A 57671-nucleotide genomic window follows, 5' to 3' on the forward strand; every position below is an offset into this window, starting at 1 on the left:
TTTTTATAATAATTATCCGATAAGAGATTTATAATATTTTAAATTTAAAAAATGATTCAGGTAAATAAATATAGGACATAATGAAGAAAAAAATATCACGACCAATCCGATAATCATTATATCCTATATTTCCACAATACCTTTCACATCAGGAAAATACCAGATTGAGCAGTCAATTATCAACTTTCGGTAATGGTCCCAATTTCACACCTTTTGGATAATATTTCCAACCATCACGAATACGGATGTTTTCATCCCAAGGCAGTTTATATTCACCATTTGCCAGATCACGCACCCAAGTCAAATAATTAGCTCTCTCTCCACCGGGTTTACCAACATAACCTCGACAACCGAGATTAAAAATACTGTTCTCTAACGCCCAGTTCTCACGGGCTTTATCTGCCAGACGTGGGAACAGCTCGGCGGTAACAATTTCCCAAGGGTTACGTTGCCCTTGCTGGATAATATTACCGTCATAATTACAAATTGTACCTTCACCGAAATAATAAAAAACCTCATCGTAGCCTGCCAGATTAACCGATACGGTATACATTAAGTTCTGCCAGGCATTAGTGCGGTTGGTCCAGATCCACTGGTCGTTGACTTGAGTAGAATAACCGGAAATGCGGATAAAAACGTTACAGCCTTTATAGGCTGCTTCGCGCGCCAGCTCAGGAAACATTCCATCATGACAAACACACACTGCCAATTTTGCACCTTTAGGCCCCTCACAGACCGGCATGCCTAGATTGCCCGGCATCCAAGGTTCAATTGGCACCCAAGGCTGCAACTTGCGGTAATGCAGCGCAATCTCACCACTGTTATTAATAATGATCGCCGTGTTATAAGGTGGCTGTGATGGATCTTCATTACGCTCCATTAACGAAAACACGCCCCAGATATCGTTGCGAATACAAGCTTGGCGAAAACTATCAACTTCTGGACTGTCCAGTGATAACAACATTTCATCATAGGTCCAGATTTTAGTATTCAACCCCTGAGCAGAATATTCAGGAAATACAATTAAATCCAGATCAGGATAACCGGCTTTAGTTGAATCTATCGTTTTACAGATTTGCTGCACCTGAACCTGAATATCTTCAGGTCTCTTAATCACAGGAACAGGATATTGAATAGCCGCAATTAATAATGCTTCATCCCACGCACTTACACTCCCGGTACTGCCCATAATAGACCTCTGAATGAATAGTAATGATTAAGATTGAATGGCAAGTTTCATCGTTATACGGGCAAATAGAGTGCGGTTTTATCTTTATCCGCCGTTAAGCGATTTTACTAATACATAATAGCGCCTCTTTTGATCACCAAAATGCGATCTACAACATCAAATAAAAAATTAATTACTTTGTAGTAAAAATACTTTTGCTCACATTAGTATGAGTTTGCCCTGGCTGAGTCACTGATGAGAGAGTAAACGGACTAGCCAGTCGAGTGAGGACATATAGAAAGATGGGTTCAAAATCATTGAATATGTGTTGATCGGCTTTATCCTAATAATTATATTAATTTTTGCTAATAAAAACTTGTACGAAAAAATAGCCTATCAATGGTTTCTGCATTTTTTATTTAAATTCATGATGATAAATTAATTTCTTAATATGATCATATAGAAACAATATAGAATTACGGTGAAAATAATTAAACATGGTGGATTTGACTAATAAAAGCATTAACAAATAAAACTCATAAATAGTTTCTGAATAAAAATTTACAAAAAAATGGCCCACTTCATTTCGGTGAGTCATTTTTATAGACAACTTTTTTACTGATTTATAAAGGCCAATTAGGCAAATTTTTCCTTCTCAACTGTGGTATCTGTAAACGCTGTTGCTATAGCTACTTTCGCTTGATTGTTCAGGCTCTCTATAAAACCACGATCACCGGCTGTCAGGGCAGAACTACTCGTTGTTTGGATCAAGGATGTAATCTATAAGCCCCAGTCGGCACTGGCTTACCGTGGGTATTCACCAAGATAGATTATAAGAAGGTAGGAAGATCATGCAGATCTTTCCGGACTTAACATCATTTAATTTGCTATTTCTTCCCAAAATTCATTTACCTGAGAACCAACATATCTAATGACTTTTGTGGATGCTTCTTTACCTAAGAAAATGGTTAACACCTTTGATAAATAATTCAAAAGAAGCGTCTGCGATGCCTCTTCACAACTGGAACTTACAGAATTTCAAGTTCAGTGTCTGGTAAACCGCTATCGACACTTAGGCATTGCCAGTCTCTGCCGCGGAAAACCCGGCAACCACCGTCAGCCTGAATTGCTAAAACTTCGTGTGATGGAGTGCGATAAACACGCAATATTCAGGGGCAGTCAACCTGAAAACAGGAATATCGGCACAACCCAGTTTGGCCGCGTATTGCATGATTTGGGCATAGAACTCATCTGCGTCAACAGTTCGCGGGCAAAGAGCGAGCAGAACGAGCTAACCAGACGCTCCTGAAGATAAGCTACACGATGTTCCCTGATGAAAGATCAGCTGCCAATTATGTTCATCAGAAAATACCCAGGTTGATGACCTCAGTGTTGCATGGCTACCGTCCTGATTGTGAGTTCTGTAAAGCAGAATAACGCTCATTTCTCCCACTATCGTCAGCTGGAAGTCGGAACTTGCGATGCAATTAGTACTATTTTCAGTTATCAGGGCGTCAATCGTTTCAGTGCGGCCAACTAAGTAACCTGAGCGAGTTATTTCGTGAAAATCAGGATGGAGGATCTTCTCGAGCCATGTTTTGTCATGCCGTCGGGCGTCGTGAAGGCTGCACTCTAGGGATTTTATTGTTTCAAGAAGCACGCACATCCTCCCACACAATATGCAGAATCTCAGATTAACACCTGAAGGTGACATTCCAATATTGCAGGATTGGGTGACATTTTAAAGTTGAAATAACACTTAATGTGATTTAACGCTAAAATCAATTCATATCATTGCTCTTCTAGGCTATTTTCTCGTTCTGTTAACGCTTAAATACCCGTTCAGCCGTTATCACCTTTTTGGCTGATTAGTCCGCTAGATCTTTTACCATCGTTGATGCAATCAGGTGTTAATGCAGATTTCTACCCGGTGACCCGGGCGCATTCGGAGAAGCTGTCGGTCCAGTCCGGCCCCAGTAAGCCCTGTTCCCCGGGGGCCCAGCTGCGCAGAAACACCAGCGGCAGGGTCTGGCCGAGGGTGATATCGGTGCGCTGGTCGAAGAGCTGGCCGGTGGTGACGTCAATCGGGTCGCCGGTGAAGAATTTTTTGGTGCTTTCCCGGTAACGTCTCACCCCCCGGGTTTCTTTAAAGGCGGTTTTGGCGCAGGAAATCGTTTTACCCGAGGCGATTTTCCCGACATGCCGGGCCCCGGCTTTTGCCTGTCTCTTGATCAGATCTCCAAATCAACTGATTTAGCCAGCAAATAGCCGTCTATCAGGGTTTGCAGCCGAAACCAACCTTCCCAAAGTCGTTCCCATCCGACTCGACCCGTGCGTTTGGAATCGTACCAGCCGGCCAGTTTTCCCAGATTGATGAAGGCCCAATGCAAGCTCGGGGCTTTTTTCGGCACACGGCATTTTTCTTGTTTTGACCACAGTAATTTCCACGCCAGGGGGCTTAATACTGTCTCACAGCTCTCTTTCTCTGCTTCTTCTTTGTTCAGACCCTTAAAACGCAGCTGGTGTATCCGTACCGCAATAAAGGCCAGCAGCACTATCATCCGCTCCAGATTATCTTTGCTTTGCATACGCAGCGCTTCTACCTGCGTGCCGCCCGTTTTCCACGCTTTGTGAAATTCTTCTATCAGCCAGCGGCGCTCGTAATAACTGAATATTTTATGGGCGTCTTCCTGACTGTTGACGGGTTCGGAGGTCAGAAGATGCCAGCAAAGCCCATCCTCCGGACCTTTTTCGTAGCAACCGACATAAAATATCCGCACCGCTTCACCGCTTTTTCCTTCGGGGATTTTCAACGTCACTTCGGCATAACGGATATCACAATGCGCGACACGCGCCTGACGCCCGCCTTTCTGTCTGATCTGAACTAATCGTTCTCCAGCACTCTGTAACTGGCTGATAAAGTCATAAAGTTTATCCTGACTTTCCTCAATACGCCGGTTTTGCATCGAACGGATGACGAAACGGTGTTTTTGGCTCGTTTTATAACGCAGATATTCAATGATATCGGCTTCACGGTCACAGACAGAAATCACGTTGGCCATCTGCTCCCCTAACCGGCTGTCGACGGCTTGTGAGGCCCGTTCCCACTTATAACTCTCTTTCCCTTCATAAGGGCGTGTGTCGCGTTGTCGGCTTTTGCCATAATCACTGACATCTCGACACCAGCGCTGTTGCTCTATCAACCCCACGACCTGTTGTTCTTCAGGCGCAAATAACAACACCGAGTGTACCTGCATGCCCCGGGATTTTTCCGTCGAGGTGGTATAGCCGAGTTCATCGGCGACCGACGCGTGGGAAAATGACAGGGTTGTCGTGTCTTCCAGCGCTAACAGGCAACGATAACGTTGAGCGTGAGCGACGGTGGCGGTAAATCCGGCTTCGGCGATGGCCTGAGGCGCAATGGCGGAATTTCGGGTCAGTCGGTAGGCCGCTTCAACATCGGCAGGAGAGTCAAGAGATTGCACGAGCGATTGTCCTATATGGTTAGCCAACGAACAGGCCACTTTCACCAGGCGGTTGGTACGGCGTTTATCACCTAATTCCGCATGTTGAAACGTGTCATTTGCCCATTGTTCAGCGCAGGTTGAAAACATAAAGATTACCTCAAGTCGTGTTTGTTATTGAGATCAATCTATGAGGAAAAAGTTCAATAACGAGGGGGCAGGTTAAAATATTTGTGTAGGAAAGACAGGGCTTTTGCCCCGTTCAGCACGGCCTGCCGGCCGGTTTGCGTGAACAGTTTACCCAGACCTTTTATGGCCCCCCGGGAGGGCGGCGCCAGAAACTCAACGGCCATCAGAAGGGCCCGTTCCCAGGCGGAGAACTCTTCGGCAATGGCTAAATAGGTGCCCTGACCGGAGCCGATGAACACGGTTTTGGCCCCGGCTTTGATGGTGGCGCCGCAGGCCAGTTTGTCATCTGTCCGGGCTGCCGGGGCGCCGTTGATAAACACGGTTTCACTGCCCTGGGCAATCAGCGGGGGTGCCGGGTGTTTATTGCAGCCGGCGGTATCGACGGTGGCCCGTGCCGCGGCTTTACCTTCAATAAACACATTGGGGGAGCCGGTCAGCAGTACCCCACTGGGCGGGCCGAGACTGTCCACCATCCTGGTCACGGCCGAACTGGCGGCGCTGATGACCGTCCCCAGCGCCAGCGTACCCGCAGTACCGAGCGCAATCACTGCAACGGTGGCTAATCCGCCGGTACCCACAACGACGGCCGCCGCCACAGCAAATACTGCCGCACTTATCAGCGCGCCGGTAATGGCCCCGGCCAGCGCCCCGAGGAAGCTGGCATGTTTAATCGGGTCGCCCTCCCGGGCCGCTGCCGGGCCGGGCGCGCCCGGTGGGGCTGCCACCGGGGCGGTATGTAACGCCCCGACCCGGGCAATCCGGGTGACGATTTCATCACCAAGTGACATGTTGAACCTCCTGTCAAATCAGCCGGCGGCCTGGAAGCTGTCGATAACCGCCAGCAGCGCCTCGCGCTGACCGTCCGCAAAGGGGGCGGGGGAGGTCAGGTTGAAGGTCAGCAGCCGGGGGCCGCGGATTTGCAGCACCACGGTCTGGTACATGTCCCCTTCCGGACTTGTCCATTGATAATCCAGCCGGCGGGCGGGCGCCTGGCTCAGGGTGATTTCGCTGCGCTGGTGCTCCTGATAACCGGGCAGGTGCGTGCGGAACTGTGCCAGGGTCTGTTCATAATAAGCGGTGTTATCCATACCGGCAGGGACCGGTGTGCGGCTGACCACCAGATTAATGCCGCTGTCATCCGGCAGCACGAAGACGTTCATGGATTCATCCCGCCAGCTGGCCGGGAGAGTCAGGGTGCCTTCATGCATCTGATACAGGGTGTTTGTCATGCTGTTTTTCCGTGATTGATTGAAATCATGTATTTAAAGGTGTTGTTCATGGAGCAATACCGGTCAGTTGACATTGACCTGTTTGCCGTTGAGGGTGATAGTGGCGCCCTGAATGCTGATATTGCCGGCGCTGTCGATGGTGATGCTGCCCCCGGCGGTCGCAATCTCGATACCGCCGGCCCGGGAGTGTATCTGGATGTTATTTTTCACGTTCAGCAGGCTGTCTTGTTCCACGGTGATTTGCCGCAGGCCGGAGATGGCGCTGACTTCATTGCCCGTCACCTCTTTATGGCGATTTTTTCTGACGGAAAGTATCTGGTCATTGCCGATGCTTTCGGTGTGGTTGTGCATGACCCGGGTTTCGCGGTCATTGAGCACCACGGTGGTCATGTTCTTCTGCGCATGCAGCGACAGCGCTTCACTGCCTTTGGCATCCTCAAAGCGCAGTTCGTTATAGCCTTCGCCTTTGTGGGTTTTCGAGCGGAAGGCCATCTGGGTTTTGCTGCCCGGCAAGGTGCCGGGCGGGAGGTTGCTGGCGTGATAGGTGCGGCCGGTGAGACGGGATGTCCCTGTTCGACCGCCGCGGAGAACTGACGCAGCAACTCTTCCAGCGGCACGTCGCGGTTGTGGCTGGTCTGAATCTGATAAATCGCGGTTTTCAGGTAGGAGAGGGTGAAACTGCCGCGGTTGCGCTCCTGCGCCAGGATTTTGTCGGCTAATTGCTGGAGCTGATTTCGGGTCTGATGCCAGCTGCCCGGTCGCGGGGCGTTATCCAGCCGGACGGCCTGTAACTGTTGCCAGCGGGCGGTTTCACGCTGCTGTTCGCGGTCCTGCGGCCAGGTTTTCTGTGCCATGTCGGTCAGCTGGTCGGCATGTTGCAGCACCACCAGCGGGGAGGTGTCCGCTAACCGGGTCAGCTGCTGTTCATAGTTTTGCAGGTCCGGCTGATACAGCCAGGCCAGTCTCGCGCCGTCCGGCGTACCGGTCAGGGCCGTGAGCTGGTGTTGCAGCGGTCGGTAAAGCCCCAGCCAGCTGCCGGTCAGAATCAACGCGCCCAGCAGGACGCCCAGTCCAAAGCCCTGTAAGGCACTCATCCGGGGCGGCGGCTCAGGGAAACGGACCTGGACCTTGGGCTGATGGCGGTCGTCGCCGGTTTCCGGTTCAGCCGGTTCCGGCTCGGCGTTAGCCAGGTAAACCAGCGGCGGCATCTGGACAGGCCTGGGCGCCGGTGTGGGCAGGATACGGGTATTTTCCAGTTTTTTGGCGGTGTTCTGGAAAAACCACAGCAGGTTTTCGACTTTGGGCAGGCGTTTTAAATCGGACTGCTGGAGCCGGTCAACTATCAGCTGTAAGGCCCGTTCAGCCCGGTAAATCAGGCGCCGGTCGCGGGCGGTGTAGTCGTGCTGGCGCAGGGCGTGGCCGCTGCGGGTGTTAAACCAGTCGAGCAGGTCGGTGCGTACCGCGGGTTGGGGCGGCCACAACTCATCCCACTGGCTGACCATCACGCCGGCCAGTAACTCACAGCCTTCGGTAAAGCCGGCCAGGCCGCTCAGTTGCATCCGGGCCAGGGTGTAGTAAATCGCGCTCTGTAAATCAACGCCGTGGGTGCGAAACAGCGTCAGGGCCAGGGATTCAATCAGCGGCCAGTTCACCGCCGGCTGAGACGGGTGGTTAATTTTGTTGATTTCTTCGCGTATTGCCGTGAACGCCGGCAGGTGCATCGGGTTCCCGCCGGCACGGATAATCAGGTTTTCAGGGGGTTCACGCATGGCAGTTTATCCTTAACGCAGCCCCGCCGGCGCGGGGACAGGGCTTTTTTTATGTTCATCAGTAGAGGGTGTCAGGCAGGGTGAACTGGCTGAACAGGCCGCCGGCAAACGGGTTGTCGGATTCATCCACGTAGATACGGTAGGTCATGTCACCGCCATCCACGCTGAACAGCACATCAAAGGAATCCTGACGTACGTTGGTCAGTTTGCCGCTGTTAATCAGCCGCAGTTGGGCCCACGGGCCGGTGAAGCTGACGGCGCGTGGGGATTTGCCGCTGACGTCCGGTATCAGGGTGAGCTGACTTTCCACCCCGGCGCGCATGGAGTTGGGCCAGATTAAGTGCACGATGCTGCCGCGGCCGTGGGCGTAATCGAGTAACTGTCCATCGAGGTTAAGCAGGCTGCGGCGTTTGTTGCCGGTCAGGCTGAGGGGTTCAATGGCAAACTGGGTGCCCAGGCCGTTTTGCGCGGTGAAGAAGGTGTCGCGGATACGGTCAGCCCGGGTCAGCTGTTTCAGGACATCCGGGCGGATAAGCGGTTCACCGTCGGTGCCGTAGATTAAGTTGTTCTCGACAAACGGTTTGAGGTTCTGCTGATAGAAGGCATCCAGCGTGCCGCCCGGGCGGAAGAAGCGGTCAAATTCACTGAGCGGCACATCCTGGGTGGCTTCCGGGTTGAACGGATAGCGGCCGGCCAGGTAGGTCTGGTACTGTTTGACGACGTTTTCGCTCCATTCGACTTCCAGCGAACTGACCGCGGCCATCATGACCACCCGCCACGCCTGTTCAGCTAGTTCACCGACCCAGCGGTTTAACGGCGCCGGCAGGTTTTTCGCCAGCTGTTGCACTTCGAAGATGGGGTATGATTAATCACCGGCAGGCGGGTGTTGTCGCTGAGGATTTGCAACGCGCGGCTGAGGGGCTGTTCCCCACTGATGACCTGCTCAATGGCGCCGATGGCCTGCGGGATATCGGTAAAATGACGGATATCCAGGTTGTTCATGGCCCCGCGCCAGGTGGCGGTGTAGTCACCTAAGTACTGTTCGGTGATTTGGCGCTGGATTTCTTGCCGGTCGGTCTCGCTGTACTGCACGTTGTGCGACAGATTCAGCACCCAGCTGTCCATCACGGTCAGGTCAATCAGCGGGTCGTCCTGTTTGACGAAGTAGTTGTTCAGGCCGTTCATCGTCAGGAACTGCGGGATAATCAGCTGTTTGTCATTATTGGCGATAAAGATGCTGTCAAAGCCGGGGCCAATCTGGTCACGCAGGTTGAGCGGCGGCGGCAGTGAGTCCTGGGCTTTGATGCGCAGGGTCTGGTACACCCGCTGGTAAATGGAGAGCTGGCTCAGTTCTTGCTGGGCGTTCATCATCGGGCGTTGGTAAGGGGCAAAGCTGCTGATAGCCGCCGGGTTATCCGCCTCCCGCGCCGCCCGCCAGTTTATTTTTACCAATATGCGTAACTGCGTATGACGGCAAATTGAGAATGTTTGCAGGCATTCTCGTTACTCTTGTTTATCGTTGTTACTTTGTTTTTGATGCGGCCCTAAGAAACGATCACCATTGAAGTGGATCATGTGATCCGGATTATCAGCAATCCAAGCCTCAGTTTCCCAGGCAATATCCGCTGCATTTTTACGAAATTCTGCCGTATTTGGGAAGGCTGTTACATAAACTCGGCCTATTTTGCAGTTTGCTAAGGTGTTTTCTAGTTCAACCCAGCGTTTTGGTGATATGGGGCCGTGACTGGTCACAGCTTCGATAAGGAATAGCCATTTCCTTTTCTCGTCGTAAACCACAATATCAGGCAGCTTGTCATGTGACATTGGAGGGATGCCTAATGCTACCAACGTTGCTTCTTCCAGTATCATCAATTTGCCACCTTCTTCACGACTGCTAGCTGTGTCACCTATGTAGAGTATTACTCCACCTGCACCAATAAAGCGGGGGCAAAATTCATGCACAATGTCAGCATGTAGTTGGTTATGCTTACCTGGGGATAGCTTGATTTTCTGTCCGTTGGGCAGCGTTACAGGGATTTTCTGCATGTCCAGGGTACGGCGGTAAAGTTCCTGGAGGTTTTGTAAGTCAGCTTTGTATTCCTCAATCTTTTGTTGCCATTGTCCATTGGGGAACTCGCGCAATACTTCAAGAATGGGCTGGTTCAATGAGTAGTTGTTATCCTTACTGTTGGTTGCTCTGGATAAATTGTCTCGGTTGCGATCTATAATGCGAGCTTGTTCGAATTGATGAAGTGTTTGGCGTCGTATTGTTTCTCTGGAATTGGGCTTATAGTCCTGTCCGTAATGTTCCCGGATGAATTGCATAATATCTACGGTGGGGAGCATGGGCGCTTGTGCATTGCTCCAATCATCTGCTGGTTTAATATTTGCTAAGGCAAGGAAAACCCATGCTGAGCGGTTGTTATATTGCTGTTTTGGCAATCCAAGTGTTTTGAGTAATATTTGGGCTTGTTGCAGTTTTTCTTCTCTTTTGTTCATGTTTAGATTGAGTTCCTATTGTTCTTAAAAAATGCTCTATCAGGGCATCGGTTTGTACTTGTGTGATAGTTTTGTTTGTTTGATAAGCCAGTCCTATTTGTTGGATTATGTCGCGGGTAGGGAGTTTTAATAGTCTGATCTCTGTTGCATTCACTTGTGTGCTGCCGGATATGCACCGAAAATACTTATCCAGTAAGGTTGAATTAAATAGCAACGCCAATCCGTATGCCTCGGCTTGGCTGAGAGGGCTTTCATTATGACCAATGTAATTTAAGTGGTTTTCCAGAGCTATTAGATTGCTTTTGATGGTATCTGGGTTGTGTACCCCAGCCACTAATCGACGCTTTTCATCTTTTGAACTGAAACGCTTCAAGATGACATAGGGGAGATTTTTCGAGGTATGCTTTTCATGACCATCAAGTAACAGGAAGCGAACATCTTTCTTATTGGTACCCGTCCACTCTGTCTTAAAGGCTTTGATATTGTGCATTTTCAGTAATGGAATGCTGCCAGTTTTGTTATCTGGATTAACGATGTATTCTCTTGTCCGATGTTCCACTACTGGTCCAGTAGAAATAAAATATCCATTATCCTGAAAGCTGGATGCCCAGAGTTCTACATTTCTCAAAATCTGCGCGTCTTCCAGTGATTCTGGGATACGAATTATTTCGTGCGTATTAGAACTGTCTATTATTTGTTTTGTTGGATAGGTATTTATTTCTGTCTGGTTAAAGTCGGCGTACCCGTTTGATGTACAAATATCAATAAGTTTGCCTTGCTGATTTTTTCGGTAGGAACAAATGATGTTTTCTTGAAGAACGTTAAGTTCTTTGAATACTTGATTCCTTGATCGGAAAATGTGGAGCTTTTCAAGGCTCATGGTACGGTTTAGGTATTGTCGAAAACCTTTGAAGTACAAACCATTAGTGAAGCTGCGTGGGACAATGACTATCATCTGGCCGTTATCAGCCATGCAGGCCGCTACAATTGCCATAAAAGATGCATAAATGTTCGGGTTACCCGCAAATAGGTCTGCAGTGGCTCCTGAATAAGGTGATGTTTTAGAGTTATATTTAAAATAAGGCGGATTGATTGAGGAAATATGGAAGGGTTCTTCTGTTCGATCTGGCCTTGCCAGGACAAAGTCTTCATGATGAATATTGAAGGTAAATTTTCCTCCTTGTTCTTTGAAAGCCTTGGCGACCTTATGCATGTTCATTTCGAGGTCGGATAAAATATCTTTGTCGATTTCATAAAGAACAGCATGAACTTGATTACTACCAAGAGCCAAACAGCGCATAGCGGCAGAAATGGTTAGGATACCCGCTCCTGCCCCCGCATCAAGAATACGAATAGAGGAGGCTTTTACAGGAGTCAGCAACGATGCCATGTAGTCTGCTACAACACTACCAGTGAAATATTGTCCAAGCTCTTTACGCATGGTTTCAGGTTTGTTGGTCAAGTAGTCGGCTTGAGTAAGCACAACAGCTTCTATCATGTGCCAATGTTCCATCAATCATTAAATGTGTTTCATGCTAATTTGAATGCCGATCAATATCAACCACCAAATACGTTTTTATATCACTTATACGATAATGGTAATAATAAGGAAACCATGAATACTCTTAAAATTCCCAGAAAATAATATCATATTATAAGTTAACTCTCCTGTTTGTATCTATATTATTCTAAGGTGAGATATATTTATACGTGTTACTGGTTTAGTTTATTTTGACCATAGAATGATTTCATTGGTCATGATTTTCGTATCTCATGTGACTAATTGGACTGAATGAGCTGTTTTCAGAAAGATGATCGAAAAATATAGAATGATGGATAACTTTACTTAACAAAGGCAGATATTATGACTGTCGGTATTTGAATTTTTTCTCTGTATAAATAAAAAGGGTTATCTCAAAAAGCGCTGGCTGATGCTACCGGGATACAGGTCACTCAGATTCAGATAAAGAATTCTGTTCATACAGAGTGTATTCCATGATGTTATAAATAAGAAATAGAACTTTTATAGGCTTTTATGGCCTTATTGAAGTATTTAACTTTCTCGTTAATAGAACTTTCATTATTGTTGATGGTTTTCGATTAATGTAATGAACACTTCTTCTGAAAACTTGCATTTATTGAGTTAAATCCGCTCTTGATATGAAATCTTTGACACTTCGGTATTCGCGCTTTTAAGTGATTATAGCAGGTCAGGTAAATGTAAAATAAAGGAAAAATAGGATCACTGATAAATAAATTAAACAGGGCAGATTAAATAAAGTGAATTCTGCCCTGCGTTTTATTATTGGCAGGATTTAACCTGTGATTAAAAATCATTTTTTAACTGATGGTTTTAATCGGTATAAAGTTTTAACCGTCGTTTTTATCTCTTTTAACCCCGGCTTTTTATTAAGTTTAATCATTATCGGATTACGTTTAACGAACGCAAATCATATCCACTTTTTATCTTTACTGACGTTGCTAAATAACCGACGAGAAAATGTTTGATACCCATCTATTTGGATAATATTCTTTTACGCACAGATTTCTTTTTAACTCGCTATTAACGGTTATTGATTTTCGATTAAATGTAATTAACTGTCCTTGGCGCGAATGATTAAGCGGTTGTGCAGTGAATGACGAAGAAGCGTATCAGATTAGGGATGCGATCTCTAAGCTCCAATCTGCTTTGGCGTACAGTGGATATTCGCCACGGTAGATCATGAATAAGGCCGGAAGATCACTTAGGATCTTCCGGCCTTATTCATATGTTTTAGGATAAATTAGAGAATCCAAAATCTATATATCCCTCAGAGCTAATAACAAAGCACCATTTTTTATTTTCATCAAAAAAATAATGATGTTGTGGCACATTATTAATAACAAGCAAAGAAATAGCATGGAATTGCTCTGGATTCATAGCGATTGCAAAGTCTAAAGATGAATCATTTATATAATAAATCGTTTTACTGCTATATATAACCTTGTTAAGAGAATGATCTTCAACAAATTTCTTCATTAATAGTTCCAAATCATCATCTTTCGTATATAAACAACTTTGATGATGATTGGTTTTTAACCAATCTATCTTAGAGCCTTTCCATTTAAAAGAATCTGATAAAGAGTCGGCTATTTCTTCCCAATCATCTATGATTACTGGAGGATTAGGTTGTTGATTGATTTCATTTCTAATTTCTTCATCAAGAGTCATGAGCCTCTCCACGGTTTTGATGGAAGATCAAATAGCTTTTGCAGTTTAGTGACTGTTTTCTCAGTAGCATCAAAAAGGAAATGTTCACCTTTTTCTTTTCCACTAAAGACATTAATATGGGCACCGCTTCTTTCATCATATTCAATTCTAAAACCTGTTTTTCCATCAGCGGTAGTCATTCCTACAGGCTGGTTCTTTGTAGAACCAAACTTACCAGTATTCACTTTCTCTGCTTTAAATTCTCTATCTGTAAGCCAATTTAATGCCTTATTTCTAGCTTGCTCAAACGAGTCTTTAACTGCTGGACAGCCAGCAAGACCCAGCGGATCAATCCAGTTCGCCGGATTATGGACATACGAATAGGGATTCAGACTCCCTGCCAGCCCAATCGGATCGGTGCTGAGGTAACAACCCCCTTCCGGTAAATAATACCTGAACCGGTTATAGAATAAACCACTTTCCTCATCAAACAGTTGCCCCGCGAACCGCAGGCCCGGATCCAGCGGCATGGCTTCCGGCAGCGCCAGGTTCAGCCCGTACAGCGACTGTTTCGGCTGCCGCCACACCCGCTTACCGGCCGGGTCAAACAGCGCCAGCGGCTCACCGGTCGGCGCACTCACCGCATACTGGGTCTCAATCTCCCCCACCACCAGCTCCACCCGGTTGTCCAGATTGAGGGTAAACTGCTGCGTCTGCTGGGCCATCAGCTCCCAGCCGTCAAACACCAGATGGCGGATCATTTTCAGCCGGCCGTGCTGGTATTCGCGGATTTCCGCCGGCACATCCCCGTCCCACAGGTCTGGCGTATCCCGGCATCATCATACTGACGGGTGGACTTTTCCCCCTGATTTAACAGCTTTTTTTCTGCTGTTTTTTCCTGGTTTGTTAAAGTGCATTCCAACTCGCCCCGACGGGCACCTGGCCGATGTTAGCGTATTTTTTCCCCGACGTCAGCGCCGGGTTTTGGCCCGTTTTTCCTGCCATAACCGGGTTTTATCGGGAACCCGTGGCGGCGGGGCAGCTTGTCTGCGCCGCTGACGCGGGTTGGCCGGGTGCGGGCCGGCGAGGCCCGCAGGTGACGCTGTTCAGCAGGGAAGCCCCTGGGGGCTGCACGGGGCGAAGATGGTGAGCACGGGGACGAGCAACGAAGCGCAGCGCAGTGCGAGCCGCGCGCAGCCAGTGCAGCGGGGTTGGGGCGGGGGCAATAAACCGCGGCCAGCTTGCTGGCCTGCCTTCCGGGCTGTTGACCTTAACGGACTGACTGACAACGGTTTAAGGCAGATTTTCGCCCCGGAGCCGCCAGGGACGGCGGCGACTGCGGCGGTGGTTTTAGCATTGAGGCTGACAGCAGCGGGCGCAGCCCGGTGCGCCGCTGGGGCTGAGAAGCTCAACCCGGCGGCCAGCCGCTCACCTTTGTTGAGGTGGCCGCGCAGCGCCCTTGGGTGGGCGGCGCCGACATAATGTTTGTTATGCGAGGTGGGCCGTTCAGGCCCATTTTGCATAATGCCACATTATGTTGAATGGCGGCTGACCGGCAACGATTGTCACCGAGAACGCCGATGTTCAGCGCCGGGCGGCCGGCATTTACTGCCGGGCACTCAGAAGGTGGGCAGGCAGTCTGTGCGCAGGGACGCGCGCAGTCTGCCTTTCACTGCACCCCACGCGCTCACAGGGAACCGGCTAACATTAAGATTGTCCGGCAACACAGCGCGTTCAGACCGGCTTCGGGCTGTCCGGCTTGTCACTCTCCGCCTGCTTATCGTCTGGCGTTGCCTGCTTTGACTGCCGTTCTGCCGGGTGGGTCTGCTCATGCACTTGCTTTAAGTGACCGATGGCCACCCGCGTATAGATTTGCGTCGTCTCCAGTTTCTCATGCCCCAGTATCGCCTGGATGTGCCGGGTGTCCGCGCCGTTCTCCAGCATCTGGGTTGCCATTGAGTGGCGGAACAGATGACAGGCCCCCGGTTTAGTCAGTTGCGCCTGTTTACGGATGCTGTCGGCGGCTATCCAGGTTAACGTGCCCTTTGCCAGTCCCCGGCCTTTCCTGGTGATAAACAGGTGTCCACTGTCACCCCGCCGCGTTAACTCGGGCCGGACGCTGAGCCAGCGGCTTAACCAGTGCAGCGCCTGTTCGCCGATGGGCACCACCCTATCTTTACGGCCTTTACCCTGTCTGACCAGCACCACCCCGCGCCCGAAGTCCACCTCGCTTAACAGCAGGTTGGCTACTTCCATCCGCCGGATACCGGTACTCCACAGTACTTCAAGGATAGCGCGATTTCTCAGCCCGGTTGGGGTGTTGATATCCGTTGCGGCTAAGACCGTGTGGGTTTCGTCTTCATTCATCACCTGTGCTGGCAGCCGTTTTTCTTCTCTTGGCAATACCATGTTATCCGTCGGGTTATACAGGATATGGTGACGTTGCAACAGCCAGCGGAACCACTGACGTAAGACACTCAGGCGGTCCCGCTGACTGCCCGGGCTGTAGGGCTGGCCGTTCGCTTTACGGGCGCTTCTCAGCCAGCGCTGGTAACTTTCCAGTAACGGCAGGCTGACCTGCGGTGCCGTCATCACGCCACGCGCTTCGCACCAGTTGACGAACGGCAACAGCCGCTCTTCATAGGACTCTTGTGTCCGTTCGCTTAAGCCCTGTCCTCGTACGGCTTCCAGCCAGGCGGCCAGATGCTGGCGTAAAGTGGCGAAGCGGGCTGGGATGGCGTCGGGTTGACCGTGGGTCTCCGTCACCGAGGGACGTTTTTTTCTGTCTGGTGAGGCGAGGGTTGCCGCCGGGCTGGTCGGGATAGCGTGCTGTTGCTGCAACCAGTCGAACCACAGGCGTAAGGCCCGCAGGCGTCGGCGCTGACTGTCCGGCGGGTAGGGCTGGCCGTTGGCCTTGCGGTATTGGGTCAGATACTGCTGCCAGTTTGCCAGTAACGGCCCGGTGACCTGAGCGGCGGATATTACGCCCTGTTCCTCGCACCAGCTGACGAACGGCGACAGCCGTTCATGACGGGCGGACTGGCTCTTTTGACTCGCCCCCTGCAACAGCAGGTTATCCAGATACGCCTCCAGATGCTGGCGCAGGGTCAGCCGGGCAGGTTCAGATTGACGTTTAACGGGTGATGACATGATGGGATTTCCTGTAGAGAACAGCGGTTAGTGTTATCAGTGTGTGATACATCACTACGGTACGATGGCTTGATTCTTAAGTGGCCGGAACAGTCCTTTTCTGTCTGCCCAGACTTGCGAGTCATTCAGCCCTTTGCTACTGCGGCTTGCAGCCGGTTTTGGCGAACCAGACTTGACCCCGACTTGGGGCAGACTTGACCCTGACTTGCCTTCATTTGAGCCAGACTTGCACCCGTCATATTCACGCTTTCCTTTATCCGGCTTTCGGGTTCGTTGATGAAGGGACAGTACGGTACGACGGCCTGATTTTTAGGGGGCCGGAACAGTCCTTTTCAGGCTCGCCCGACTTGCGAACCGTTCAGCCCTTTGTCACTGTGGCTTGCAGCCGGTTTTGGCGAGCCAGACTTGGCCCTGACTTGGGGCAGACTTGACCCCGACTTGCTTTCATCCGGGCCAGACTTGCATGAGTCATATACACTATTGGCAGCCTGATTTTCCGGTTCAATCAGACCGCACAGGTGGGCTTCCTCCGCTTTATCGCCATTCCAGAGCAGTTCATATTGCAACAGATGGCCGCGACTGCCGCCGTGTGTCAGCAGGTATTCCATGTCACTCAGGCGCTGACAGTGGAGTTTAAGCTGGCTGTCACTCCAGTGGGTATAACTGCGGATATCCCGGCGGGTAAAGCGGATATCTTTCACCGGGCGTTGTTGCGCTGCCGCCGTCTCTTTCACCATTTGCTGTATCAGCAGCAACAGTTTCCTTGTCTGGGGCGGCATCTCATCCAGCGTGCGGCCTAATATCTCGTGGGCCAGCCGGTTTGCTAAGCGAATATCGTCTTTGGTCACCTCGATATATTCAAGCCGTTTGCCCCGGTGTTCCGCGGTCTTCACCTCGCGCTGGTGCTGATGCAGCAGGGCGATACTTTGTATCAGGGTGAGATATTTCATGTGGTCGCGTCGGGTGCGGGTTTTATCGCTCATGAACGTTAACTGTGAGGCATAAGGGTTAACCACATTCAGCGGGCGCAACAGCCGCTGGGCGTTTTGATGCAGTTCGGTGATATATGCCTTTTCATTCTCGGCCAGTAGACCTTCCAGCGTTTGTTTATGGCGCTGCAAGGCGTGGATAGCTTCGGTCTGCTCCCGCGATTCGTTTACCGTCAGCACCAGACAGCGGTTTAACAGCTCTTCATCGACATCTATCGCGGTGGTGGTGAGCATCAGCATCACCGGCCCTTTCACCGTGTACTGTTTGGTGACCAGATTCCCGCTGGCATCGTCTTTACCGGTACTGGCAATGGTCAGTTCGCCGTCGCTTTGCAACAGTTTGAGCGCATAGGCGGCCTGCCTGACGCCTTCCTCTTCGGCAATGGCTAAGATTTTATGCTGGAGATTGGTTTCCCCCAGATAGAACAGACTCTGGCCGGTCATGGCGCTGTATTGCAGCCGTTCTTCTTCCGGTATCAGATTGAGTACCGCATCCATTAAGCTGCTTTTCCCTGCCGCCGAACTGCTTTGTATCAGCACGGCCAGCGGACGGTCCAGCTTGCGACTGACGGCGGCTAAGTAACCGGCCAGCAGGTTAGTGGATTCGCCCACCACGCCACAGGCGGCTAAGTCAACGGTGACGCGCTCACTCAGTTGGGGGTCTTGCAGCAGTGCCAGCGCCGCTGCCCGCTGGTCCTCGCTCAGTTCGGGAACCGGCGGGGTTTCAGTTTGTTCACTGACACCGGCCTGTTGACACTGTTCCAGTACCAGCAACACCTGCCCCAGTGCCCGGCGCAGGTCACCTTCGGCCAGTCCCAGTTCGGTAGCGGCCAGTCGCGCATACCCGCTCCGGCTGCGGGCGCTCATCATGTCCACGCTGTCGGCGAACATCACGCCGCTGTCGGTATCAACCACCTGAACATTGACTTTCATCACTGCCGCCCCGGCTTTCACCTGTGACAGGCCCCGGATACCCCACTGTTGTGTGCCCAGCGTGAGGGATATCTCGCCGTTAGCGCCGGTTTCCCAGACCACATTGGGCATTGACGGCAACGCAGCTATCCCGGCGGCTAAGGTGCTGACCGTTTCCGGCACCGGAACCGGCTGATGTTCAGCCAGTGCGGCCCGCTCTGTGGCGGTGGTTGTCTGTATTTCCGCCGCCGCCTGCATCGGCACGGCACTGTCGAGCAGCAACCCGAAGGCCCGTTCCGGCTCGGCGACCTGACACAGATAGCCGTTGGCGTCCATGCCTTCGGGGAACCCCACCCGGAACACGGTGAGGCCGTCGGCAGTCAGTTCGGCGGCCAGTTTTACCGCCGCCTCATTGCCTGCCGGATCGTTGTCGTAGGCGATCAAGACCTGTTTAACGCCATGCCGCCGGAACGCCTGCCGCATCTCATCGGTGAAGCCGTTCACCCCATACGCGGCGGTGACATGGCGGTGACCGGCCACCCAGAATGACAGGGCGTCGATCAACGATTCGCAGAGGATGACCGCCCCTGAACTGATCAGCGCCGGCTCATTCCATATCCCGCCATGTGCGCCGGGAAGGTACAGATGCAGTGGCGTTCCGCTGCGTAAGCGGTCGGTGATTTTGCGCCCGTAGATCTCGCGGATCTGACCGTTCGGGTCGATAACCGGTATCACCAGCGAACCGGTAAAGTGTTCGTGTCCACTGTCGCGCATAATCCCCACGGCCCGAAGACGGGCGCGGATCTGTGCGCCGGCCTGCACGGCCTTGATGGGCAGGCGATAGGCTAACGTGCGGTTGGCAAAGCCCAGTTTAAACCGGGCGACTAATTCCGGGTGGTTGAGCCGGCGTTTTTCCAGATAAGCCAGGGCTTCGGGGGCATTCAGCAGCGTATGATGGTAGAACCCGACGACCCGACTGAGCAGCGCCTGCCGTCCGGCGTCATTATCGGCCAGCATGGCCGGTTCATCCGGTTGCACCAGCGGGGCCACAGAGGGGTTATCTCCCAGTATCCCGCGCAACTGTTCCACGGCCCGGCGCAGACTTAAGCCCCTGGTTTTCATTACCCAGTCCAGCACGGAGCCGCCGGCGTCACAGCCAAAACAGTGATAGAGATTTTTTGCCGGTGAGATAACCATTGACGGGGTTTTCTCCTGATGGAACGGGCACAGCAGCACGTAATCTTTGCCGCGTTTAAAGAGCTGTCGCCCCTGTTGCTCCACCACGGCCACTAAGGAGACAGCGGCTTTCAGGTGCTGTAATTCTGCGTCGGGTATCCGTGCCATGTTGTTGACTCCTAAATCCTGTCAAGATTTAAATTGACTCTTAATTGGATTTATTTATAATCCTTTTAGGAGTTACTTGCAACCCCTAATTCAGACAAGCCCTTACACTAACGGAGTCACTATGCAAACAGAGTTTTTGATTATGCAAAATGCTGAACTCCGCAAAGAATTTGGGGTACGTCTCAAGGCGCTACGTAAGCAGAAGGGATGGCCTCAGAAAGAACTGGCTGGGAAAGTTGAGATCCGTTTTCAACAACTGAACAAGTACGAGAGCGGACTTAACATACCTCCCGCTGAGATGATGGTTAAGCTGGCTGATGTGTTAGGGGTCACGGTGGATTATCTGCTGACAGGCAATCCTGTTGAAGATTCACCGTTGGCTAACTCTCGATTATTTAGGCGTTTTCAGGTTCTGGAACAACTGGCACAGGAAGATCAGGAAACAGTTATCAAGATCATTGATGCCATGATTGCCAAGCAACGTATGGAGTCTGCATTGCTGCCCGTTGATGAACCGGAGGGATAAAAATAGCGCGGCGCTGATGTGTTGAGACCACACCAACGCCGCTCACCACAAGCAACTAAAAGAGGTAGTTACTATGGCTAAGGCGCATTCTAAAGCAGAAGCAGCGATAAATAAAGCTGTGAAAACAGAACGTTATTACACGGTGGGCTATGTGCCGAACGGGAACAGAGTCAACAACGCCACACCGGCGATACATCTGAAGGGGCAGTGGCTGAGACAGGCGGGGTTTAATACTGGCGGCCAGATTACGGTGAAGGTGATGGATGGCTGTTTGGTGCTGATCCCTGACAGTGAAGCTACCCAACAACAGCATCGGCAGTACCAGCGGCAACAGGCCCAACTGCGGGAGATTAAGCAGCAGATGCGGGCGCTGATAACCGGTTTTGCGGGTTAAGGGGAGAACATGAGATGACAATAGCGATTGAACATTTACAGGACATTCAGTTAACCCACCTTGAAGCGCTGGCCCTGGCTCAACTGGTTAAGCGGCTGAACTGGGCGGAGATACGCGCCTGTGCCGTGAATGACGAGGAAGCGTATCAGATTAGGGATGCGATCTCTAAGCTTCAATCCGCTCTGGCTTACCGTGGGTATGCACCACGGTAGATCATGAAAAGGCCGGAAGATCTTAGGAATCTTCCGGCCTTATTCATTTATTTAATATAATAGGCAGATATTGAAGTTATATCTAAAAAACTTGATTCTATATTAAGTGATAGTTTTTTACTTTCAATATTCAAATTAATTAATCCATTATTTTTACCTATTTTTATATCTGCAATATAACTTGTTCCAGTCCAACCCTTTAAATTAACATCCTTTATATCTAATAAAGTCAACTGAGCTTGAACGGTATTAAAATTTTGTCCAACCCATTTTTTAGGTGGATTATTTGGATATAACTTAAAGTTAAATCGCAAAGTTACTTTTGGGCCATCTCTATGAAAAAGAATTTCATGTATATCAACACAGTCAAGAGAAGGTAGTTCATCAGTGTATATTGAACAGATCTTCCTTTTATCAATTAAAAAGTCAGTCCAGAAAGACATGTTTTCCCCTTAAAATGAATAGTGTTCAAGAGTTCCGGCAACACTACCGTTTCGTGTGTCACCAATTGGCCTCACATTAAAATGTGGCCCTTGATTACCTGGTGTTCCTGGAGGTCCATATATATGGCCTGGAGAATGATCTTGAATAACAATATTTTCTCTATTTGGGCGAGTAAATGTGTACTCTCTAGTTTTTATAGGTAAATGATTTTCACCTAAAATATTTCTACCATTACGATCCGTTAAAGGAACTAATTCGACATGTGAAGGTTGTTGGACCATTGGTATTCCTGCGTCTTTTTTCGCAGCTCTGAGCGCCGCTTTTCTGGAATTAAATTGGGCATTACACCCAGCAAGACCCAGCGGATCTATCCACGACACCGGATTAGGCACGTACGCATACAGGTTCAGACCCCCTGCCAAGCCAATCGGGTCTTAGGGACTATCCCGACGCCATCATACAGTTTAGCGGACCTTTCCCCCTGATTTAGCAGCCTTTTTCTCCACCGTTTTTTCCCACCCTGTTAAAGAACATGCCAACTGGCCCCGACGGGCACTTTCCCGATGTTAGCGCATTTTTTCCCCGACGTCAGCGCCGGGTTTCGCCCCGCTTTGCCTGCCGGAACCGGGTTTTATTGGGAACCCGTGGCGGCGGTGCAGCTTGTCTGCGCCGCTGACGCGGGTTGGCCGGGTGCGGGCCGGCGAGGCCCGCAGGTGACGCTGTTCAGCAGGGAAGCCCCTGGGGGCTGCACGGGGCGGAGATGGCGAGCACGGGGACGAGCAACGAAGCGCAGCGCAGTGCGAGCCGCGCGCAGCCAGTGCAGCGGGGTTGGGGCGGGGGCAATAAACCGCGGCCAGCTTGCTGGCCTGCCTTCCGGGCTGTTGACCTTAACGGACTGACTGACAACGGTTTAAGGCAGATTTTTGCCTCGGAGCCGCCAGGGAGGGCGGCGACTGCGGCGGTGGGTTTTGGCACCGCGGCTGACAGCAGCGGGCGCAGCCCGGTGCGCCTCTGGGGCTGAGAAGCTCAACCCGGCGGCCAGCCGCTCACCGTTGTTGAGGTGGCCGCGCAGCGCCCTGCGGTGGGCGGCGCCGACATAATGTGCCGTTAAGCGTTGTGGGCCGTGCAGGCCCATTTCGCTTAATGCCACATTATGTTGAATGGCGGCTGACCGGCAACGATTGTCACCGAGAACGCCGATGTTCAGCGCCGGGCGGCCGGCATTTACTGCCGGGCACTCAGAAGGTGGGCAGGCAGTCTGTGCGCAGGGACGCGCGCAGTCTGCCTTTCACTGCACCCCACGCGCTCACAGGGAACCGGCTAACATTAAGATTGTCCGGCAACACAGCGCGTTCAGACCGGCTTCGGGCTGTCCGGCTTGTCACTCTCCGCCTGCTTATCGTCTGGCGTTGCCTGCTTTGACTGCCGTTCTGCCGGGTGGGTCTGCTCATGCACTTGCTTTAAGTGACCGATGGCCACCCGCGTATAGATTTGCGTCGTCTCCAGTTTCTCATGCCCCAGTATCGCCTGGATGTGCCGGGTGTCCGCGCCGTTCTCCAGCATCTGGGTTGCCATTGAGTGGCGGAACAGATGACAGGCCCCCGGTTTAGTCAGTTGCGCCTGTTTACGGATGCTGTCGGCGGCTATCCAGGTTAACGTGCCCTTTGCCAGTCCCCGGCCTTTCCTGGTGATAAACAGGTGTCCACTGTCACCCCGCCGCGTTAACTCGGGCCGGACGCTGAGCCAGCGGCTTAACCAGTGCAGCGCCTGTTCGCCGATGGGCACCACCCTATCTTTACGGCCTTTACCCTGTCTGACCAGCACCACCCCGCGCCCGAAGTCCACCTCGCTTAACAGCAGGTTGGCTACTTCCATCCGCCGGATACCGGTACTCCACAGTACTTCAAGGATAGCGCGATTTCTCAGCCCGGTTGGGGTGTTGATATCCGTTGCGGCTAAGACCGTGTGGGTTTCGTCTTCATTCATCACCTGTGCTGGCAGCCGTTTTTCTTCTCTTGGCAATACCATGTTATCCGTCGGGTTATACAGGATATGGTGACGTTGCAACAGCCAGCGGAACCACTGACGTAAGACACTCAGGCGGTCCCGCTGACTGCCCGGGCTGTAGGGCTGGCCGTTCGCTTTACGGGCGCTTCTCAGCCAGCGCTGGTAACTTTCCAGTAACGGCAGGCTGACCTGCGGTGCCGTCATCACGCCACGCGCTTCGCACCAGTTGACGAACGGCAACAGCCGCTCTTCATAGGACTCTTGTGTCCGTTCGCTTAAGCCCTGTCCTCGTACGGCTTCCAGCCAGGCGGCCAGATGCTGGCGTAAAGTGGCGAAGCGGGCTGGGATGGCGTCGGGTTGACCGTGGGTCTCCGTCACCGAGGGACGTTTTTTTCTGTCTGGTGAGGCGAGGGTTGCCGCCGGGCTGGTCGGGATAGCGTGCTGTTGCTGCAACCAGTCGAACCACAGGCGTAAGGCCCGCAGGCGTCGGCGCTGACTGTCCGGCGGGTAGGGCTGGCCGTTGGCCTTGCGGTATTGGGTCAGATACTGCTGCCAGTTTGCCAGTAACGGCCCGGTGACCTGAGCGGCGGATATTACGCCCTGTTCCTCGCACCAGCTGACGAACGGCGACAGCCGTTCATGACGGGCGGACTGGCTCTTTTGACTCGCCCCCTGCAACAGCAGGTTATCCAGATACGCCTCCAGATGCTGGCGCAGGGTCAGCCGGGCAGGTTCAGATTGACGTTTAACGGGTGATGACATGATGGGATTTCCTGTAGAGAACAGCGGTTAGTGTTATCAGTGTGTGATACATCACTACGGTACGATGGCTTGATTCTTAAGTGGCCGGAACAGTCCTTTTCTGTCTGCCCAGACTTGCGAGTCATTCAGCCCTTTGCTACTGCGGCTTGCAGCCGGTTTTGGCGAACCAGACTTGACCCCGACTTGGGGCAGACTTGACCCTGACTTGCCTTCATTTGAGCCAGACTTGCACCCGTCATATTCACGCTTTCCTTTATCCGGCTTTCGGGTTCGTTGATGAAGGGACAGTACGGTACGACGGCCTGATTTTTAGGGGGCCGGAACAGTCCTTTTCAGGCTCGCCCGACTTGCGAACCGTTCAGCCCTTTGTCACTGTGGCTTGCAGCCGGTTTTGGCGAGCCAGACTTGGCCCTGACTTGGGGCAGACTTGACCCCGACTTGCTTTCATCCGGGCCAGACTTGCATGAGTCATATACACTATTGGCAGCCTGATTTTCCGGTTCAATCAGACCGCACAGGTGGGCTTCCTCCGCTTTATCGCCATTCCAGAGCAGTTCATATTGCAACAGATGGCCGCGACTGCCGCCGTGTGTCAGCAGGTATTCCATGTCACTCAGGCGCTGACAGTGGAGTTTAAGCTGGCTGTCACTCCAGTGGGTATAACTGCGGATATCCCGGCGGGTAAAGCGGATATCTTTCACCGGGCGTTGTTGCGCTGCCGCCGTCTCTTTCACCATTTGCTGTATCAGCAGCAACAGTTTCCTTGTCTGGGGCGGCATCTCATCCAGCGTGCGGCCTAATATCTCGTGGGCCAGCCGGTTTGCTAAGCGAATATCGTCTTTGGTCACCTCGATATATTCAAGCCGTTTGCCCCGGTGTTCCGCGGTCTTCACCTCGCGCTGGTGCTGATGCAGCAGGGCGATACTTTGTATCAGGGTGAGATATTTCATGTGGTCGCGTCGGGTGCGGGTTTTATCGCTCATGAACGTTAACTGTGAGGCATAAGGGTTAACCACATTCAGCGGGCGCAACAGCCGCTGGGCGTTTTGATGCAGTTCGGTGATATATGCCTTTTCATTCTCGGCCAGTAGACCTTCCAGCGTTTGTTTATGGCGCTGCAAGGCGTGGATAGCTTCGGTCTGCTCCCGCGATTCGTTTACCGTCAGCACCAGACAGCGGTTTAACAGCTCTTCATCGACATCTATCGCGGTGGTGGTGAGCATCAGCATCACCGGCCCTTTCACCGTGTACTGTTTGGTGACCAGATTCCCGCTGGCATCGTCTTTACCGGTACTGGCAATGGTCAGTTCGCCGTCGCTTTGCAACAGTTTGAGCGCATAGGCGGCCTGCCTGACGCCTTCCTCTTCGGCAATGGCTAAGATTTTATGCTGGAGATTGGTTTCCCCCAGATAGAACAGACTCTGGCCGGTCATGGCGCTGTATTGCAGCCGTTCTTCTTCCGGTATCAGATTGAGTACCGCATCCATTAAGCTGCTTTTCCCTGCCGCCGAACTGCTTTGTATCAGCACGGCCAGCGGACGGTCCAGCTTGCGACTGACGGCGGCTAAGTAACCGGCCAGCAGGTTAGTGGATTCGCCCACCACGCCACAGGCGGCTAAGTCAACGGTGACGCGCTCACTCAGTTGGGGGTCTTGCAGCAGTGCCAGCGCCGCTGCCCGCTGGTCCTCGCTCAGTTCGGGAACCGGCGGGGTTTCAGTTTGTTCACTGACACCGGCCTGTTGACACTGTTCCAGTACCAGCAACACCTGCCCCAGTGCCCGGCGCAGGTCACCTTCGGCCAGTCCCAGTTCGGTAGCGGCCAGTCGCGCATACCCGCTCCGGCTGCGGGCGCTCATCATGTCCACGCTGTCGGCGAACATCACGCCGCTGTCGGTATCAACCACCTGAACATTGACTTTCATCACTGCCGCCCCGGCTTTCACCTGTGACAGGCCCCGGATACCCCACTGTTGTGTGCCCAGCGTGAGGGATATCTCGCCGTTAGCGCCGGTTTCCCAGACCACATTGGGCATTGACGGCAACGCAGCTATCCCGGCGGCTAAGGTGCTGACCGTTTCCGGCACCGGAACCGGCTGATGTTCAGCCAGTGCGGCCCGCTCTGTGGCGGTGGTTGTCTGTATTTCCGCCGCCGCCTGCATCGGCACGGCACTGTCGAGCAGCAACCCGAAGGCCCGTTCCGGCTCGGCGACCTGACACAGATAGCCGTTGGCGTCCATGCCTTCGGGGAACCCCACCCGGAACACGGTGAGGCCGTCGGCAGTCAGTTCGGCGGCCAGTTTTACCGCCGCCTCATTGCCTGCCGGATCGTTGTCGTAGGCGATCAAGACCTGTTTAACGCCATGCCGCCGGAACGCCTGCCGCATCTCATCGGTGAAGCCGTTCACCCCATAGGCGGCGGTGACATGGCGGTGACCGGCCACCCAGAACGACAGGGCGTCGATCAGGGATTCACAGAGGATGACCGTCCCTGAACTGATCAGCGCCGGCTCATTCCATATCCCGCCATGTGCGCCGGGAAGGTACAGATGCAGCGGCGTTCCTTTACGTAAACGGTCGGTGATTTTGCGCCCGTAGATCTCGCGGATCTGGCCGTTCGGGTCGATAACCGGTATCACCAGCGAACCGGTAAAGTGCTCGTGCCCGCTGTCGCGCATCAGCCCCACGGCCCGAAGACGGGCGCGGATCTGTGCGCCGGCCTGCACCGCCTTGATGGGCAGGCGATAGGCTAACGTGCGGTTGGCAAAGCCCAGTTTAAACTGGGCGACTAATTCCGGGTGGTTGAGCCGCCGTTTTGCCAGATAATCCAGGGCTTCGGGGGCATTCAACAGCGTATGATGGTAGAACCCGACGACCCGACTGAGCAGCGCCTGCCGTCCGGCGTCATCATCGGCCAGCATGGCGGGTTCATCCGGTTGCACCAGCGGGGCCACCGAGGGGTTATCTCCCAGTATCCCGCGCAACTGTTCCACGGCCCGGCGCAGACTTAAGCCTTTGGTTTTCATTACCCAGTCCAGCACGGAGCCGCCGGCATCACAGCCAAAACAGTGATAAAGATTTTTTGCCGGTGAGATAACCATTGACGGGGTTTTCTCTTCATGGAACGGGCACAGCAGCACGTAATCTTTGCCGCGTTTAAAGAGCTGTCGCCCCTGTTGCTCCACCACGGCGACTAAGGAGACGGCGGCTTTCAGGTGCTGTAATTCTGCGTCGGGTATCCGTGCCATGTTGTTGACTCCTAAATCCTGTCAAGATTTAAATTGACTCTTAATTGGATTTATTTATAATCCTTTTAGGAGTTACTTGCAACCCCTAATTCAGACAAGCCCTTACACTAACGGAGTCACTATGCAAACAGAGTTTTTGATTATGCAAAATGCTGAACTCCGCAAAGAATTTGGGGTACGTCTCAAGGCGCTACGTAAGCAGAAGGGATGGCCTCAGAAAGAACTGGCTGGGAAAGTTGAGATCCGTTTTCAACAACTGAACAAGTACGAGAGCGGACTTAACATACCTCCCGCTGAGATGATGGTTAAGCTGGCTGATGTGTTAGGGGTCACGGTGGATTATCTGCTGACAGGCAATCCTGTTGAAGATTCACCGTTGGCTAACTCTCGATTATTTAGGCGTTTTCAGGTTCTGGAACAACTGGCACAGGAAGATCAGGAAACAGTTATCAAGATCATTGATGCCATGATTGCCAAGCAACGTATGGAGTCTGCATTGCTGCCCGTTGATGAACCGGAGGGATAAAAATAGCGCGGCGCTGATGTGTTGAGACCACACCAACGCCGCTCACCACAAGCAACTAAAAGAGGTAGTTACTATGGCTAAGGCGCATTCTAAAGCAGAAGCAGCGATAAATAAAGCTGTGAAAACAGAACGTTATTACACGGTGGGCTATGTGCCGAACGGGAACAGAGTCAACAACGCCACACCGGCGATACATCTGAAGGGGCAGTGGCTGAGACAGGCGGGGTTTAATACTGGCGGCCAGATTACGGTGAAGGTGATGGATGGCTGTTTGGTGCTGATCCCTGACAGTGAAGCTACCCAACAACAGCATCGGCAGTACCAGCGGCAACAGGCCCAACTGCGGGAGATTAAGCAGCAGATGCGGGCGCTGATAACCGGTTTTGCGGGTTAAGGGGAGAACATGAGATGACAATAGCGATTGAACATTTACAGGACATTCAGTTAACCCACCTTGAAGCGCTGGCCCTGGCTCAACTGGTTAAGCGGCTGAACTGGGCGGAGATACGCGCCTGTGCCGTGAATGACGAGGAAGCGTATCAGATTAGGGATGCGATCTCTAAGCTTCAATCCGCTCTGGCTTACCGTGGGTATGCACCACGGTAGATCATGAAAAGGCCGGAAGATCTTAGGAATCTTCCGGCCTTATTCATTTATTTAATATAATAGGCAGATATTGAAGTTATATCTAAAAAACTTGATTCTATATTAAGTGATAGTTTTTTACTTTCAATATTCAAATTAATTAATCCATTATTTTTACCTATTTTTATATCTGCAATATAACTTGTTCCAGTCCAACCCTTTAAATTAACATCCTTTATATCTAATAAAGTCAACTGAGCTTGAACGGTATTAAAATTTTGTCCAACCCATTTTTTAGGTGGATTATTTGGATATAACTTAAAGTTAAATCGCAAAGTTACTTTTGGGCCATCTCTATGAAAAAGAATTTCATGTATATCAACACAGTCAAGAGAAGGTAGTTCATCAGTGTATATTGAACAGATCTTCCTTTTATCAATTAAAAAGTCAGTCCAGAAAGACATGTTTTCCCCTTAAAATGAATAGTGTTCAAGAGTTCCGGCAACACTACCGTTTCGTGTGTCACCAATTGGCCTCACATTAAAATGTGGCCCTTGATTACCTGGTGTTCCTGGAGGTCCATATATATGGCCTGGAGAATGATCTTGAATAACAATATTTTCTCTATTTGGGCGAGTAAATGTGTACTCTCTAGTTTTTATAGGTAAATGATTTTCACCTAAAATATTTCTACCATTACGATCCGTTAAAGGAACTAATTCGACATGTGAAGGTTGTTGGACCATTGGTATTCCTGCGTCTTTTTTCGCAGCTCTGAGCGCCGCTTTTCTGGAATTAAATTGGGCATTACACCCAGCAAGACCCAGCGGATCTATCCACGACACCGGATTAGGCACGTACGCATACAGGTTCAGACCCCCTGCCAAGCCAATCGGGTCTTAGGGACTATCCCGACGCCATCATACAGTTTAGCGGACCTTTCCCCCTGATTTAGCAGCCTTTTTCTCCACCGTTTTTTCCCACCCTGTTAAAGAACATGCCAACTGGCCCCGACGGGCACTTTCCCGATGTTAGCGCATTTTTTCCCCGACGTCAGCGCCGGGTTTCGCCCCGCTTTGCCTGCCGGAACCGGGTTTTATTGGGAACCCGTGGCGGCGGTGCAGCTTGTCTGCGCCGCTGACGCGGGTTGGCCGGGTGCGGGCCGGCGAGGCCCGCAGGTGACGCTGTTCAGCAGGGAAGCCCCTGGGGGCTGCACGGGGCGGAGATGGCGAGCACGGGGACGAGCAACGAAGCGCAGCGCAGTGCGAGCCGCGCGCAGCCAGTGCAGCGGGGTTGGGGCGGGGGCAATAAACCGCGGCCAGCTTGCTGGCCTGCCTTCCGGGCTGTTGACCTTAACGGACTGACTGACAACGGTTTAAGGCAGATTTTTGCCTCGGAGCCGCCAGGGAGGGCGGCGACTGCGGCGGTGGGTTTTGGCACCGCGGCTGACAGCAGCGGGCGCAGCCCGGTGCGCCTCTGGGGCTGAGAAGCTCAACCCGGCGGCCAGCCGCTCACCGTTGTTGAGGTGGCCGCGCAGCGCCCTGCGGTGGGCGGCGCCGACATAATGTGCCGTTAAGCGTTGTGGGCCGTGCAGGCCCATTTCGCTTAATGCCACATTATGTTGAATGGCGGCTGACCGGCAACGAGAGTTGCAGAGGAAGACGAGGCTTAATGCCGGGCGGCCGTCATTTACCGCCGGCACTCAGCAGGTGGGCAGGCAGTCTGTGCGCAGGGATGCGCGCAGTCTGCCTTTCACTGCACCCCACACGCTCACAGGGAACCGGCTAACATCAAAGACTGTCCGGCAACACAGGGCGTTCAGTCCAACTTCGGGTTGGCCGGCTTATCACTCTCCGCCTGCGGGTTGTCTGACGGTGTTTTCTGTTCGGGCTTCCGTTCTGCCGGGTGCGTCTGCTCATGCACTTTCTTTAAGTGACCGATTGCCACCCGTGTATAGATTTGCGTGGTTTCCAGACTCGCATGCCCTAATATCGCCTGGATATGTCGGGTATCGGCCCCGTTGTCCAGCATTTGCGTGGCCATTGAATGTCGGAACAGGTGACAGGCCCCGGCTTTCTCCAGTTGCGCTTTTTGGCGAATACTGGCGCCCGTCAGTTGGGTGAGTCTGTCGCGTGACATCTGCCGGCCATTGAGGGTGATAAACAGGTGGCCGCTGTCATGGCGGTGGGCCAGTCGCGGCCGCACGCTGTCAAGGTAGCGTTGTAACCAGTGCAGGGCCTGTTCCCCGATGGGCACCACCCGGTCTTTACGGCCTTTGCCCTGTCTCACCAGCAGTACGCCGCGCCCGAAGTCGATGTCGCTTAACCGCAGATTGGACAGTTCCATCCGCCGGATACCGCTGCTCCACAGCACTTCGAGGATGGCCCGGTTTCTTAAGCCGGTCGGCCTGTTGATATCAATGGCCTGTAATACCGTCTGTGTTTCGTCCTCGCTTAGCACCTGAGCAGGCAGGCGTTTGTCTCTTCGGGGCAACACCAGTTCCTCGGCCGGGTTATACAGGATGTATTGGCGTTGTCGCAGCCAGCGGAACCAGACTCTGAGGTCACTCAGCCGTTTTGACTGTGTGCTCACGGCCAGCGTGTTGCCGTCGGCTTTACGATAGGCTCTCAGCCAGGACTGATAACTTTCCAGTAACGGCGGGCTGACTTGCGGGGCGGACATGACCCCCCGGGCCTCACACCAGTTAACGAACGGCAACAGCCGTTCCTGATAGCCGGTCAGCGTCCAGACGCTGTAGTGTCTGGCGGTCAGGCAATCCAGATAGGCTTTAAGCTGCTGGCGTAATGTGGTGAGATGAGCGGGGCGTGTAGAAGCGATGGTCTGAGTCATGACGGGGTTTCCTGTAAGGTACATGGATTGTTGTTATGGGGTAATCATTGACTACGATACGATGCGGTTTTTCTTTATTGCCTGCCGGAACAGTGCTTTTTCCTTTACCCCGACCGGTTTAGCGTCGGGGCCTTGTATAGCCTGCATTTGGGTGGATTTATACTGCCCGACCAGCCCACGACCTGCACCCGACAGGCGTGCGACCGTCTGAGTGATAACCCCGACCGGATGGAATCATACGCCGACTTTTAGGGCGCTATCAGGCCGCACAGGTGCGCCGTGTCGTTATCTTCACCGTCGAACAGCAGTTCATAGACGAACGTCAGTCCGCGACGGTGCAACAGCAGGTATTCCATTTCGACCAGCCGTGACAGATGGATTTTTAGCTGGGTATCGCCCCATTGGATGGCGTCACGCAACAGTTTGCGGGTGAACAGCCACTCATGGCGCGGCTGCCCGCTGGCTTTTACCCAGGCTTGTATCAGCAGCAACAGTTTCCGGGTCTGGGGCGGCATCTCATCCAGTGTGCGGCCTAATATCTCGTGGGCCAGCCGGTTTGCTAAGCTAATATCGTCTTTAGTCACCTCGATATATTCAAGCCGTTTGCCCCGATGTTCCGCGGTCTTCACCTCGCGCTGGTGCTGATGCAGCAGGGCGATACTTTGTATCAGGGTGAGATATTTCATGTGGTCGCGTCGGGTGCGGGTTTTATCGCTCATGAACGTTAACTGTGAGGCATAAGGGTTAACCACATTCAGCGGGCGCAACAGCCGCTGGGCGTTTTGATGCAGGTCGGTGATATACGCCTTTTCATTCTCGGCCAGTAAGCCTGCCAGCGTCTGTTTATGGCGCTGTAAGGCGTGGATAGCTTCGGTCTGTTCCCGGGATTCGTTCACGGTTAGCACCAGACAGCGGTTTAGCAGCTCTTCATCGACATCTATTGCGGTGGTGGTGAGCATCAGCATCACCGGCCCTTTCACCGTGTACTGTTTGGTCACCAGATTCCCGCTGGCGTCATCTTTACCGGTGCTGGCAATGGTCAGTTCGCCATCACTTTGTAACAGCTTAAGCGCATAGGCGGCCTGCCGCACCCCTTCTTCTTCGGCTATCGCGAGTATCTTGTGTTGGAGATTGGTTTCCCCCAGATAGAACAGACTCTGGCCGGTCATGGCGCTGTATTGCAGGCGTTCCTCTGCCGGTATCAGATTGAGGACGGCATCCATCAGTGAGCTTTTTCCGGCTGCGCTGCTGCTTTGTATCAGCACGGCCAGCGGACGGTCCAGTTTGCGGCTGACGGCGGCTAAGTAACCGGCCAGCAGGTTAGTGCTTTCCCCCACCACGCCACAGGCGGCTAAATCAGCGGTGATTCGCTCACTCAGTTGCGGGTCTTGCAGCAGCGCCAGCGCCGCTGCCCGTTGGGCTTCACTGAGTTCAGGTTGAGATTGAGTGGCTGTCTGTTCACCGGCACGGGCCTGTTGACACTGTTCCAGTACCAGCAACACCTGTCCCAGCGCCCGGCGCAGGTCACCTTCGGCCAGCCCGAGTTCGGTGGCCGCCAGCCGCGCATACCCGCCCCGGCTGCGGGCGTTCATCATGTCCACGCTGTCGGCGAACATCACGCCGCTGTCGGTATCAATCACCTGCGCATTGACTTTCATGACTGCTGCCCCGGCTCTGACCTGAGCCAGCCCGCGAACACACCAGCGCAGCGGGCCCAGTGAGATGATAATTTCGCCGTTTGGCCCGGTCTCCCAGACGACTCCGGGCAAAGACAGCGGTTTTGTTGCCCGCTCAGCGGCTAAAGCAACAGGGGGTTCCGTTGCCGGGGACGGCGGCGCTGCCGGTGCGACCGGTGCTTCGGTATCGGTTTCCTGCGCCGGGTCATACATCGGCACCGCGCCATCCAGCAATAACCCGAATGCCGGTTCGGGCTCGGCGACCTGACACAGATAGCCGTTGGCATCCATGCCCTCGGGGAACACCACCCGGAACACGGTAATGCCGGTGGCGGTCAGGTCTGCGGCCAGTTTCACCGCCGCCTCATTGCCGGCGGGGTCATTATCGAAGGCAATCAGCACCTGCCTGACCTGATGCCGTTGCAGTGCCTGCCAGTGGTCGGGGGTAAAGCCATTGACGCCGTAGGCAGCGGTCACGTTACGGTATCCCGCCACCCAGAACGACATGGCATCGATTAATGATTCACACAGGATAAGCGATTTGGACGCTATCATGGCGGCTTCATTCCACACGCCGCGGTGCTCGCCGGGCAGGTAGAGATGTTTCGGGGTACCCGCCCGCAGGCGCTGGATGATTTTCCGGCCATAGATTTCCTGTACCTGCCCGTGGTTGTCGAGTACCGGTATCACGAGCGAGCCGCTAAAGTGTTCGTGACCTGACGCTCGCATCAGGCCCACCGCTTGCAACCGGGCCCGGATAGCGGCCCCGGTTTTCAGTTGTTTCTCCGGCAGCCGGTAAGCCAGAGTTCGGTTGGCAAAGCCGGGCTTAAAACCGGCGACTAATTCGGGATGATGTAACCGGCGTTTTTCCAGATAGGCCACGGCTTCCGTGGCGTTCAGCAGCGTATGATGGTAAAACTCCACCACCCGGCTGAGCAGCGCCTGCCGTCCGGCTTCGTCTTCGGCCAGTACGGTGGGTTCATTCGGCTGAACCAGCGGCGCGACAGCCGGATTATTCCCCAGCGTGCCGCGCAGGTGCTCTGCCGCCCGCCGCAGGCTCAGGCGTTCGGTTTTCATCACCCAGTCCAGCACTGAACCGCCAGTGTTGCAGCCAAAACAGTGATAGAGGTTTTTTTCCGGGCTGAGGACCATTGACGGGGTTTTCTCCTCATGGAACGGGCACAGCAGCACGTAATCTTTGCCGCGTTTAATCAGCTTGTGGCCCTGTTGTTCCGCCACGGCCACTAAGGAGACGGCTGTTTTCAGGTGCTGCAATTCTGCTTCCGGGATGCGTGCCATAAAAATGTTCCTTTTAAAACCTTGTCAATGCTCTATATAGATACTATTATATGTCCTATAAAGGTTATTTAGTCAAGTCTATTCGGAACAGGGGGAGATAATGGAAGCCATCACGACTGATAAAGGAACATTCTGGATGAGCTTTTCTGCCCGTTTTCTGCAACTGCGTAAGCAACAAGGACTGACTCAGCCCCAGATGGCTGACAAGGTGGGGATACATCTGACACAAGTTCGTCGCTATGAATCTGGTGAGGCTCAACCCTCTTTAGACATTCTTAAACGTATTGCTGTTACGTTTAATGTTTCGGCTGACTGGCTGATATTTGAGGAGGGCGAGCGGGAGCCGCAGGACGAACTTAAGCTCAAGTTTGAGGCGGTTAAACAGATGGATGAGGAAGAACGACGCTCTGTGACCTCAGTTTTGGATGCCATGATTTTAAAACATCAGGCAAAGCGGTTACTGAGCTGACTTGATTTAACGCGGCGCTGAGGTGCTACAACACCCCGGTGCCGCTCACCACAAGCAACTAATAAGGGTAGTTAATTATGGCTAAGGCGCATTCTAAAGCAGAAGCGGCGATAAATAAAGCTGTGAAAACAGAACGTTATTACACGGTGGGCTATGTGCCGAACGGGAACAGGGTTAGCAACGCCACCCCGGCGATACATCTGAAGGGGCAGTGGCTGAGACAGGCGGGATTTAATACTGGCGGCCAGATTACGGTGAAGGTGATGGACGGTTGTCTGGTGCTGATTCCAGAGAGTGAAGCCACGCAACAACAGCATCAGCAGTACCAGCGGCAACAGGCCCAACTGCGGGAGATTAAGCAGCAGATGCAGGCGCTGATAACCGGTTTTGCGGGTTAAGGGGAGAACATGAGATGACGATAGCGATTGAACATTTACAGGACATTCAGTTAACCCACCTTGAAGCGCTGGCCTTAGCCCAACTGGTTAAGCGGCTGAGCTGGGCGGAGATACGCGCCTGTGCCGTGAATGACGAGGAGGCGTATCAGATTAAGGATGCGATCTCTAAGCTCCAATCTGCTCTAGCGTACAGTGGGTATACCCCAAGATAGATCATAAATAAGGCCGGAAGATCACGGGGATCTTTCCGGCTTTACCAATTTTTATTTCTAATAGTATTAGTAAACTATTAGATTTCCATTAGGCCATTCCCCATCCCAGCCACAAGGGAGGTGACCACTTTCATATACTTCAATTAACTTTTCAAAGAATAGAGGTTTTTTCAATTTATCCTTATATGTGTCTTCTATTAAGTAATGGACGATATCCCAACTAACGCATTGAGATAAAATTAAAGTATCAAATCCATCTATATCGGGAATCTTTTTAACTACTTCTTTCTCAAGGAAATTTTTGGCATCTTTAGCTATATTGTTCCAATTTTGGAATACAATTGAATGATTTATTGCTAAAAAGCCAGATATATCATTGGCTGCTTCTAGTGTTACATCTTCCCATTCTGGAGCAGAAATATATTGATTTGCATCACTCGAACTTTTTACCATCTTAATGCCGGGTATATTTAATTGATTTCCTACATTAGAAAACCAATCTATAGACAAAAGCCTGTTTATTGAATGACTAGATATTTTCATGGTTTCACCTGATTTATTCTCCCTGGTATTCTAGGCACTTTCATACCACCAAGAGCACCATGCTGAATCCTATTTTGTATACTATACCTGATAGCTTGATTTACTTGACTAGCAGATAATCCTGCCGATTCTAAAGAATGTTTGACAGCTTGAGTATATTGAATGTTAGTTGGTCGTTGCCCAGTAAACTCGCCACCTCTTCTATACTTATTCCAGAACTGCTCTAGAGATTTATGAGCCTCATAATGAGGAGTGCCGGGTTGCGTAAAAGCATTACCTTTTAACTTAATTGCAGCACCACTATTGGTTGGAATTACCCCCCTATAAGCGGCATCTTGGTTTAAGTGATGAGATTGCCCTGGTTGAGGATCTTTTTTCAAGCTGCCATGAGGACCTAAGGCAGGATCACCAGATGGAAACTCACATTTCTTTGACGATAGCCCTAACGGATCGATCCAACCCGTCGGATTATGCGCGTAACTGTAAGGATTTACTCCTCCTGCTAACCCCAAAGGATCGGTGCTGAGGTAACAACCCCCTTCCGGTAAATAATACCTGAACCGGTTATAGAATAAACCACTTTCCTCATCAAACAGTTGCCCCGCGAACCGCAGGCCCGGATCCAGCGGCATGGCTTCCGGCAGCGCCAGGTTCAGCCCGTACAGCGACTGTTTCGGCTGCCGCCACACCCGCTTGCCGGCCGGGTCAAACAGCGCCAGCGGCTCACCGGTCGGCGCACTCACCGCATACTGCGTCTCAATCGCCCCCACCACCAGGTCCACCCGGTTGTCCAGATTGAGGGTAAACTGCTGCGTCTGCTGGGCCATCAGCTCCCAGCCGTCAAACACCAGATGGCGGATTATTTTCAGCCGCCCGTGCTGATATTCGCGGATTTCCGCCGGCACGTCGCCGTCCCACAGATACGTGGTCAGCTTACCGGTCTGGATACAGCGCTTTTCGGTGCGCCGCCCAAAAGCATCATAACGATATTCCCACCGGTGGCCGTCCGGGGTGATAAGGCCGGTCAGCTGGTTCTGGCTGTTCCAGCGGTATTTCGTCAGCGCCAGCCGGTGGCCTTCGGCTAAGAACTGTTTCTCTTTCAGGCGACCGGCCAGGTCGTAAACAAACCGGTGTGAACCCACCCAGTTCAGGCGGTGACCCGCCTGGTAGAGGGTTTCCCCCATAATCTCCTGCACCCCGTCGAACCGCCGGGCGGGGTAACCCGTTGCATCATATTGATAATGCTCGCGCAGGTTCTGCCCGTCACTGACCGAGACCACCTGGCCGTTGCCGTTAAGGCGGTAGCGCAGCTGCTGCCCGTCATCACTGGCCGCGGTCAGGTTCAGCGCGGCGTCATAGTCATACCGGCGCGCCAGGCGGGCATAGGCCGGTTCGCTCATCTCCGCCAGTTCAGCCGGCCGGAAAAGGTGGGGGTTGCAGCCCGCCCGCTGTGCCGTCAGTAACCCCATCAGGTTATACTGCTGGCGCACAATGAAGCCGCTGTCGGTGTAACGACCGGTGTCCCGTCCCGCCTCATCCCGCGCCACTGTCAGGGGCGGCTGGTTGTCTAAGGTCAGCCCGGTCAGTTCCCCGGCCCGGTTAACCTGTATCCGGCTTTGCCAGTGTCCGGGCTGGGTTTGTCCGGCAAATCGTGACGGCCCGGCTGCCGGTGCGGTTTCTCCGGTGAACAGCTGCCGTTCGACGGTGCGGTTATCCGGGTAGTGACGCTGAATTTCCCCGTGCGGCTGGATTTCCCGCACTATCCGGTCCTGGTCGTCGTATTCAAACTGTAAAGTGCTGTCCGGGGCGTCAACCCGCCGCAGCCGTCCGGCGATATCATACTGGTAACGGGTGGTGCCCTCCGGGGTATGCAGCTGTCTCTTGATCAGATCTCCAAATCAACTGATTTAGCCAGCAAATAGCCGTCTATCAGGGTTTGCAGCCGAAACCAACCTTCCCAAAGTCGTTCCCATCCGACTCGACCCGTGCGTTTGGAATCGTACCAGCCGGCCAGTTTTCCCAGATTGATGAAGGCCCAATGCAAGCTCGGGGCTTTTTTCGGCACACGGCATTTTTCTTGTTTTGACCACAGTAATTTCCACGCCAGGGGGCTTAATACTGTCTCACAGCTCTCTTTCTCTGCTTCTTCTTTGTTCAGACCCTTAAAACGCAGCTGGTGTATCCGTACCGCAATAAAGGCCAGCAGCACTATCATCCGCTCCAGATTATCTTTGCTTTGCATACGCAGCGCTTCTACCTGCGTGCCGCCCGTTTTCCACGCTTTGTGAAATTCTTCTATCAGCCAGCGGCGCTCGTAATAACTGAATATTTTATGGGCGTCTTCCTGACTGTTGACGGGTTCGGAGGTCAGAAGATGCCAGCAAAGCCCATCCTCCGGACCTTTTTCGTAGCAACCGACATAAAATATCCGCACCGCTTCACCGCTTTTTCCTTCGGGGATTTTCAACGTCACTTCGGCATAACGGATATCACAATGCGCGACACGCGCCTGACGCCCGCCTTTCTGTCTGATCTGAACTAATCGTTCTCCAGCACTCTGTAACTGGCTGATAAAGTCATAAAGTTTATCCTGACTTTCCTCAATACGCCGGTTTTGCATCGAACGGATGACGAAACGGTGTTTTTGGCTCGTTTTATAACGCAGATATTCAATGATATCGGCTTCACGGTCACAGACAGAAATCACGTTGGCCATCTGCTCCCCTAACCGGCTGTCGACGGCTTGTGAGGCCCGTTCCCACTTATAACTCTCTTTCCCTTCATAAGGGCGTGTGTCGCGTTGTCGGCTTTTGCCATAATCACTGACATCTCGACACCAGCGCTGTTGCTCTATCAACCCCACGACCTGTTGTTCTTCAGGCGCAAATAACAACACCGAGTGTACCTGCATGCCCCGGGATTTTTCCGTCGAGGTGGTATAGCCGAGTTCATCGGCGACCGACGCGTGGGAAAATGACAGGGTTGTCGTGTCTTCCAGCGCTAACAGGCAACGATAACGTTGAGCGTGAGCGACGGTGGCGGTAAATCCGGCTTCGGCGATGGCCTGAGGCGCAATGGCGGAATTTCGGGTCAGTCGGTAGGCCGCTTCAACATCGGCAGGAGAGTCAAGAGATTGCACGAGCGATTGTCCTATATGGTTAGCCAACGAACAGGCCACTTTCACCAGGCGGTTGGTACGGCGTTTATCACCTAATTCCGCATGTTGAAACGTGTCATTTGCCCATTGTTCAGCGCAGGTTGAAAACATAAAGATTACCTCAAGTCGTGTTTGTTATTGAGATCAATCTATGAGGAAAAAGTTCAATAACGAGGGGGCAGGTTAAAATATTTGTGTAGGAAAGACAGGTATGCAGGGCGGTGAGGCGCTGTGCCGCGTCATAGTCATAACGGGTGACGGTCTCTTCCCCGTCCCGCTTTTCAATGCAGTTCCCCGACAGGTCATAACGGTAGTGCCAGCGGGTGCCGGCATAATCCTGCTCGGTGATAATCCGGCCCTCCGCATCCAGCGTGTAACTGTAGGTTTCCCCCATCGGGTTAATCACCTGCGTCAGTTGCAGGGTATCGGCATCATAGCGGTACTGCCAGCGATGGCCTTCGCCGTCCCGGCGGGCCACCGGCAGGTCAAACGGGCCGTATTCCACCTGCCAGGCCACCCCGCGCGCATCGGTCCAGCGGGTCAGGTTGCCGTGACGGTCATGGTCAAAATGTTCCGGGTGGTTGTCGGGCCGGTCGCTGACGGCCACCCGGTGATGCCGGTCGTAACGCCAGCGCCACAGTGCCCCGGCGGCGGTCAGGCTGCGCAGCCGGTCCTGGCTGTCATAACCCAGGCTGACGGTGCGGTTCTCCTCGTCAAACAGCCTGACCAGTCGCTGCCGGGTATCATATTCCCGGGTGCGGCGGTTGCCGTCCGTGTCTTCTTCCACGGTCACCAGCCCGAAGGCATTGCGGGTCAGGGTGGTTTTCCGGCCATCCGGGGCAATAAATCCGGCGGGCTGGCCCTGTTCATCATACAGTGGCAGCCAGGTCCGGTGCAGCGGGTCGGTCATGCCGGTCAGGCGCAGGTCGGTATCATAGCTGTATTGCCAGCGGGCGCCGGTTGCATCGGTGAAGGATGTCACCCGGCCGGTCTCGGCCAGGTAGGTCAGGGTCAGGGTTTCCCCCTGCGGTAATACTTGTTGGACCAGATTACCCCAGTCATCATAGTCATAGCGGGTCACACTGCCGCCGGGCGTGTGGATTTCCGTGACCTGCTGCTGGTCGTTGTAATGCCAGACGGTGGTGTGCCCCTGCGGGGTCGTGGCGCGGGTGAGGCCGGGGGCGTAGTCCAGGTGGACCGGGTAGAAGCCGCCGGCGCCCACGCTGTCGGTACAGCGCCCCTGTTTATCATAACGGTAATCCACCCAGGTCTGGTCACCGTCAGACCAGCGGCTTATCAGGCCCTGGGCGTTATATTCATAGTACAGGTGAAAATGCTGGGTGCTGTCGGCTTCGGCCAGCCGGCCATGGTCATGGTAGTGATACCGCGCCATCACCGCCTGTAAGCCGTCATCGGTCCGGAGGATCTCGGTCAGTTGCCCGTTCAGGTTATAACGCAGGGACAGGACCGGTCCGTCACTGTGAATCACCTGTGTCAGCTGATACTGCGCGTTGTAGATAAACCGCAGCCGGTTGTCATACCCATCCCGGTGTTCGGTCAGCAGCCAGCGCTGGGGCTCATCGGCGGAAGCCGGCACGGGCAGGGAAAAAGACTTGCGGACCGGGGAATCACGGTGGCGGAGGATATAGCCCTGCTCGCCGCGGCTGAGGGTGAAATCCGGGTGGTCCGGGTTGGTGCTGTGCGTATAAGCGGGCGGCAGGGCGAAGTAGAGTGACGCCCCTTCGGTGGTGCCGATGTCTACCCGGTCACCGGTGACCCGGGCGCATTCGGAGAAGCTGTCGGTCCAGTCCGGCCCCAGTAAGCCCTGTTCCCCGGGGGCCCAGCTGCGCAGAAACACCAGCGGCAGGGTCTGGCCGAGGGTGATATCGGTGCGCTGGTCGAAGAGCTGGCCGGTGGTGACGTCAATCGGGTCGCCGGTGAAGAATTTTTTGGTGCTTTCCCGGTAACGTTTCACCCCCCGGGTTTCTTTAAAGGCGGTTTTGGCGCAGGAAATCGTTTTACCCGAGGCGATTTTCCCGACATGCCGGGCCCCGGCTTTTGCCCCGTTCAGCACGGCCTGCCGGCCGGTTTGCGTGAACAGTTTACCCAGACCTTTTATGGCCCCCCGGGAGGGCGGCGCCAGAAACTCAACGGCCATCAGAAGGGCCCGTTCCCAGGCGGAGAACTCTTCGGCAATGGCTAAATAGGTGCCCTGACCGGAGCCGATGAACACGGTTTTGGCCCCGGCTTTGATGGTGGCGCCGCAGGCCAGTTTGTCATCTGTCCGGGCTGCCGGGGCGCCGTTGATAAACACGGTTTCACTGCCCTGGGCAATCAGCGGGGGTGCCGGGTGTTTATTGCAGCCGGCGGTATCGACGGTGGCCCGTGCCGCGGCTTTACCTTCAATAAACACATTGGGGGAGCCGGTCAGCAGTACCCCACTGGGCGGGCCGAGACTGTCCACCATTTTCGTGACCGCCGAACTGGCGGCGCTGATGACGTTACCCAGGGCCAGGGTACCGGCGGTGCCGAGTGCCAGGACCGCGACGGTGGCTAATCCGCCGGTGCCGACCACCACCGCGGCGGCCACGGCAAATACCGCGGCACTTATCAGCGCGCCGGTAATGGCCCCGGCCAGCGCCCCGAGGAAGCTGGCATGTTTAATCGGGTCGCCCTCCCGGGCCGCTGCCGGGCCGGGCGCGCCCGGTGGGGCTGCCACCGGGGCGGTATGTAACGCCCCGACCCGGGCAATCCGGGTGACGATGTCATCACTAAGTGACATGTTGCACCTCCTGTCAAATCAGCCGGCGGCCTGGAAGCTGTCGATAACGGCCAGCAACGCCTCGCGCTGACCGTCCGCAAAGGGGGCGGGGGAGGTCAGGTTGAAGGTCAGCAGCCGGGGGCCGCGGATTTGCAGCACCACGGTCTGGTACATGTCCCCTTCCGGGCTTGTCCACTGGTAATCCAGCCGGCGGGCGGGTTGCTGGCTCAGGGTGATTTCGCTGCGCTGGTGCTCCTGATAACCGGGCAGGTGCGTGCGGAACTGTGCCAGGGTCTGTTCATAATACGCGGTGTTATCCATACCGGCAGGGACGGGGGTGCGGCTGACCACCAGATTAATGCCGCTGTCATCCGGCAGCACGAAGACGTTCATGGATTCATCCCGCCAGCTGGCCGGGAGAGTCAGGGTGCCTTCATGCATCTGATACAGGGTGTTTGTCATGCTGTTTTTCCGTGATTGATTGAAATCATGTAGTTAAAGGTGTTGTTCATGGAGCAATACCGGTCAGTTGACATTGACCTGTTTGCCGTTGAGGGTGATAGTGGCGCCCTGAATGTTGATATTGCCGGCGCTGTCGATGGTGATGCTGCCGCCGGCGGTCGCAATCTCGATACCGCCGGCCCGGGAGTGTATCCGGATGTTATTTTTCACGTTCAGCAGGCTGTCTTGTTCTACGGTGATTTGCCGCAGGCCGGAGATGGCGCTGACTTCATTGCCGGTCACCTCTTTATGGCGATTTTTTCTGACGGAAAGTATCTGGTCATTGCCGATGCTTTCGGTGTGGTTGTGCATGACCCGGGTTTCGCGGTCATTGAGCACCACGGTGTTCATATCGCGCTGCGCATGCAACGCGAGCGCTTCACTGCCTTTGGCATCCTCAAAGCGCAGTTCGTTGTAACCGTCGCCCTTGTGGGTTTTCGAGCGGAAAGCCATCTGGGTTTTGCTGCCCGGCAAGGTGCCCGGCGGGAGGTTGCTGGCGTGATAGGTGCGGCCGGTGACAATCGGCTGGTCCGGGTCACCGTCGAGAAAGTCCACCACCACCTCCTGACCGATACGCGGAATAGCCAGCATGCCCCAGCCCTGGCCGGCCCACGGTTGCGTTACCCGTATCCAGCAGGAGCTGTGGTCGTCACTCCGGCCGTACCGGTCCCACAGGAATTGCAGCCGGATACGGCCGTATTGGTCGCAGAAGATTTCTTCCCCGGCCGGGCCGACGACTTTGGCAATCTGCGGGCCGTCCATCACCGGTTTGCGCCCCGGCCTCGGACGCCAGTGCTGATGCGCCGGGATAAAGGTGAACTGGTTGCTCATGACGGTGCCTGACTCGCCGCCGGCCTGTTCCAGTGCCTGCGGCTGGCGGCCGTTGTGAGCGACGCTGACCAGCTGCCAGAGCTGATTCAGGTCATCGCGGGGATGGCCGGTGAGGGTGAACAGGACCCCCGGCCGCATCGCGGCGTGGTTACTGTCGCCGTGGCCGGTCAGGGCGTCATTGCGCAGGGCTTCCAGCCGGTAGCGGGTGAAATCAGCGCCGTGCTGCTCGTCTTTGAAACGGCCGGGAAAATCGAAGTGTTCATAGCCGGTGTGCTGGAGAGGTTGTTCCCGCATATGGTGGCGGAACTCGGCGGCCCAGACCGGGTTTTTGAAGGTGTAATCCTTCAGTTCCACGGTGGCCGGCCGGACCTGAGCCTGCCGGGTCAGCGCGGTGACGCACAACTGCTGTGCCTGGGTTGCCTCGCCCGGGTGATAGGGCAGGACCGGGCCTTTGGCGAGGGCGCCCGCCACGTCGGCGAACACCAGGGTGTTCTTGTTGCCGGTGAACTCAAAGAAGTAAAACAGGCCTTCTTCGGCGGCCAGCCGGTGCAGGAAGTCAAAGTCGGTTTCCCGGTACTGGACGCAGAATTCCCGTTCCGGGTGCGGATGGCGCAGGCGGAACACCACATCGCGGACGCCGCTTTCTTTGAGCAGGGTGGTGAGAATGGTTTTGATATCCTGCTGCTGAAAAATCCGTGAATTCTGGCGCAGGGTGGTGCGCCACATATCGGGGCGGAGGGTCATCTCATAGCGGGTCTGATGTTTGCCGGTGTTGCCCTGAACAAAGCTGGCGACCATGCCGGTGACGGTGCGCTCGATTTTCCCTGCGCGCAGGATGGCGAGGGTGGCGCTGTTATCAAGGACCGCGGCGAAATCAATCGCCGGGTCGGCACTGGCTAAGCTGACGGTCAGCGTAAACGGGGTGGACAGGCTTTCACTGAGTGAAAACCCGGCGACGACAAAGGTGTGGGGCGGCAGGCCGCCGGCGGTGAGGGTGAACTGCAACCCGCCGGCGGGTTGCGCCGTCATCCGGTCAGCCAGGTGTTGGGCGATTTGCCCGGCGGATTTTTTCTGCAATGACATATAAGGGGTCCTTTTCTGGTTCTGAAGTTACGGCCGGTCTTTCTCAGGGCGCGCGGTCAGCCCGGCGTCTTTTTGCAGCGCATAGTAGCGACTGAGCAGGGCATTAAAGCGGTCGTCGGTCTTTTTTCTCAGCGCCGGTGAGACGGGATGTCCCTGTTCGACCGCCGCGGAGAACTGACGCAGCAACTCTTCCAGCGGCACGTCGCGGTTGTGGCTGGTCTGAATCTGATAAATCGCGGTTTTCAGGTAGGAGAGGGTGAAACTGCCGCGGTTGCGCTCCTGCGCCAGGATTTTGTCGGCTAATTGCTGGAGCTGATTTCGGGTCTGATGCCAGCTGCCCGGTCGCGGGGCGTTATCCAGCCGGACGGCCTGTAACTGTTGCCAGCGGGCGGTTTCTCGCTGCTGTTCGCGGTCCTGCGGCCAGGTTTTCTGTGCCATGTCGGTCAGCTGTTCGGCATGTTGCAGCACCACCAGCGGGGAGGTGTCCGCTAACCGGGTCAGCTGCTGTTCATAGTTTTGCAGGTCCGGCTGATACAGCCAGGCCAGTCTCGCGCCGTCCGGCGTACCGGTCAGGGCCGTGAGCTGGTGTTGCAGCGGTCGGTAAAGCCCCAGCCAGCTGCCGGTCAGGACCAGCGCGCCCAGCAGTACGCCCAGTCCAAAGCCCTGTAAGGCACTCATCCGGGGCGGCGGCTCAGGGAAACGGACCTGGACTTTGGGCTGATGGCTGTCGTAACCGGGGGCGTCGTCGGTTTCCGGTTCAGCCGGTTCCGGCTCGGCGTTAGCCAGGTAAACCAGCGGCGGCATCTGGACAGGCCTGGGCGCCGGTGTGGGCAGGATACGGGTATTTTCCAGTTTTTTGGCGGTGTTCTGGAAAAACCACAGCAGGTTTTCGACTTTGGGCAGGCGTTTTAAATCGGACTGCTGGAGCCGGTCAACTATCAGCTGTAAGGCCCGTTCGGCCCGGTAAATCAGGCGCCGGTCGCGGGCGGTGTAGTCGTGCTGGCGCAGGGCGTGGCCGCTGCGGGTGTTAAACCAGTCGAGCAGGTCGGTGCGTACCGCGGGTTGGGGCGGCCACAACTCATCCCACTGGCTGACCATCACGCCGGCCAGTAACTCACAGCCTTCGGTAAAGCCGGCCAGGCCGCTCAGTTGCATCCGGGCCAGGGTGTAGTAAATCGCGCTCTGTAAATCAACGCCGTGGGTGCGAAACAGCGTCAGGGCCAGGGATTCAATCAGCGGCCAGTTCACCGCCGGCTGAGACGGGTGGTTAATTTTGTTGATTTCTTCGCGTATTGCCGTGAACGCCGGCAGGTGCATCGGGTTACCGCCGGCACGGATAATCAGGTTTTCAGGGGGTTCACGCATGGCAGTTTATCCTTAACGCAGCCCCGCCGGCGCGGGGACAGGGCTTTTTTTATGTTCATCAGTAGAGGGTGTCAGGCAGGGTGAACTGGCTGAACAGACCGCCGGCAAACGGGTTGTCGGATTCATCCACGTAGATACGGTAGGTCATGTCACCGCCATCCACGCTGAACAGCACATCAAAGGAGTCCTGACGTACGTTGGTCAGTTTGCCGCTGTTAATCAGCCGCAGTTGGGCCCACGGGCCGGTGAAGCTGACGGCGCGTGGGGATTTGCCGCTGACGTCCGGTATCAGGGTGAGCTGACTTTCCACCCCGGCGCGCATGGAGTTGGGCCAGATTAAGTGCACGATGCTGCCGCGGCCGTGGGCGTAATCGAGTAACTGTCCATCGAGGTTAAGCAGGCTGCGGCGTTTGTTGCCGGTCAGGCTGAGGGGTTCAATGGCAAACTGGGTGCCCAGGCCGTTTTGCGCGGTGAAGAAGGTGTCGCGGATACGGTCAGCCCGGGTCAGCTGTTTCAGGACATCCGGGCGGATAAGCGGTTCACCGTCGGTGCCGTAGATTAAGTTGTTCTCGACAAACGGTTTGAGGTTCTGCTGATAGAAGGCATCCAGCGTGCCGCCCGGGCGGAAGAAGCGGTCGAACTCACTGAGCGGCACATCCTGGGTGGCTTCCGGGTTGAACGGATAGCGGCCGGCCAGGTAGGTCTGGTACTGTTTGACGACGTTTTCGCTCCATTCGACTTCCAGCGAGCTGACCGCGGCCATCATGACCACCCGCCACGCCTGTTCAGCCAGTTCACCGACCCAGCGGTTTAACGGTTCCGGCAGGGTTTTCGCCAGCTGCTGCACGTCGAAAATGGGGTCGCTGTTGTTCTGTTCCAGTCGCAGCTGGACGGCTTTCAGGGCGGCTTTACCCGGTACCGGGGCGTTCTGAATCGCCAGCAGGTAGCGGTGCAGCGCGGTCAGTTTCTGATAAACCCCCTGTAGCGTGCTGTTTTTATCCCCGTATTCCACCAGCACGGCGGTTTCCGGGGCGAATTCCCGGTTGATGCGCACCCGCAGGCGATAATCCGGCGTGTCGCGTAACCGTTGCTGCTCTTTGGCCGGCAGCGTATGATTAATCACCGGCAGGCGGGTGTTGTCGCTGAGGATTTGTAATGCGCGGCTGAGGGGCTGTTCCCCGCTGATAACCTGCTCAATGGCGCTGATGGCCTGCGGGATATCGGTAAAATGCCGGATATCCAGATTGTTCATGGCCCCGCGCCAGGTGGCGGTGTAGTCACCCAGGTACTGTTCGGTGATTTGGCGCTGGATTTCTTGCCGGTCGGTCTCGCTGTACTGCACGTTGTGCGACAGATTCAGCACCCAGCTGTCCATCACGGTCAGGTCAATCAGCGGGTCGTCCTGTTTGACGAAGTAGTTGTTCAGGCCGTTCATCGTCAGGAACTGCGGGATAATCAGCTGCTTGTCATTATTGGCGATAAAGATGCTGTCAAAGCTGGGGCCAATCTGGTCACGCAGGTTGAGCGGCGGCGGCAGTGAGTCCTGGGCTTTGATGCGCAGGGTCTGGTACACCCGCTGGTAAATGGAGAGCTGGCTCAGTTCTTGCTGGGCGTTCATCATCGGGCGTTGGTAAGGGGCAAAGCTGCTGATAGCCGCCGGGTTATCCGCCTCACGCGCCGCCCGCCAGTCCGTGTGGTCCAGCGCATAGTCGAGGTGGGTCAGCAACTGTTCCTGTACCTGACGCTGGCCGTTAAAGACCTGACTCCAGCGTTCGCGCATGTACTGTTCTACCAGTGATTTATTGCGGCCGCTGCGGTCTTCCAGCATCCGCATGATGCGCAGGACTTCGAGTTTCTCTTCACTGCCTTTGGCCGCCTGGTTCAGGTCATCCAGCAGGCCATTCATCAGCGCAGGCAGGAAGCGCTGGGACAGCAGTTGCAGGTAGGTGTTTTCAACATACGGGCCGACATCGGCGCCCTGGTACAGTCCCATATCCGCGAACAGCCCTTTCTGATGGTAATCCCCGTAGGCCAGCGTCGCTTCCCGGAGAGGGTTCAGCAGGGGCAACTGTAAGTTCCCGTTGCGGTCTTCCCCTTTGGGTGGGGGAATGGACAGGAAGGTTTTGGCCTGTGCCAGCACTTCTTCACCGGCCCGATAGTTCTTCTGATAGTTATCGTGCCAGCCTGCCCACAGCGCCAGGGCGACCGCGGCGCCGGTGGTGGAGAAGGCCAGGAGTTTGCGGCGGTTGCGGCTTAACCACAGGCGGTTTTCCGCCGCCAGATTGGGCTCGGCCAGCAACACGTCTTCAAACAGCGAGCGGGTGAAGTAGGGGGCGGTATCCGCCACCGGCCAGGTCGGAAAGGCCTGTGGCCCCAGGTGATACTGCACGGCGGCAGACTGGGTAAAGATGTCGTCCATCTGGCCGATTTGTCTGGACGAGGTGAGATAAACGCCGCGCAGTCCGGGCTGTGCCGGGCTGCCATTGTAGAGAATACCCTCCAGCAACTGGATCAGGTAACTGTGCAGTCCCTGTATCTGACGGGTGAAACTGAACAGCGGGCTGCGCTGGTTGATATCCACCTTGTTGAGCATCATGTCCGGCATCGCGGCATTGAGCTGCTGCATCCACTGGTGCCAGAACTGCGCCAGCTCAGTACGCCAGCGGTGCTCATCATGCGCATTCAGGCTGAAGGTGACGCCCAGTATCTGTGTGCGTTGCGGCTTGTCCAGCGACTGGAACGCCGCACTGAATCCATGCAGCCGATCAAGTTTGGTCAGCACCAGATAGAAGGGGAGGGGGTTGTGCAGGGTTAACCGCAGATCTTGCAGGCGCAGATGGAGCGCAGCAATATACCGTTCGCGTTGCGCTTTGTTGTCGGTCAGTAAACGATGGGTGTCCACCGTCAGGATAATGCCGTTGAGGGGCTGGCGCTGACGGTTTTCGGTCAGCCAGGTGAGCAGGGATTGCCACAGGCGGGCGGGCAACTGGGGCTTGCCAGTGTCTGACGGCGATATCTGGTCGATAAGAAAGCCGTCCGGGTCAATGATGACGGCTTTTTCCCCCAGCCAGCAGCGCAGGTGCAGGGGGTGAGCCTCTTCCCCTTTAGGGCTGTCCGGGAGGGCAATGTCAGTCAGTTTGTAGCCTTCCTGAATCAGCGAGGTTTTGCCGCTGCCGGTATTGCCCAGCATCAGGTACCAGGGGCGCTGGTAGAGGTAATGCCAGGTGCCGAGATGGCGCTGTAACTGCGCTTTCCAGTGATTGAGGTAGCTGTCCTGATGGGTAATATCGGCCAGGACCGGATCGACCTCCCTTAACGCCACATCCAGTTTGAGTTTTTCGAGCTGACGCAGACGGCGCCAGATTTTGGTCCCGATAAAGCCCAGTGCCAGCAGGATAATAATGACAGTCGCCAGCCAGCGGGCGTTTTGATGGTCAGGGTGTGGCCTGTCATCAGTCGTTTAAATCCTTCAATCTCATACTGTTGGATAAGAAATTTGGTAACTTACTGATATTTGGTTGAATAATATTTTTATTTTGGATCGAAGATGATGGATTGGGTATTTCGTCTGAAATGGTGTCTTAATTCTATTAAAATGGTCAGATTGAATTACTGGGTAAAGTAAATAACTGTATAAATATCCACAAAGTTCTTTCTTCTGGGTCAATTGAGTGATAATGTGTCACTAAATAAAACATTTTACGGATAAAAAAAATGAAAGAATTTTTTTCATATGCCCAAGATCTTCATGAAAAATCAAAATTATTTCAGCAGCAAAAGTTGGCAGAAGATAAAAAGCTGATGGGGAGACTTTTTGAGTCTTATGATCAAAAAACTATTGCAGAACTTTTGCGTAAAGTAAGTTATAACGACTGGACCCGTGAAACCTTAAATCGCTGGTTTAACGGAAAATCAGTCCAAAAGTTGTTAACAGAAGTTGAAGTTGCTATGCTCCAAAAAATGCTCCCTGAACCACCTAAAAATCATCTTCAATACGATTTCCGTTTCATTGATCTTTTTGCAGGGATTGGCGGAATTCGAAAAGGTTTTGAAGAAATTGGTGGTCAGTGTGTTTTTACCAGTGAATGGAACAAAGATGCTGTTCGTACCTATAAAGCAAACTGGTATTGTGATCCAGAGTACCATAAATTTAATTCTGATATTCGTGAAATAACATTAAGTGAAAACCCAGAAATAGATGAAAAAGAAGCTTATAAAAATATTGATAAAGAAATTCCAGATCATGATGTTCTTTTGGCTGGTTTTCCATGTCAGCCATTCTCATTAGCAGGTGTTTCGAAAAAGAATTCTCTTGGGCGTGCTCATGGGTTTGAGTGTGATACACAGGGAACTCTTTTTTTTGATGTGGCCAGAATTATTACAGCTAAAAAACCTGCTATTTTTCTTCTGGAAAACGTTAAAAACTTAAAAAGTCATGATAAAGGGAAGACATTCCGTATTATCATGGATACATTGAATGAGTTGGGATATGCTGTTGCTGATGCGGATATCATGGGGCCGAATGATCCCAAAATTATTGATGGAAAATATTTTTTGCCTCAGCATAGGGAACGGATTGTGTTAGTTGGTTTTCGTAAAGATCTGAATATTCATCAAGGATTTACACTTAAGGAAATTAGTCGATATTTCCCGGAAGAACGACCAACACTTGCGGATTTACTTGAACCGGAAGTTGATAGTAAATATATTCTTACCCCCCATCTTTGGAAGTATTTATATAATTATGCTAAAAAGCATCAAGCTAAAGGAAATGGTTTTGGATTTGGCCTTATAGATCCCAATAATAAGAATTGCGTCACTCGCACGCTTTCTGCACGTTACCATAAAGATGGATCAGAAATACTTATTGACCGGGGATGGAATAAAGAGCTTGGGGAACAGGATTTTGATAATCCAGATAATCAAAAAAATCGCCCACGTCGTTTAACACCGAAAGAATGCGCACGGCTAATGGGGTTTGAGTCTCCTCAGGGAGGAGCATTTCATATTCCGGTCTCGGATACACAAGCTTATCGACAGTTTGGAAACTCAGTTGTTGTGCCTGTATTTACAGCTATTGCTAAATTATTAGCTCCTTATATAGCGGAAGCAGTGAAACAACAGCAGACAAACAAAGATCAGGCGGCATAAATAAATTATGGCTGATGTTCACAATCCATCTACTCGTAGTAAAAATATGAGAGCGATCCGTAACTGTGATACAGCCATAGAAAAAAAACTGGTTAAAATTCTTCATAATCTTGGGGTAATTTATAGAATGCAGGTAAGTGATCTTCCTGGTAAGCCTGATTTCGTTATTGATGAGTATCAGGCTGTTTTATTCGTACATGGTTGTTTCTGGCATGGGCATAATTGCCATCTTTTCAAAACTCCAGCTACCCGTACTGAATTCTGGTTAGATAAAATTGGCAAAAATATTAAAAGAGATCAGTGTGTTATGAATTCTCTTTCAGATAACCGTTGGAAAATATTAGTTGTCTGGGAATGCACTTTAAGAGGACGTTTGAAACTGACAGACAATGAGTTATCAGAAAGGATTGAAGAGTGGTTATGTGCAAGTGAAACTCATGCGGAAATTGATACAGTGGGGATACATAAAGTATTTTTGCAGAAAAATGAATAGTTATTTAAATTAAAAGTGTTTTTTAACTCTTTTTTGTAAGATATCGTTACATTACATACTAAAGTTCCTCCATCTATAAGTTTCATTTTGTTTGAAAAATGACCTATCCTTCTGTGCGGCATTCTATTTTTACTTTAATAGAGTTAATCTATAGAAAGATTGTAACTAATAGATGGAGCATAAAATGGCTAATGAACTGATAAATATAGAAAAAATATCATTTATCATGAAAGGTTTAGGAGCTAAGAAAATTATAGTTAAACCACTTTCAAACAATGACAACTCTAAGCAACAGATATATTTAGGATCTGATTTTACTGTCATACAAGGTATTCCTATTGGTGAACTGAAGAGTGCTGGTATGTCAAAAAAAGGTGCAATATTTAAGGCTGCATTAAATTTATTTTGGATAAATGCTGACGGCTATAAAGAGCAGGCATATGGGTCTCAAATTATTTTATATCCTAAATATCCAGAAATTCGTCTGTCGGGAATTATAAAAGGTTGTTCGATAGCTCCATCTCATTTAATGCAACCACCAACAAAAGAAGAAAGGATAAATAGATGTGATAAGAGTCGTTATTTAATTTTTGGTATATGTGAAGACATTATTCTTGCTTATATGAGTTCTTGGGAAGATACTCTTTCCATTGAGCTCAGAAAATTAATTGATAAGAATCTAATAAATCCTGTTTTCTCCGTTTTTTATGAATACTATTCTAATATTAAAGATAGCCGTATTGATCTTATAGCTCGTCTTAAAGAAATTTATTCTTATGGTTTTATTAAATCGCAAAGATTAGATAAAAATGGTAATGTAATTGAATATAGAGCAAGAAATGGGGCTGGTTTTACTTTAGAAAGTTTATTTGGAATTATACCAAATGGCAGATCTGGTCCTGATTTTTCTGGTTGGGAATTAAAAGCACATTCAGGAAGCGTCGTAACATTAATGACTCCAGAACCAAATAAAGGAGAATATATAGAAAATCTACATAAATTTATGAGTGATTATGCATCCTCTAAAAAAGAGGATAGAGTTGATTTTGCCAGTATACATAAAATCGGATTGTTAAATGAAAAGACGAAGCTGACTTTATATCTTGAAGGATATGATTTTGATAAGAAAGAAATTATAGATCCTGATGGTGGATTAGTACTTAGGAGTACAAGCGGTAATATTGCTGCTGTTTGGAATTTCGGAAAATTATTAGACCACTGGAAACGGAAACATACTAAAACATGTTTTGTTTCGTATGAAATGAAACATGCTGACTTCCCATACTATAAATTTGGCCCCCAAATTGTATTAGCTACAGGTGCTAATCTTACTAAATTTATAAATGCGCTTGAATCAAGTAAAATATATTATGATCCAGGTGTTAATATAAAATATCAGGGAGGGGTATCTAAAGTTAAGAAAAGAAATCAGTTCAGGATAAAGTGGAAAGATGTATTAAGTATTTATGACAAAACCGAAAACTTAGATTTAAATAAAGGTTAATTAAAATGAACTTCTGTTCAGGAGAGAAAATACGTTCGGCTGACGGTAATATGCCTTACTTTTGTTCGGCAAGATGAGTTCACCGAACGTTTACCGAAGAGAAAATGGCGCTATCAAACAGAATTACTTGACGGATTTTCTTGGTTAGCGCCTATGGGGTTAACCCTGCTAAATAAGATTCCAAAATAGTGCTGCATCTTATATTACTCATAATTCTATGTATAACAATGGGTTAAGCAAGGCTATGTGTAGCAGAATTATGAAACGTTATTTAGGCCTATTTTATTATCCAGAAATTGTTGATCACCACACTTTTTCAGTGCTTAAATTCTGATAAATTAACCGTTTTATCCTTTTTTTATTGCGTTAAATCCGCCTTAATATAAGATATTTAATTTTTAGATATTCGTACTTTTAAATGATTAAGCAGGTCAGGTAAATGTAAAATAAAGGGAGGATAGGATCACTGATAAATAAATTAAACAGGTCAGGCTAAAAAATTGGGATCCAGCCCTGCGTTTTATGATGGGCAGGATTTAATCTTTTATTAAAAATCATTTTTTAACTGATAGTTTTAATCGGTATAAAACTTTAACTATCGTTTTTATCACTTTTAACCCCTGATTTTTGTTAAGTTTAATCATCATCGGATTACGTTTAACGAACGCAAATTATATCCACTTTTTATCTTTACTGATGTTGTTAAATAACCGACGATAAAACGTTTGATACCCATCTGTTCGGATAATATCCTTTTACGTGCGGATTTCTTTTCAACTCGCTATTAATGGTTAATGATCTTCGATTAAATGTCATTAACTGTCCTCTGAAAAGTTGCATTTAGTACTACAGCCGTACTTACTTTTTTCAACAGAAAAGACACTCATAGAAAAGCTTAATTCATGCGGTTTCTCAGAGTTATGAGCATCAAGGAAAATGCAACTTTCTGGTATCTACGGCTGTAGTATTAGAACCTATCCCAAAAGGAATTGTCATATTGTATAATATTCTAGAACGGATAATTTCTGAAGGTATAGAAAGTATGGCAAACAACAAATGGCGGCTCAGTGATGAACTTTGGGAAAAAATGGCGCCACTTATTCCCGAACATAAAACTCAGCATCCGCTGGGCACACATCGTAAACGGGTTGATAACCGCGCCGCTATGGATGCCATCTTCTTTGTGCTCAGAACGGGCTGCCAATGGAACGCCCTGAATGCAACAGGAATATGCTCGTCAAGTTCGGCTCACCGTCGTTTTCAGGAATGGCGTGACGCCGGCGTTTTTGAACGCTTCTGGCAAAACGGTTTACTGGCCTGCAAGCATCTCGCGATCATCGACTGGTCGTGGTTATCACTGGATGGCTGCATGACCAAATCCCCTTTAGCGGGGACAAAAAAACAGGTCGTAACCCCACAGACCGGGGGAAACAAGGCGTAAAACGCAGTCTCATGACCGAGGCTAACGGGCTTCCTCTTTCACTCGTTGTTGCCGCGGCAAACACGCACGATATCAAATTGGTTGCAGATACGCTTGATGCACTTCAGACAGGCAAGCCCGGTAAAAAGGTCAGGCTGTGTCTGGATAAGGGATATGATGCTGAATGGCTGAGAGGCTATCTACAGAGTCGGCACTACGAGCCGCACATCCAGTCTCGCAAGGAAGAATCAGATGCCTGCCAGAATACGGACTTTAAAGCTCAAAGATGGGTTGTCGAGAGGACGCATAGCTGGATGAATCGCTTTCGCCGGATACTGATCCGATGGGAAAAGAAGGTCGAAAACTATGAAGCTATGTTACATTTTGCGTGCGGGATTATAGTTTGGAACAAAACCCTATTGGGATAGGCTCTTAATCCGCCCTGATATAAAAGTTTTAACACTTCGATATTCGCGCTTTTAAATGATTATAACAGATCAGGTAAATGTAAAATAAAGGGAGTATAGAATCACTGATAAATGGATTAAACAGGGCAGGGTAAACAAAATGAATCCTGCCCTGCGTTTATAATGGGCAGGGTTTAACCTGTGATTAAACGTTATTTTTTAACTGATAGGTTTAATCGGTATAAAGTTTTAACCGTTGTTTTTATCACTTTTAACCCCTGCTTTCTTCAATTTAATCATTGTCGGATTACGTTTAACAAACACTAATTATATCCACTTTTTATCTTTGCTGACGCTGTTAAATAACCGGCGATAAAGCGTTTGATATCCATCTGTTCGGATGATATCCTTTTACGTGCTAATTTCTTTTCAACTTGCTATTAACGGTTAATGATTTTCGATTAAATGCCATTAACTCTCCTTTTGAAAATCGGCATTTATTGCATTTAGTCCGCCCTGATATAAAAGCTTTAACACTTCGATATTCGCGCTTTTAAATGATTATAACAGATCAGGTAAATGTAAAATAAAGGGAGGATGGAATCACTGATAAATGGATTAAACAGGGCAGGGTAAACAAAATGAATCCTGCCCTGCGCTTTATTATTGGCAGAATTTAACCTGTTATTAAAAATCATTTTTTTAACTGATAGTGTTAATCAGTATAAAATTTTAACCGTCGTTTCTATCACTTTTAATCCCAGATTTTTGTTAAGTTTAATCATTATCGGATCACGTTTAATGAATGCGAATCATATCCATTTTTTATCTTTACTGACGCTGTTAAATAACCGGAGAGAAAGCGTTTTAATACCCATTTTTTCGGATGATATTCTTTTACGTACAGGTTTATTTTCAACTCGCTATTAACGGTTAATGATTTTCGATTAAATGCGATCAACTGTCCTCTGAAAAGTGGCATTTATTGCGTTTAATCCGCCCTGATATAAAAGTTTTAACACTTCGGTATTCGCGATTTTAAATGATTATCGTAGGTCAGGTAAATGTAAAATAAAGGGAACATTACTAATGGTTTTTGATTAAATGCAATTAAATAGCTTTCCATAATACCGATACACTTGTGCCTTTTGTTTTCTTTTTGAACAATGTTGGTTCTGTAGCCTATCTCACTGATTTTTCGGATCGCTTAGATGAAAAGGCTGTATATCTTGGTACACAAGGGTTGGTTGGAAGTGGAGCATAATTATGAAATCTTATTTAACTGTCCTTGGTACAACAGGTTAAGCGTCTGTGCGGTTAATGACGAGGAAGCGTATTAGATTAAGGATACTATCGGTAAGCTCCAGTCTGCGTTGGCTTACTGTGGGTATGTGCCACGGTAAATCATCAATAAAGCCGGAAGATCTCAGAGGATCTTTCCGGCTTTTTATTATTTATGACAAAAAATTAACCATAAAAATAATCAAAGAAACTCTCGAAATTATTTGAGCCTATTATTGGTTTAATTTCATTGGTAATAATATCTATAAATTCTGAACTAAGCTCATCATCGTCATTATTATCACCAATATCAAAAATATTAAATTTCCCATAAACTATTTCAATTAGTTTAGCTATAGAAAGAAAGAAGTCAGCTAATGAATCAGCTATTTTAAATGGTTCACCAACGCTATAATTGGCATAAATAGGAGTACCTTTAATGTCTGTTATAGCAATAATAGGTTTTCCACCACCAAAATCATCCATAAATACTAGATGATTTTTAGACCATTTAGGGTTATCTGATATACTTGCTGAATCTTTAATCCAACGATATCCATATTGGGCTTGTTCTATTTTTTCAACTTCAAAAAAGGTTATTGGTGTAATTCCTATTTCTATCTTAATATTAATAGGTTCAAATTTGTTGAAGAAGAAATTGATTTCTTCTGAATATTCAATCGAATTGGGCCATTTGAGTTCAACACTATTATTTCCTTCAAATTTTCCTTGAAGATTAAATTTTTCATGGACATTAGATAATTCTATTAAGGCTCTTTCTAGTTCACTCATATCATATCCTTAAAATCTTTATAGTTAACGACCACATTTTTTTACTATCTGTTTAGAGGTTTCTTCGCGATCAATTAGCCGCCCATTACCAGGAGTATCATAACTACCTCTATGCCCTTGATTACTATATAAATGCTCATCAACACCACTAGGATGATTGGCATTTTGTAGGAATACAATATTCCTAGGATCACCTTTCCAAGCTTGGCCTAGTGTACCATTACCTTTAACACTATTTATATGATGTCCTGTATACCCTCGTTCAGACATAATAGAGGCTAATTTTCTGTTACTTTTTGTATTCAAAATAATTTGGCGTTCAGCATCTGTCCAATTTCGAGAACCACCGCCAGCAGTAACAAGTGTTCTTTCTTGACCCCATGCTCTATTTATAGCTGTTCCTCTTGCTCCCGGTTTAGGAGTCACAGTATCACGAAGCTTATATCTCACTAAATCTTTTGGATTTAACCCCAGCGGATCAACCCATCCGGTCGGATTCTGCACGTAACTGTAAGGATTTACTCCTCCGGCTAACCCCAAAGGGTCTTAGGGACTATCCCGACGCCATCATACAGTTTAGCGGACCTTTCCCCCTGATTTAGCAGCCTTTTTCTCCACCACTTTTTCCCGCCCTGTTAAAGAACATGCCAACTGGCCCCGACGGGCACTTTCCCGATGTTAGCGCATTTTTCCCCCGACGTCAGCGCCGGGTTTCGGCCCGCTTTGCCTGCCAGAACCGGGTTTTATTGGGAACCCGTGGCGGCGGTGCAGCTTGTCTGCGCCGCTGACGCGGGTTGGCCGGGTGCGGGCCGGCGAGGCCCGCAGGTGACGCTGTTCAGCAGGGAAGCCCCTGGGGGCTGCACGGGGCGAAGAT

Annotated in this window: 52 protein-coding genes and 3 pseudogenes; 22 read left to right on the plus strand and 33 right to left on the minus strand. The window is 51.6% G+C overall.

Annotation, left to right across the window (positions count from 1 at the left end):
• Positions 1 to 172: 172 nt before the first annotated feature.
• The 11 genes and pseudogenes from VY86_RS09650 to VY86_RS09695 form a co-directional block, all read right to left on the minus strand.
• On the minus strand, positions 173 to 1189 hold the full coding sequence (locus tag VY86_RS09650; RefSeq protein WP_046974803.1) for a formamidase: 1017 nt from the start codon (positions 1187 to 1189) through the stop codon (positions 173 to 175).
• 1270 nt (positions 1190 to 2459) lie between these two features.
• The gene (locus VY86_RS25805) at positions 2460 to 2882 is read right to left on the minus strand and encodes a nuclear transport factor 2 family protein (protein ID WP_338012148.1); all 423 of its coding nucleotides are present in this window, start codon (positions 2880 to 2882) and stop codon (positions 2460 to 2462) included.
• A gap of 209 nt (positions 2883 to 3091) precedes the next feature.
• Entirely contained in the window at positions 3092 to 3301 is a 210-nt protein-coding gene (locus tag VY86_RS09655) for a DUF6531 domain-containing protein (protein WP_046974804.1), read from the minus strand.
• A gap of 98 nt (positions 3302 to 3399) precedes the next feature.
• Entirely contained in the window at positions 3400 to 4782 is a 1383-nt protein-coding gene (locus tag VY86_RS09660) for an IS4 family transposase (RefSeq protein ID WP_046973493.1), read from the minus strand.
• A 53-nt stretch (positions 4783 to 4835) separates the two neighbouring features.
• Positions 4836 to 5609: a PAAR domain-containing protein gene (locus VY86_RS09665; protein ID WP_046974805.1), complete on the minus strand. Its 774-nt coding sequence runs from the start codon at positions 5607 to 5609 to the stop codon at positions 4836 to 4838.
• 18 nt (positions 5610 to 5627) lie between these two features.
• Complete coding sequence (locus VY86_RS09670; RefSeq protein WP_046974806.1) at positions 5628 to 6050, minus strand: DUF1795 domain-containing protein; 423 nt, start codon at positions 6048 to 6050, stop codon at positions 5628 to 5630.
• Between the two features lie 63 nt (positions 6051 to 6113).
• On the minus strand, positions 6114 to 6542 hold the full coding sequence (locus VY86_RS09675) for a bacteriophage T4 gp5 trimerization domain-containing protein (protein WP_158019929.1): 429 nt from the start codon (positions 6540 to 6542) through the stop codon (positions 6114 to 6116).
• Positions 6437 to 7819, minus strand: a complete 1383-nt coding sequence (locus tag VY86_RS23315) for a VasL domain-containing protein (protein WP_082111209.1) — start codon at positions 7817 to 7819, stop codon at positions 6437 to 6439. The genes VY86_RS09675 and VY86_RS23315 overlap by 106 nt, the downstream gene beginning before the upstream one ends.
• Positions 7820 to 7877: 58 nt before the next feature.
• A pseudogene (locus VY86_RS09685) lies at positions 7878 to 9172 on the minus strand (ImcF-related family protein); the annotation flags it as partial.
• Between the two features lie 150 nt (positions 9173 to 9322).
• Positions 9323 to 10318 carry a BsuBI/PstI family type II restriction endonuclease gene (locus tag VY86_RS09690; protein WP_046974808.1) on the minus strand — a complete coding sequence of 332 codons (996 nt, stop codon included), beginning with the start codon at positions 10316 to 10318 and terminating at the stop codon, positions 9323 to 9325.
• A complete protein-coding gene (locus tag VY86_RS09695) occupies positions 10242 to 11816 on the minus strand; it encodes an Eco57I restriction-modification methylase domain-containing protein (RefSeq protein ID WP_052760809.1) in 1575 nt (524 codons plus the stop codon). The genes VY86_RS09690 and VY86_RS09695 overlap by 77 nt, the downstream gene beginning before the upstream one ends.
• A gap of 1134 nt (positions 11817 to 12950) precedes the next feature.
• On the opposite strand from VY86_RS09695, the gene VY86_RS26495 reads away from it, so the two are divergent.
• Positions 12951 to 13037, plus strand: coding sequence for a DUF7706 family protein (locus tag VY86_RS26495; RefSeq protein ID WP_420800626.1), 87 nt, complete (start codon positions 12951 to 12953; stop codon positions 13035 to 13037).
• A 54-nt stretch (positions 13038 to 13091) separates the two neighbouring features.
• Here the strand turns inward: VY86_RS26495 and VY86_RS09700 are convergent, their stop codons facing one another.
• Positions 13092 to 13529, minus strand: a complete 438-nt coding sequence (locus VY86_RS09700) for a hypothetical protein (RefSeq protein ID WP_046974809.1) — start codon at positions 13527 to 13529, stop codon at positions 13092 to 13094.
• Positions 13526 to 14311, minus strand: coding sequence for an RHS repeat-associated core domain-containing protein (locus tag VY86_RS26500; RefSeq protein ID WP_046974810.1), 786 nt, complete (start codon positions 14309 to 14311; stop codon positions 13526 to 13528). Before VY86_RS26500 ends, VY86_RS09700 begins: the two co-directional genes overlap by 4 nt.
• Positions 14312 to 14411: 100 nt before the next feature.
• Here VY86_RS26500 and VY86_RS24640 point away from each other — a divergent pair, with 100 nt between their 5' ends.
• The 3 genes from VY86_RS24640 to VY86_RS24645 all read left to right on the plus strand — a co-directional run bounded on the left by VY86_RS24640 (position 14412) and on the right by VY86_RS24645 (position 15311).
• On the plus strand, positions 14412 to 14567 hold the full coding sequence (locus tag VY86_RS24640; RefSeq protein ID WP_158019930.1) for a hypothetical protein: 156 nt from the start codon (positions 14412 to 14414) through the stop codon (positions 14565 to 14567).
• Positions 14568 to 14708: 141 nt separating this feature from the next.
• Positions 14709 to 14990: a hypothetical protein gene (locus VY86_RS09715; RefSeq protein ID WP_158019931.1), complete on the plus strand. Its 282-nt coding sequence runs from the start codon at positions 14709 to 14711 to the stop codon at positions 14988 to 14990.
• 42 nt (positions 14991 to 15032) lie between these two features.
• Entirely contained in the window at positions 15033 to 15311 is a 279-nt protein-coding gene (locus tag VY86_RS24645; protein ID WP_158019932.1) for a hypothetical protein, read from the plus strand.
• On the opposite strand, the gene xerC (VY86_RS09720) is transcribed toward VY86_RS24645, so the two are convergent.
• Both xerC (VY86_RS09720) and VY86_RS09725 read right to left on the minus strand, forming a co-directional pair.
• Positions 15243 to 16244, minus strand: coding sequence for a site-specific tyrosine recombinase XerC (gene xerC / locus VY86_RS09720; RefSeq protein WP_046976652.1), 1002 nt, complete (start codon positions 16242 to 16244; stop codon positions 15243 to 15245). The genes VY86_RS24645 and xerC (VY86_RS09720) overlap by 69 nt on opposite strands.
• Positions 16245 to 16990: 746 nt before the next feature.
• The gene (locus tag VY86_RS09725; RefSeq protein WP_046973911.1) at positions 16991 to 19903 is read right to left on the minus strand and encodes a CHC2 zinc finger domain-containing protein; all 2913 of its coding nucleotides are present in this window, start codon (positions 19901 to 19903) and stop codon (positions 16991 to 16993) included.
• Between the two features lie 121 nt (positions 19904 to 20024).
• Between VY86_RS09725 and VY86_RS09730 the strand changes: the two genes are divergently transcribed.
• The 3 genes from VY86_RS09730 (at position 20025) to VY86_RS09740 (ending at position 21035) form a co-directional block, all read left to right on the plus strand.
• Complete coding sequence (locus VY86_RS09730; RefSeq protein ID WP_046973910.1) at positions 20025 to 20429, plus strand: helix-turn-helix domain-containing protein; 405 nt, start codon at positions 20025 to 20027, stop codon at positions 20427 to 20429.
• Between the two features lie 73 nt (positions 20430 to 20502).
• Positions 20503 to 20823: a SymE family type I addiction module toxin gene (locus VY86_RS09735; RefSeq protein WP_046974812.1), complete on the plus strand. Its 321-nt coding sequence runs from the start codon at positions 20503 to 20505 to the stop codon at positions 20821 to 20823.
• A gap of 14 nt (positions 20824 to 20837) precedes the next feature.
• Positions 20838 to 21035, plus strand: a complete 198-nt coding sequence (locus VY86_RS09740; RefSeq protein ID WP_046974813.1) for a DUF7706 family protein — start codon at positions 20838 to 20840, stop codon at positions 21033 to 21035.
• A gap of 47 nt (positions 21036 to 21082) precedes the next feature.
• Here the strand turns inward: VY86_RS09740 and VY86_RS09745 are convergent, their stop codons facing one another.
• Both VY86_RS09745 and VY86_RS09750 read right to left on the minus strand, forming a co-directional pair.
• Positions 21083 to 21478, minus strand: coding sequence for an Imm50 family immunity protein (locus tag VY86_RS09745; RefSeq protein ID WP_046974814.1), 396 nt, complete (start codon positions 21476 to 21478; stop codon positions 21083 to 21085).
• Positions 21479 to 21487: 9 nt separating this feature from the next.
• Positions 21488 to 21760 (minus strand): HNH/endonuclease VII fold putative polymorphic toxin, encoded by a 273-nt coding sequence (locus tag VY86_RS09750; RefSeq protein ID WP_238591652.1) that lies wholly within the window; start codon positions 21758 to 21760, stop codon positions 21488 to 21490.
• Between the two features lie 251 nt (positions 21761 to 22011).
• Here VY86_RS09750 and VY86_RS24650 point away from each other — a divergent pair, with 251 nt between their 5' ends.
• Positions 22012 to 22155 (plus strand): hypothetical protein, encoded by a 144-nt coding sequence (locus tag VY86_RS24650; RefSeq protein WP_158019888.1) that lies wholly within the window; start codon positions 22012 to 22014, stop codon positions 22153 to 22155.
• Positions 22156 to 22580: 425 nt separating this feature from the next.
• The gene (locus VY86_RS24655; protein ID WP_158019933.1) at positions 22581 to 22901 is read left to right on the plus strand and encodes a hypothetical protein; all 321 of its coding nucleotides are present in this window, start codon (positions 22581 to 22583) and stop codon (positions 22899 to 22901) included.
• Here the strand turns inward: VY86_RS24655 and xerC (VY86_RS09765) are convergent.
• Complete coding sequence (gene xerC / locus VY86_RS09765; protein ID WP_046976652.1) at positions 22833 to 23834, minus strand: site-specific tyrosine recombinase XerC; 1002 nt, start codon at positions 23832 to 23834, stop codon at positions 22833 to 22835. The two genes, VY86_RS24655 and xerC (VY86_RS09765), sit on opposite strands and share 69 nt — an antisense overlap.
• A 746-nt stretch (positions 23835 to 24580) precedes the next feature.
• The gene (locus tag VY86_RS09770; RefSeq protein WP_046974817.1) at positions 24581 to 27493 is read right to left on the minus strand and encodes a CHC2 zinc finger domain-containing protein; all 2913 of its coding nucleotides are present in this window, start codon (positions 27491 to 27493) and stop codon (positions 24581 to 24583) included.
• 121 nt (positions 27494 to 27614) lie between these two features.
• Here VY86_RS09770 and VY86_RS09775 point away from each other — a divergent pair, with 121 nt between their 5' ends.
• The 3 genes from VY86_RS09775 (at position 27615) to VY86_RS09785 (ending at position 28625) form a co-directional block, all read left to right on the plus strand.
• Complete coding sequence (locus VY86_RS09775; RefSeq protein WP_046973910.1) at positions 27615 to 28019, plus strand: helix-turn-helix domain-containing protein; 405 nt, start codon at positions 27615 to 27617, stop codon at positions 28017 to 28019.
• Between the two features lie 73 nt (positions 28020 to 28092).
• Complete coding sequence (locus VY86_RS09780; RefSeq protein ID WP_046974812.1) at positions 28093 to 28413, plus strand: SymE family type I addiction module toxin; 321 nt, start codon at positions 28093 to 28095, stop codon at positions 28411 to 28413.
• A 14-nt stretch (positions 28414 to 28427) separates the two neighbouring features.
• Positions 28428 to 28625 (plus strand): DUF7706 family protein, encoded by a 198-nt coding sequence (locus VY86_RS09785; protein WP_046974813.1) that lies wholly within the window; start codon positions 28428 to 28430, stop codon positions 28623 to 28625.
• Between the two features lie 47 nt (positions 28626 to 28672).
• Here VY86_RS09785 and VY86_RS09790 read toward each other — a convergent pair whose 3' ends face one another.
• Both VY86_RS09790 and VY86_RS09795 read right to left on the minus strand, forming a co-directional pair.
• Complete coding sequence (locus VY86_RS09790) at positions 28673 to 29068, minus strand: Imm50 family immunity protein (protein ID WP_046974814.1); 396 nt, start codon at positions 29066 to 29068, stop codon at positions 28673 to 28675.
• A gap of 9 nt (positions 29069 to 29077) precedes the next feature.
• On the minus strand, positions 29078 to 29350 hold the full coding sequence (locus VY86_RS09795; protein WP_238591652.1) for an HNH/endonuclease VII fold putative polymorphic toxin: 273 nt from the start codon (positions 29348 to 29350) through the stop codon (positions 29078 to 29080).
• 251 nt (positions 29351 to 29601) lie between these two features.
• Between VY86_RS09795 and VY86_RS24660 the strand changes: the two genes are divergently transcribed.
• Positions 29602 to 29745, plus strand: a complete 144-nt coding sequence (locus tag VY86_RS24660; protein WP_158019888.1) for a hypothetical protein — start codon at positions 29602 to 29604, stop codon at positions 29743 to 29745.
• A 425-nt stretch (positions 29746 to 30170) separates the two neighbouring features.
• Positions 30171 to 30392, plus strand: a complete 222-nt coding sequence (locus VY86_RS24665; RefSeq protein ID WP_158019934.1) for a hypothetical protein — start codon at positions 30171 to 30173, stop codon at positions 30390 to 30392.
• A gap of 30 nt (positions 30393 to 30422) precedes the next feature.
• On the opposite strand, the gene xerC (VY86_RS09810) is transcribed toward VY86_RS24665, so the two are convergent.
• On the minus strand, positions 30423 to 31454 hold the full coding sequence (gene xerC, locus VY86_RS09810; protein ID WP_046974818.1) for a site-specific tyrosine recombinase XerC: 1032 nt from the start codon (positions 31452 to 31454) through the stop codon (positions 30423 to 30425).
• 248 nt (positions 31455 to 31702) lie between these two features.
• On the minus strand, positions 31703 to 34429 hold the full coding sequence (locus VY86_RS09815; protein ID WP_046974819.1) for a CHC2 zinc finger domain-containing protein: 2727 nt from the start codon (positions 34427 to 34429) through the stop codon (positions 31703 to 31705).
• 136 nt (positions 34430 to 34565) lie between these two features.
• Here VY86_RS09815 and VY86_RS09820 point away from each other — a divergent pair, with 136 nt between their 5' ends.
• The 3 genes from VY86_RS09820 to VY86_RS09830 all read left to right on the plus strand — a co-directional run bounded on the left by VY86_RS09820 (position 34566) and on the right by VY86_RS09830 (position 35508).
• A complete protein-coding gene (locus tag VY86_RS09820; protein WP_046976802.1) occupies positions 34566 to 34898 on the plus strand; it encodes a helix-turn-helix domain-containing protein in 333 nt (110 codons plus the stop codon).
• 77 nt (positions 34899 to 34975) lie between these two features.
• Positions 34976 to 35296, plus strand: a complete 321-nt coding sequence (locus VY86_RS09825; protein WP_046974820.1) for a SymE family type I addiction module toxin — start codon at positions 34976 to 34978, stop codon at positions 35294 to 35296.
• A 14-nt stretch (positions 35297 to 35310) separates the two neighbouring features.
• On the plus strand, positions 35311 to 35508 hold the full coding sequence (locus VY86_RS09830; protein WP_046974821.1) for a DUF7706 family protein: 198 nt from the start codon (positions 35311 to 35313) through the stop codon (positions 35506 to 35508).
• Positions 35509 to 35574: 66 nt separating this feature from the next.
• Here VY86_RS09830 and VY86_RS09835 read toward each other — a convergent pair whose 3' ends face one another.
• The 8 genes and pseudogenes from VY86_RS09835 to tssM form a co-directional block, all read right to left on the minus strand.
• Positions 35575 to 36051 carry a hypothetical protein gene (locus VY86_RS09835; protein WP_046974822.1) on the minus strand — a complete coding sequence of 159 codons (477 nt, stop codon included), beginning with the start codon at positions 36049 to 36051 and terminating at the stop codon, positions 35575 to 35577.
• Positions 36048 to 37811 carry an RHS repeat domain-containing protein gene (locus VY86_RS09840; protein WP_238591654.1) on the minus strand — a complete coding sequence of 588 codons (1764 nt, stop codon included), beginning with the start codon at positions 37809 to 37811 and terminating at the stop codon, positions 36048 to 36050. The genes VY86_RS09835 and VY86_RS09840 overlap by 4 nt, the downstream gene beginning before the upstream one ends.
• 125 nt (positions 37812 to 37936) lie before the next feature.
• A complete protein-coding gene (locus VY86_RS09845) occupies positions 37937 to 39319 on the minus strand; it encodes an IS4 family transposase (RefSeq protein ID WP_046973493.1) in 1383 nt (460 codons plus the stop codon).
• A gap of 10 nt (positions 39320 to 39329) precedes the next feature.
• Positions 39330 to 41990: a PAAR domain-containing protein gene (locus tag VY86_RS09850; RefSeq protein ID WP_238591655.1), complete on the minus strand. Its 2661-nt coding sequence runs from the start codon at positions 41988 to 41990 to the stop codon at positions 39330 to 39332.
• A gap of 18 nt (positions 41991 to 42008) precedes the next feature.
• On the minus strand, positions 42009 to 42431 hold the full coding sequence (locus tag VY86_RS09855; RefSeq protein ID WP_046974823.1) for a DUF1795 domain-containing protein: 423 nt from the start codon (positions 42429 to 42431) through the stop codon (positions 42009 to 42011).
• A gap of 63 nt (positions 42432 to 42494) precedes the next feature.
• Entirely contained in the window at positions 42495 to 44330 is a 1836-nt protein-coding gene (locus VY86_RS09860; protein ID WP_238591668.1) for a type VI secretion system Vgr family protein, read from the minus strand.
• 81 nt (positions 44331 to 44411) lie between these two features.
• Positions 44412 to 45749 carry a VasL domain-containing protein gene (locus VY86_RS09865; RefSeq protein ID WP_046974825.1) on the minus strand — a complete coding sequence of 446 codons (1338 nt, stop codon included), beginning with the start codon at positions 45747 to 45749 and terminating at the stop codon, positions 44412 to 44414.
• A 58-nt stretch (positions 45750 to 45807) separates the two neighbouring features.
• Positions 45808 to 49173: pseudogene (tssM, locus tag VY86_RS09870) on the minus strand (type VI secretion system membrane subunit TssM); the annotation flags it as partial.
• Positions 49174 to 49463: 290 nt separating this feature from the next.
• Here tssM and VY86_RS09875 point away from each other — a divergent pair.
• From VY86_RS09875 to VY86_RS24100, 4 genes and pseudogenes are all read left to right on the plus strand, one after another.
• Positions 49464 to 50900, plus strand: a complete 1437-nt coding sequence (locus tag VY86_RS09875) for a DNA cytosine methyltransferase (RefSeq protein ID WP_046974827.1) — start codon at positions 49464 to 49466, stop codon at positions 50898 to 50900.
• Between the two features lie 7 nt (positions 50901 to 50907).
• Positions 50908 to 51393, plus strand: coding sequence for a very short patch repair endonuclease (locus tag VY86_RS09880; protein ID WP_023046435.1), 486 nt, complete (start codon positions 50908 to 50910; stop codon positions 51391 to 51393).
• Between the two features lie 184 nt (positions 51394 to 51577).
• Complete coding sequence (locus tag VY86_RS09885) at positions 51578 to 52897, plus strand: MvaI/BcnI family restriction endonuclease (protein WP_023046436.1); 1320 nt, start codon at positions 51578 to 51580, stop codon at positions 52895 to 52897.
• A gap of 1087 nt (positions 52898 to 53984) precedes the next feature.
• Positions 53985 to 54745: pseudogene (locus tag VY86_RS24100) on the plus strand (IS5 family transposase).
• A gap of 1446 nt (positions 54746 to 56191) precedes the next feature.
• Here the strand turns inward: VY86_RS24100 and VY86_RS09905 are convergent.
• Together VY86_RS09905 and VY86_RS09910 are read right to left on the minus strand one after the other, a co-directional pair.
• Complete coding sequence (locus VY86_RS09905) at positions 56192 to 56797, minus strand: hypothetical protein (RefSeq protein ID WP_046974828.1); 606 nt, start codon at positions 56795 to 56797, stop codon at positions 56192 to 56194.
• Between the two features lie 24 nt (positions 56798 to 56821).
• Positions 56822 to 57301 (minus strand): hypothetical protein, encoded by a 480-nt coding sequence (locus VY86_RS09910; protein WP_046974829.1) that lies wholly within the window; start codon positions 57299 to 57301, stop codon positions 56822 to 56824.
• A 140-nt stretch (positions 57302 to 57441) separates the two neighbouring features.
• Here VY86_RS09910 and VY86_RS24670 point away from each other — a divergent pair, with 140 nt between their 5' ends.
• Complete coding sequence (locus VY86_RS24670; RefSeq protein ID WP_158019937.1) at positions 57442 to 57585, plus strand: hypothetical protein; 144 nt, start codon at positions 57442 to 57444, stop codon at positions 57583 to 57585.
• The last annotated feature ends 86 nt before the right edge of the window (positions 57586 to 57671 follow it).

Origin of the sequence: Photorhabdus thracensis (assembly GCF_001010285.1) — a bacterium.
Taxonomy (GTDB): domain Bacteria; phylum Pseudomonadota; class Gammaproteobacteria; order Enterobacterales; family Enterobacteriaceae; genus Photorhabdus; species Photorhabdus temperata.

What these genes read in the sequence shown, in the direction of transcription:
- VY86_RS09745 (WP_046974814.1), bottom strand. Translation starts at nt 21,478, where the DNA reads ATGTCTTTCTGGACTGACTTTTTAATTGATAAAAGGAAGATCTGTTCA.
- VY86_RS09775 (WP_046973910.1), top strand. Translation starts at nt 27,615, where the DNA reads ATGCAAACAGAGTTTTTGATTATGCAAAATGCTGAACTCCGCAAAGAA.
- VY86_RS09820 (WP_046976802.1), top strand. Translation starts at nt 34,566, where the DNA reads ATGAGCTTTTCTGCCCGTTTTCTGCAACTGCGTAAGCAACAAGGACTG.
- VY86_RS09650 (WP_046974803.1), bottom strand. Translation starts at nt 1,189, where the DNA reads ATGGGCAGTACCGGGAGTGTAAGTGCGTGGGATGAAGCATTATTAATT.
- VY86_RS09730 (WP_046973910.1), top strand. Translation starts at nt 20,025, where the DNA reads ATGCAAACAGAGTTTTTGATTATGCAAAATGCTGAACTCCGCAAAGAA.
- VY86_RS09660 (WP_046973493.1), bottom strand. Translation starts at nt 4,782, where the DNA reads ATGTTTTCAACCTGCGCTGAACAATGGGCAAATGACACGTTTCAACAT.
- VY86_RS23315 (WP_082111209.1), bottom strand. Translation starts at nt 7,819, where the DNA reads ATGCGTGAACCCCCTGAAAACCTGATTATCCGTGCCGGCGGGAACCCG.
- VY86_RS09670 (WP_046974806.1), bottom strand. Translation starts at nt 6,050, where the DNA reads ATGACAAACACCCTGTATCAGATGCATGAAGGCACCCTGACTCTCCCG.
- VY86_RS09860 (WP_238591668.1), bottom strand. Translation starts at nt 44,330, where the DNA reads ATGACGGCGCAACCCGCCGGCGGGTTGCAGTTCACCCTCACCGCCGGC.
- VY86_RS09750 (WP_238591652.1), bottom strand. Translation starts at nt 21,760, where the DNA reads ATGGTCCAACAACCTTCACATGTCGAATTAGTTCCTTTAACGGATCGT.
- VY86_RS09735 (WP_046974812.1), top strand. Translation starts at nt 20,503, where the DNA reads ATGGCTAAGGCGCATTCTAAAGCAGAAGCAGCGATAAATAAAGCTGTG.
- VY86_RS09905 (WP_046974828.1), bottom strand. Translation starts at nt 56,797, where the DNA reads ATGAGTGAACTAGAAAGAGCCTTAATAGAATTATCTAATGTCCATGAA.
- VY86_RS24645 (WP_158019932.1), top strand. Translation starts at nt 15,033, where the DNA reads ATGCCACATTATGTTGAATGGCGGCTGACCGGCAACGATTGTCACCGA.
- VY86_RS09885 (WP_023046436.1), top strand. Translation starts at nt 51,578, where the DNA reads ATGGCTAATGAACTGATAAATATAGAAAAAATATCATTTATCATGAAA.
- VY86_RS09855 (WP_046974823.1), bottom strand. Translation starts at nt 42,431, where the DNA reads ATGACAAACACCCTGTATCAGATGCATGAAGGCACCCTGACTCTCCCG.
- VY86_RS09850 (WP_238591655.1), bottom strand. Translation starts at nt 41,990, where the DNA reads ATGTCACTTAGTGATGACATCGTCACCCGGATTGCCCGGGTCGGGGCG.
- VY86_RS09780 (WP_046974812.1), top strand. Translation starts at nt 28,093, where the DNA reads ATGGCTAAGGCGCATTCTAAAGCAGAAGCAGCGATAAATAAAGCTGTG.
- VY86_RS09740 (WP_046974813.1), top strand. Translation starts at nt 20,838, where the DNA reads ATGACAATAGCGATTGAACATTTACAGGACATTCAGTTAACCCACCTT.
- VY86_RS09770 (WP_046974817.1), bottom strand. Translation starts at nt 27,493, where the DNA reads ATGGCACGGATACCCGACGCAGAATTACAGCACCTGAAAGCCGCCGTC.
- VY86_RS09875 (WP_046974827.1), top strand. Translation starts at nt 49,464, where the DNA reads ATGAAAGAATTTTTTTCATATGCCCAAGATCTTCATGAAAAATCAAAA.
- VY86_RS09825 (WP_046974820.1), top strand. Translation starts at nt 34,976, where the DNA reads ATGGCTAAGGCGCATTCTAAAGCAGAAGCGGCGATAAATAAAGCTGTG.
- VY86_RS09835 (WP_046974822.1), bottom strand. Translation starts at nt 36,051, where the DNA reads ATGAAAATATCTAGTCATTCAATAAACAGGCTTTTGTCTATAGATTGG.
- VY86_RS09695 (WP_052760809.1), bottom strand. Translation starts at nt 11,816, where the DNA reads ATGATAGAAGCTGTTGTGCTTACTCAAGCCGACTACTTGACCAACAAA.
- xerC (WP_046974818.1), bottom strand. Translation starts at nt 31,454, where the DNA reads ATGACTCAGACCATCGCTTCTACACGCCCCGCTCATCTCACCACATTA.
- VY86_RS09725 (WP_046973911.1), bottom strand. Translation starts at nt 19,903, where the DNA reads ATGGCACGGATACCCGACGCAGAATTACAGCACCTGAAAGCCGCTGTC.
- VY86_RS09795 (WP_238591652.1), bottom strand. Translation starts at nt 29,350, where the DNA reads ATGGTCCAACAACCTTCACATGTCGAATTAGTTCCTTTAACGGATCGT.
- VY86_RS09830 (WP_046974821.1), top strand. Translation starts at nt 35,311, where the DNA reads ATGACGATAGCGATTGAACATTTACAGGACATTCAGTTAACCCACCTT.
- VY86_RS25805 (WP_338012148.1), bottom strand. Translation starts at nt 2,882, where the DNA reads ATGTCACCTTCAGGTGTTAATCTGAGATTCTGCATATTGTGTGGGAGG.
- VY86_RS09785 (WP_046974813.1), top strand. Translation starts at nt 28,428, where the DNA reads ATGACAATAGCGATTGAACATTTACAGGACATTCAGTTAACCCACCTT.
- VY86_RS24660 (WP_158019888.1), top strand. Translation starts at nt 29,602, where the DNA reads ATGCCAACTGGCCCCGACGGGCACTTTCCCGATGTTAGCGCATTTTTT.
- VY86_RS24650 (WP_158019888.1), top strand. Translation starts at nt 22,012, where the DNA reads ATGCCAACTGGCCCCGACGGGCACTTTCCCGATGTTAGCGCATTTTTT.
- VY86_RS09665 (WP_046974805.1), bottom strand. Translation starts at nt 5,609, where the DNA reads ATGTCACTTGGTGATGAAATCGTCACCCGGATTGCCCGGGTCGGGGCG.
- VY86_RS09815 (WP_046974819.1), bottom strand. Translation starts at nt 34,429, where the DNA reads ATGGCACGCATCCCGGAAGCAGAATTGCAGCACCTGAAAACAGCCGTC.
- VY86_RS09865 (WP_046974825.1), bottom strand. Translation starts at nt 45,749, where the DNA reads ATGCGTGAACCCCCTGAAAACCTGATTATCCGTGCCGGCGGTAACCCG.
- VY86_RS09880 (WP_023046435.1), top strand. Translation starts at nt 50,908, where the DNA reads ATGGCTGATGTTCACAATCCATCTACTCGTAGTAAAAATATGAGAGCG.
- VY86_RS24670 (WP_158019937.1), top strand. Translation starts at nt 57,442, where the DNA reads ATGCCAACTGGCCCCGACGGGCACTTTCCCGATGTTAGCGCATTTTTC.
- VY86_RS09700 (WP_046974809.1), bottom strand. Translation starts at nt 13,529, where the DNA reads ATGACTCTTGATGAAGAAATTAGAAATGAAATCAATCAACAACCTAAT.
- VY86_RS09845 (WP_046973493.1), bottom strand. Translation starts at nt 39,319, where the DNA reads ATGTTTTCAACCTGCGCTGAACAATGGGCAAATGACACGTTTCAACAT.
- VY86_RS09790 (WP_046974814.1), bottom strand. Translation starts at nt 29,068, where the DNA reads ATGTCTTTCTGGACTGACTTTTTAATTGATAAAAGGAAGATCTGTTCA.
- VY86_RS09675 (WP_158019929.1), bottom strand. Translation starts at nt 6,542, where the DNA reads ATGGCCTTCCGCTCGAAAACCCACAAAGGCGAAGGCTATAACGAACTG.
- VY86_RS09690 (WP_046974808.1), bottom strand. Translation starts at nt 10,318, where the DNA reads ATGAACAAAAGAGAAGAAAAACTGCAACAAGCCCAAATATTACTCAAA.